Annotated in this window: 36 protein-coding genes and 2 pseudogenes; 24 read left to right on the forward strand and 14 right to left on the reverse strand. The window is 59.4% G+C overall.

Annotation, left to right across the window (positions count from 1 at the left end):
• The first annotated feature begins 343 nt into the window (after positions 1 to 343).
• Together FJU08_RS21155 and FJU08_RS21160 are read left to right on the forward strand one after the other, a co-directional pair.
• A complete protein-coding gene (locus tag FJU08_RS21155) occupies positions 344 to 1252 on the forward strand; it encodes a helix-turn-helix domain-containing protein (RefSeq protein WP_141151049.1) in 909 nt (302 codons plus the stop codon).
• 219 nt (positions 1253 to 1471) lie between these two features.
• The gene (locus tag FJU08_RS21160) at positions 1472 to 1720 is read left to right on the forward strand and encodes a DUF2188 domain-containing protein (RefSeq protein WP_141151050.1); all 249 of its coding nucleotides are present in this window, start codon (positions 1472 to 1474) and stop codon (positions 1718 to 1720) included.
• A gap of 100 nt (positions 1721 to 1820) precedes the next feature.
• On the opposite strand, the gene FJU08_RS21165 is transcribed toward FJU08_RS21160, so the two are convergent.
• The 6 genes from FJU08_RS21165 to FJU08_RS21190 all read right to left on the reverse strand — a co-directional run bounded on the left by FJU08_RS21165 (position 1821) and on the right by FJU08_RS21190 (position 6835).
• The gene (locus FJU08_RS21165; RefSeq protein ID WP_141151051.1) at positions 1821 to 2003 is read right to left on the reverse strand and encodes a hypothetical protein; all 183 of its coding nucleotides are present in this window, start codon (positions 2001 to 2003) and stop codon (positions 1821 to 1823) included.
• 26 nt (positions 2004 to 2029) lie between these two features.
• Complete coding sequence (locus tag FJU08_RS21170) at positions 2030 to 2632, reverse strand: helix-turn-helix domain-containing protein (RefSeq protein ID WP_141151052.1); 603 nt, start codon at positions 2630 to 2632, stop codon at positions 2030 to 2032.
• Between the two features lie 221 nt (positions 2633 to 2853).
• Positions 2854 to 4503, reverse strand: coding sequence for an FAD-dependent oxidoreductase (locus FJU08_RS21175; protein WP_141151053.1), 1650 nt, complete (start codon positions 4501 to 4503; stop codon positions 2854 to 2856).
• An 87-nt stretch (positions 4504 to 4590) separates the two neighbouring features.
• Positions 4591 to 5109, reverse strand: a complete 519-nt coding sequence (locus FJU08_RS21180; RefSeq protein WP_141151054.1) for a Dps family protein — start codon at positions 5107 to 5109, stop codon at positions 4591 to 4593.
• Positions 5110 to 5131: 22 nt separating this feature from the next.
• The gene (locus FJU08_RS21185; protein WP_141151055.1) at positions 5132 to 5908 is read right to left on the reverse strand and encodes a YoaK family protein; all 777 of its coding nucleotides are present in this window, start codon (positions 5906 to 5908) and stop codon (positions 5132 to 5134) included.
• 84 nt (positions 5909 to 5992) lie between these two features.
• Positions 5993 to 6835: an alpha/beta fold hydrolase gene (locus tag FJU08_RS21190; protein WP_235890914.1), complete on the reverse strand. Its 843-nt coding sequence runs from the start codon at positions 6833 to 6835 to the stop codon at positions 5993 to 5995.
• A 350-nt stretch (positions 6836 to 7185) separates the two neighbouring features.
• Here FJU08_RS21190 and FJU08_RS21195 point away from each other — a divergent pair, with 350 nt between their 5' ends.
• The 7 genes from FJU08_RS21195 (at position 7186) to FJU08_RS21225 (ending at position 14521) form a co-directional block, all read left to right on the forward strand.
• A complete protein-coding gene (locus FJU08_RS21195) occupies positions 7186 to 8070 on the forward strand; it encodes an aminoglycoside phosphotransferase family protein (protein WP_181409976.1) in 885 nt (294 codons plus the stop codon).
• A gap of 362 nt (positions 8071 to 8432) precedes the next feature.
• Complete coding sequence (locus FJU08_RS21200) at positions 8433 to 10016, forward strand: PAS domain-containing sensor histidine kinase (RefSeq protein ID WP_235890911.1); 1584 nt, start codon at positions 8433 to 8435, stop codon at positions 10014 to 10016.
• Positions 10009 to 10689: a response regulator transcription factor gene (locus tag FJU08_RS21205; RefSeq protein ID WP_268932149.1), complete on the forward strand. Its 681-nt coding sequence runs from the start codon at positions 10009 to 10011 to the stop codon at positions 10687 to 10689. Before FJU08_RS21200 ends, FJU08_RS21205 begins: the two co-directional genes overlap by 8 nt.
• Positions 10690 to 10722: 33 nt before the next feature.
• On the forward strand, positions 10723 to 11091 hold the full coding sequence (locus FJU08_RS21210; RefSeq protein WP_141151058.1) for a response regulator transcription factor: 369 nt from the start codon (positions 10723 to 10725) through the stop codon (positions 11089 to 11091).
• 298 nt (positions 11092 to 11389) lie between these two features.
• A complete protein-coding gene (locus FJU08_RS21215; protein ID WP_141151059.1) occupies positions 11390 to 11941 on the forward strand; it encodes a hypothetical protein in 552 nt (183 codons plus the stop codon).
• Positions 11938 to 12939 carry an NAD(P)H-quinone oxidoreductase gene (locus tag FJU08_RS21220; RefSeq protein WP_141151060.1) on the forward strand — a complete coding sequence of 334 codons (1002 nt, stop codon included), beginning with the start codon at positions 11938 to 11940 and terminating at the stop codon, positions 12937 to 12939. Before FJU08_RS21215 ends, FJU08_RS21220 begins: the two co-directional genes overlap by 4 nt.
• A gap of 46 nt (positions 12940 to 12985) precedes the next feature.
• Entirely contained in the window at positions 12986 to 14521 is a 1536-nt protein-coding gene (locus tag FJU08_RS21225; RefSeq protein ID WP_235890912.1) for a cation:proton antiporter, read from the forward strand.
• Positions 14522 to 14630: 109 nt separating this feature from the next.
• Here the strand turns inward: FJU08_RS21225 and FJU08_RS21230 are convergent, their stop codons facing one another.
• The 4 genes from FJU08_RS21230 to FJU08_RS21245 all read right to left on the reverse strand — a co-directional run bounded on the left by FJU08_RS21230 (position 14631) and on the right by FJU08_RS21245 (position 19848).
• Complete coding sequence (locus tag FJU08_RS21230; protein ID WP_141151061.1) at positions 14631 to 15680, reverse strand: MsnO8 family LLM class oxidoreductase; 1050 nt, start codon at positions 15678 to 15680, stop codon at positions 14631 to 14633.
• 3 nt (positions 15681 to 15683) lie between these two features.
• On the reverse strand, positions 15684 to 16661 hold the full coding sequence (locus tag FJU08_RS21235; protein ID WP_181409977.1) for an MsnO8 family LLM class oxidoreductase: 978 nt from the start codon (positions 16659 to 16661) through the stop codon (positions 15684 to 15686).
• 201 nt (positions 16662 to 16862) lie between these two features.
• Positions 16863 to 17501 carry a response regulator transcription factor gene (locus FJU08_RS21240; RefSeq protein ID WP_141151063.1) on the reverse strand — a complete coding sequence of 213 codons (639 nt, stop codon included), beginning with the start codon at positions 17499 to 17501 and terminating at the stop codon, positions 16863 to 16865.
• 52 nt (positions 17502 to 17553) lie between these two features.
• The gene (locus FJU08_RS21245) at positions 17554 to 19848 is read right to left on the reverse strand and encodes an FdhF/YdeP family oxidoreductase (RefSeq protein WP_141151064.1); all 2295 of its coding nucleotides are present in this window, start codon (positions 19846 to 19848) and stop codon (positions 17554 to 17556) included.
• Positions 19849 to 20137: 289 nt separating this feature from the next.
• Here FJU08_RS21245 and FJU08_RS21250 point away from each other — a divergent pair, with 289 nt between their 5' ends.
• The 5 genes from FJU08_RS21250 to FJU08_RS21270 all read left to right on the forward strand — a co-directional run bounded on the left by FJU08_RS21250 (position 20138) and on the right by FJU08_RS21270 (position 28297).
• A complete protein-coding gene (locus FJU08_RS21250; RefSeq protein WP_141151065.1) occupies positions 20138 to 20491 on the forward strand; it encodes a hypothetical protein in 354 nt (117 codons plus the stop codon).
• 130 nt (positions 20492 to 20621) lie between these two features.
• Positions 20622 to 20948 carry a carboxymuconolactone decarboxylase family protein gene (locus FJU08_RS21255; RefSeq protein WP_141151066.1) on the forward strand — a complete coding sequence of 109 codons (327 nt, stop codon included), beginning with the start codon at positions 20622 to 20624 and terminating at the stop codon, positions 20946 to 20948.
• Between the two features lie 395 nt (positions 20949 to 21343).
• On the forward strand, positions 21344 to 24880 hold the full coding sequence (locus FJU08_RS21260) for a trifunctional serine/threonine-protein kinase/ATP-binding protein/sensor histidine kinase (RefSeq protein WP_181409978.1): 3537 nt from the start codon (positions 21344 to 21346) through the stop codon (positions 24878 to 24880).
• A 174-nt stretch (positions 24881 to 25054) separates the two neighbouring features.
• On the forward strand, positions 25055 to 26290 hold the full coding sequence (locus tag FJU08_RS21265) for an MFS transporter (protein WP_141151068.1): 1236 nt from the start codon (positions 25055 to 25057) through the stop codon (positions 26288 to 26290).
• A 531-nt stretch (positions 26291 to 26821) separates the two neighbouring features.
• Positions 26822 to 28297: a protein adenylyltransferase SelO gene (locus tag FJU08_RS21270; protein ID WP_141151084.1), complete on the forward strand. Its 1476-nt coding sequence runs from the start codon at positions 26822 to 26824 to the stop codon at positions 28295 to 28297.
• 336 nt (positions 28298 to 28633) lie between these two features.
• Here FJU08_RS21270 and FJU08_RS21280 read toward each other — a convergent pair whose 3' ends face one another.
• Both FJU08_RS21280 and FJU08_RS21285 read right to left on the reverse strand, forming a co-directional pair.
• Complete coding sequence (locus FJU08_RS21280) at positions 28634 to 28951, reverse strand: type II toxin-antitoxin system RelE/ParE family toxin (protein ID WP_141151070.1); 318 nt, start codon at positions 28949 to 28951, stop codon at positions 28634 to 28636.
• Positions 28948 to 29217 (reverse strand): type II toxin-antitoxin system ParD family antitoxin, encoded by a 270-nt coding sequence (locus FJU08_RS21285; RefSeq protein WP_141151071.1) that lies wholly within the window; start codon positions 29215 to 29217, stop codon positions 28948 to 28950. The genes FJU08_RS21280 and FJU08_RS21285 overlap by 4 nt, the downstream gene beginning before the upstream one ends.
• 121 nt (positions 29218 to 29338) lie before the next feature.
• Here FJU08_RS21285 and FJU08_RS21290 point away from each other — a divergent pair, with 121 nt between their 5' ends.
• On the forward strand, positions 29339 to 29686 hold the full coding sequence (locus FJU08_RS21290; protein ID WP_141151072.1) for a nucleotidyl transferase AbiEii/AbiGii toxin family protein: 348 nt from the start codon (positions 29339 to 29341) through the stop codon (positions 29684 to 29686).
• Here FJU08_RS21290 and FJU08_RS21295 read toward each other — a convergent pair.
• Positions 29683 to 30212, reverse strand: a pseudogene (locus tag FJU08_RS21295) (leucine zipper domain-containing protein). The gene FJU08_RS21290 and the pseudogene FJU08_RS21295 overlap by 4 nt on opposite strands.
• 776 nt (positions 30213 to 30988) lie before the next feature.
• Between FJU08_RS21295 and repA the strand changes: the two are divergent.
• From repA to FJU08_RS21345, 9 genes are all read left to right on the forward strand, one after another.
• Positions 30989 to 32182 carry a plasmid partitioning protein RepA gene (repA, locus tag FJU08_RS21300; protein WP_141151085.1) on the forward strand — a complete coding sequence of 398 codons (1194 nt, stop codon included), beginning with the start codon at positions 30989 to 30991 and terminating at the stop codon, positions 32180 to 32182.
• Between the two features lie 5 nt (positions 32183 to 32187).
• On the forward strand, positions 32188 to 33186 hold the full coding sequence (gene repB, locus FJU08_RS21305; protein ID WP_141151073.1) for a plasmid partitioning protein RepB: 999 nt from the start codon (positions 32188 to 32190) through the stop codon (positions 33184 to 33186).
• 156 nt (positions 33187 to 33342) lie between these two features.
• Positions 33343 to 34644, forward strand: coding sequence for a plasmid replication protein RepC (repC, locus tag FJU08_RS21310; RefSeq protein ID WP_141151074.1), 1302 nt, complete (start codon positions 33343 to 33345; stop codon positions 34642 to 34644).
• A gap of 181 nt (positions 34645 to 34825) precedes the next feature.
• A complete protein-coding gene (locus FJU08_RS21315) occupies positions 34826 to 35215 on the forward strand; it encodes a hypothetical protein (RefSeq protein ID WP_141151075.1) in 390 nt (129 codons plus the stop codon).
• Positions 35216 to 36784: 1569 nt separating this feature from the next.
• A complete protein-coding gene (locus tag FJU08_RS21325; protein WP_181409979.1) occupies positions 36785 to 41614 on the forward strand; it encodes an autotransporter domain-containing protein in 4830 nt (1609 codons plus the stop codon).
• 164 nt (positions 41615 to 41778) lie between these two features.
• Complete coding sequence (locus FJU08_RS21330; RefSeq protein WP_141151077.1) at positions 41779 to 42807, forward strand: AraC family transcriptional regulator; 1029 nt, start codon at positions 41779 to 41781, stop codon at positions 42805 to 42807.
• A 346-nt stretch (positions 42808 to 43153) separates the two neighbouring features.
• The gene (locus tag FJU08_RS21335; RefSeq protein WP_141151078.1) at positions 43154 to 43729 is read left to right on the forward strand and encodes an isochorismatase family protein; all 576 of its coding nucleotides are present in this window, start codon (positions 43154 to 43156) and stop codon (positions 43727 to 43729) included.
• Positions 43730 to 43888: 159 nt separating this feature from the next.
• A complete protein-coding gene (locus tag FJU08_RS21340; protein ID WP_141151079.1) occupies positions 43889 to 45295 on the forward strand; it encodes an MFS transporter in 1407 nt (468 codons plus the stop codon).
• 54 nt (positions 45296 to 45349) lie between these two features.
• The gene (locus FJU08_RS21345; RefSeq protein ID WP_141151080.1) at positions 45350 to 45814 is read left to right on the forward strand and encodes a MarR family winged helix-turn-helix transcriptional regulator; all 465 of its coding nucleotides are present in this window, start codon (positions 45350 to 45352) and stop codon (positions 45812 to 45814) included.
• Positions 45815 to 45858: 44 nt separating this feature from the next.
• On the opposite strand, the pseudogene FJU08_RS21350 reads toward FJU08_RS21345, so the two are convergent.
• A pseudogene (locus FJU08_RS21350) lies at positions 45859 to 46071 on the reverse strand (Tn3 family transposase); the annotation flags it as partial.
• Between the last annotated feature and the right edge of the window lie 311 nt (positions 46072 to 46382).

The following is a 46382-nucleotide window of genomic DNA, read 5'->3' on the forward strand; positions in this document are numbered from 1 at the left end:
ACGTTGCGCGCGAAATTCGAGCACTGGTATCCGGGTATGAAGCCCGGCAAAGAAAACAGAATGACAGCGTAGTTGCCCCACACTTTGCGGTGCTCTCTCAAGCTGGCCGAGATGCTCATCAACACCCCGGCGAATTGACCGGAGCAAACAACTCGTGTTTCCTGTCATAGTCGCCGGCTTCTGGCATGCCCGTCCAGACCGCTTGTCCGTTGGCTGTTCGAGATGTACTCATTTTGCAGATAGGCTGCCTGGGTCTTGCTCCCGGCAATGACCTTGAGCTGCCTGCCAAATCGCCAAAGACACGACGCCTCCATTTCTGCCGTCACCCGTCGAGGAAGAAAAAATGCCCCAGAATGTGGTTTCAGGCATTGCGCCGCAGAAGGACAAGGCCATTGATGCTTTCGGCTGCCCGTTCAGCAAACTCTCCACAAGCCAGAGCCTTCATGGTGGCAATATCAGCTTCTTCCGCAAGAGCGCCGAAGATGAGCACCTCAGCCAGGTCGCGACCGATGCGAGCAACCGCGGTTTTGCCATCGGGGTATCCATGGCCGGCGGTCACAGGCGGCGGATCTTTCATGCCCATCACGCTGCCAGCTTCGTCTTTCCGCAAGATGCATTCTACATCCGCAATCTGGCCGATCCCTACAAGGCGGATCTCGCCGGCCCGTTTGATTTCCTGCTTCTGGAGATCTCGCCCGCCGCACTGCAAAATATCGCTGAGGAGAGCGATCTCGCCACCGTGAGCGAGCTTCAGCTCAAGACAGCGGAAACCGATACCGTCCTTGCCAGCCTGGTCAAGGCCATGGCGCCAGCCATCGAGAATCCAGGCGAGAGCAGCAGGCTGTTTGTCGATCAGCTGGCCACAACCATCGGCACGCATATCGTCCAGCGTTACGGCGGCGCGGCGCGCAAAGCAGCCCCCGACAGAAAACTGTCCCGGGCACACGAGGTCCTGGCAAAGAACCTTCTGAGCGAGAATCTGCATGGCGACATTTCGGTTCTCGAAGTCGCGCGCGCCTGCAATCTGTCGCGCGGCTACTTCATCCATGCCTTCCGCGAGACAACCGGCATGACACCCTATCAGTGGCTGCTGAACGCGCGCGTCTCGCGGGCCCGCGAACTCTTGCGCTCATCGTCACTTTCACTTTCCGAAATCGCCATAGCCTGCGGCTTTTCCGATCAAAGCCACTTCACACGCGTCTTTACCAGAGCAATTGGCGCCACACCGGGCCTGTGGCGGCGCAACAACTGAACCGAAAAGCTGGTTCGATCTGCCATTGTGCCTGCACCCGGGCGAAACGTCGGCAGCAGGGCATAAAGGCCCCGGCTCAGTCCGGTCACCCTTGTCCTAGAGCGGGATGCGGGGACCGCACAATCGGTTTCGACAAGACATCAGCGGGCCTGTCGGGCTGCAATGTCCGGCATGAATGCGATGCGGAGAAACCCGCGCGCAAGCAACAAGGAGATGCTGATGTCCGTTATCTATCATGTCGGCCTGCATAATGACGGCTACGCCTATCGGCTGGAGGATGCCTGGTCCGAGACATTTCCAACCCATAAGGCCGCACTTGCCGCAGCACGCCAGGCCGCGGCAAGGCAACGCGCTGGCGGCAGGGACGCGCATATTCTCTATGAGACGGAAGACGGTACCTGGCACCGTGAATATGCCGAGGGCGGTGATCGCCCCGAAACCATTGTCATCGATGACACCGGGAAATGAGCCGGTCCGGCGCGATCGCACAGAAAGGCTGTTCCAGATCAACGACAGGCCGCTGGCCGCCCGGAGACCATCATTCTCCGTGGCGACCCGCCTTTTCAAATCACTTCAACTGTTCCTTCCCGCTCCCCGTGAAAAGAACGGTTCCCAAAGGCGCGGGGATTGTCAGTTTTATCTTCTTTGGCCGTTCAAACAGGTCAGCGGGAAGGATGCGCTGCAGGTCGAGCGGCTCGGGCAGGCTTTCCAGGCCATCCCGCAACGGAAACGTCTTGTCATTCTTTGCCATCGGACAGGATCCTTGAAAGCGCGCCGTCACATACCGGCGCTCATCTGGAACAGGCGGCCCGCCCCCTTGCCAGCGGATGCGCGCCGCCAGGCTGTCGGCGTGACACCGGTGTGGCGCCGGAAAATCCGGGACAGATGGGCCTGATCGGAAAGCCCGCAGTCAAGCGCGATTTCAGAGAGCGGCGCGTCTGTCAGGGCGATGCTCTTTTTCGCCTTTTCGACCCGGCGGGCAATAATGAAGGCATGCGGTGAAACGCCAAAGCTAACCTTGAAGACGGCCGAGAAATAGCTGACGCTCAAGCCCAGCAGGCTGGCCAGATTCACGAGCGTAATCGTTTCGTCGATATTTTCCTCGATATGACGCCTGACCTTGGAGACCTGCCACGGCGCGAGGCCGCCCCTTGCAGCAACAGCCACCGATGGCTCAGCTGGCTTTGTGTCAGCCTCCTCATCCGGGCTTTTCGCCATGATTTGCTGCGCCTGGTTCAGGCAGGTCAGAGCCTTGCCGCGATCGTTTCCGTTCAGCAGCAGCGCCTGATCGACAAGCTTGGCAACGCCTGTGGAAGCGGGATCGGCAAAGATTGCCTCACCTGTAACAAGCGGCGTCAGCAGGGTATCGGGATAAGTCATGGTCAATTCCTCGGAGATGGTTGATCGGCAAATTCGATGCTCCGATGGTGGCCGAGAGTAGCGGCCGGCTGAATTGCACTCGTGTTCGTCAGTGTCAGACATTCGTCTGTCCGATCCTATACCCGCGTATAGGTCTACGGGCGCCACGGAGAAAAGCCGTGGTTCGCACCACGGCCAGCAAAGCGAGCACTGCAATGGAAAGGCCGAACCGGGACTGAAGCTCAGGCCTTGGCCAGATATTGATGAACCGAACTGACAACCACCGACCCCTCGCCAACGGCCGAGGCGACGCGCTTGATCGAGCCGCTTCTGACATCGCCGATGGCGAAAATACCCGAACGTGACGCCGCAAAGGGAAGTGCCGGCAGGCCGTCTGCCGGTGTCTCCCCAGTTTTAACGAAGCCACGCTCGTCGAGATCAATGCAGCCCTGAAGCCAGTCCGTATTCGGCCGGGCACCGATCATCACGAAGATATTGCCGGTTGACAGATGGATCTGACGGCGGCTCAGCCCGCCGCGCCAGCTCACGCCCTGAAGGACATCGCGGCCGCGCAGCGCTTCGATCTCGCTTTTCTCATAGGTCGAGATGCGCGGCGAGCTCTCAATACGCTGCACGAGATAGTCAGACATGGTACGCGACAGGCCACTACGCAGGAGCATATGGACATGCCTTGCCGTCGATGAAAGATAGATGGCCGCCTGCCCGGCAGAATTTCCGCCGCCCACGACGACGACGTCCTGTTCCCGGCAGATCTGCGCTTCCATGGCCGTGGCCGCATAGTGAATGCCCTGCCCTTCGAACCGGTCATAGTCCGGTACATCCAGCCTGCGATAGCGCGCGCCCGTCGCGATGACAACCGCGCGGGCCTGCACGGCCTGACCGTCCTCCAGCGTGAGGCGAAAAGGGCTCGCCTCGCAGTCAAGCGCGACGACGCTGCGTGATACGCAGAGCAGGGCGCCGAACTTCTGCGCTTGAATATGGGCGCGGCCTGCAAGTGCCATGCCGGAGACGCCGGTTGGAAAACCGAGATAATTCTCGATCTTTGACGACGTTCCCGCCTGCCCGCCCGGCGCCAGTGTCTCCAGAACCACGGTCCGCAAACCTTCTGACGTCGCATAGACGGCAGTCGCCAGGCCTGATGGCCCGGCGCCAACCACCGCGACATCATAGACGGTCTCGACAGCCGGTGCCTCGGCAATGCCGAGCTGATCGGCCAGTGTCATGATATCCGGGCGGACCAGAACATTGCCGCCGGGCTCGACAATAGCCGGCAGTTGATCCTCATCCAGGCCAAGGGTCGCCATCAACGGCCTGGCTGCGGCGCCCGTCTGCGTGTCGATCACCTCGACCGGATAGGCATTGCGCGTCAGAAAACGCTGCATCTCAAGCAATTTTCCACTGTTTGACGGACCGAGCAGAACAACACCACCCCGTTTGTGGCGGATGAAGCCGACGCGACGGAGAATGAAGGCACGCATGATGATTTCGGCAATATCCGGCTCCCCGGCAAGGAAGGCGCGAAAATCCGCGTTTTTGATGCGTAGCACGCACGTCTTCTCAGCCGCCGCCGCGCTCAGCAGGATTTTGCGACCGTTAAAGAGGTTCTGTTCTCCGGTGAACTGCCCGCGCTGGTAGCTGTAAAGCAGGTCCGGCCCCTTGGTCGCGTCGTCATAGGTGATGTTGATCTGTCCCTCGAGAACGACAAAGAAGTCAATCGAGCGGTCGCCGCGTCTGAACAGCATCGTCTCGCTGTCGAACCGCTCCTCACGGCCGTAATTGTAAAGCCGGTCGATCATCGCTTCCGGGAGCTTGGGAAAAGTCTGGCCTTCGCGGTTCCACGGATCGCTCAACTCTTCATTCGACATCAACATCAAGACATCCTTTCCGCAAATCCCCGCCAGAGCAAAAAAGCCGGACAGATGCGGAGGGGCACGCATCCATCCGGCAATGAGGCCGTGTCACGCGTTGGTGGAACGCAGGATTTCGAACAGGAACCAAACACGTTTTTCGGTCTCGTCGAGCCAATTTTCCAGAAGGCTCGCCGTGGCGACATCACCATGTTCGTCGCAAACGCCATGAAGCGCGCGCATGCGGGCGGCCAGATCGGCGTTGTCAGAACGCAGCTCCGCCAGCATTTCATGCGGATGGACGAATTCGGCATCATTGTCGGCGATCCGCTGCTTTGCGGCGATATCGCCGATCGAGGTCAGCGTCAGGCCGCCAAGCTTGCGCACCCGCTCGGCAAGCGGATCGGTCATGGTCAGCAGTTCATCGGCGTGGTCATCGAGCATCAGATGCCAGTCGCGGAAACTGGCGCCGGACATGTGCCAGTGAAAATTCTTGGTTTTGAGAAACACGGCAAAAATATCGGCCAGCAGCGTGTTTGCGCCGGCAGTGATATCCTTTGCAGCCTCGCCACCAAGCCCCGACGGCGTGTGAAGCGATGCGCTGCGGCGTGCGGCGGTATTGCTATCCATCTTTCTGTCTCCTTGTTGAGATTTATTCAAAATGCCCGCTTGCGGGCGGATCACTGGCGGGAAAGCTCTCCCGCAGAGCCTCATCGACCAAGTCATCGGCTTCGGCGGCCGGGAGGGCCTTTTGCGCAACGGGCCTCTTTTCACGCCGGCTGAGCATCAAGGCTGCGGCAATGGTGAGCGGCGGAATGAAGAAGCAGAACCGGTGCGACACCCGGAATGCCAGCGCGGCAACCGCACATCCGGCGCCGAACAGCACGAGCGCCCGGATCAGCGGCAGCACATGCGGATAGGCGGATCGGCCCTTCGTTCTGTCGCCGAAGAGGACGTCGGAAAAATCCAGCATGATCTGCGTGGTTGTTCCGGTCAGAAGCGTCGTCGGCGGCTGGTCGGAAAGATGCGTGCGATGTAGTGCATTCTGGATCGCCATCGCCACCACCAGAACCATGCCCAGCGGCACGGATGCGTCGCCCGCGCGATCATGCAATGGCAGGGTGACTGCAAGGATCGCAGCGATCATGAACAATCCGAATTTGCACCACAGAAACACCGGAATGGCCTGATATTTCCGAAGGCTCAGCCAGCCGCCGAAAGCCCGCGCCGCCAGCACGGTGACACAGAAGACGGGCAACGCCAAAAGCTTGTCCAGCACGCCACCGGTTCCGTTTGCGAGCGTGGCGCCCAACGTCACGAAATTGCCGGTGACATGGGCGGTGAAAAGCCCGTTCAGGGCGACAAAGCCCATCGTGTCGACATAGCCGCCATTGAAGCTCAGTACCGATGCGATTGAAGACCGGGACATGGAATAACTCCGTCAGAAGCGGTTGGGGCGTTGGGCCCCTCTTCCATGACGGGAATGCCTCGCCATGGAAGAAGGTCTGCACGCTCAGCCCTGAATGAAGGCCAGAATGTCAGGATTGAGCACCTCGGCATGGGTTGTCAGCATGCCGTGCGGGAAGCCCGGATAGATCTTCAGTGTCGAGCCCGGCACCAGCTTTGCCTGGAGCTCGGAGGCATCCTTGTAGGGCACGATCTGGTCGTCATCGCCCTGCAGGATCAGCGTTGGCACGGTGATGGCCTTCAGATCGGCTGTCTGGTCGGTCTCCGAAAAGGCCTTGATGCCCTCGTAATGGGCCTTGATGCTGCCATTCATGCCCTGACGCCACCAATTGTTGATCACGCCCGGATAGACCTTCGCATCGGGCCGGTTGAAGCCATAAAACGGGCCGGAAGCGACATCGAGGAAGAACTGCGCCCGGTTCGCCGCCAACTGCTTGCGAAAGTCATCGAAGACTTCGATCGGCGTGCCGCCGGGATTGCTTTCAGTCTTGACCATGATCGGCGGCACGGCCGCCACCATGACGAGGCCGGCAACGCGGCCCTGCGGCTGACCGTAGCGAGCCACATAGGCAAGCGCTTCGCCGCCGCCCGTCGAATGGCCGATATGAACGGCATTCTTCAGATCAAGCGCTTCCGTGACGGCTGCGGCATCGGCGGCATAATGCGCCATATCGTGACCGTCACTCACCTGTGCCGAGCGACCATGGCCACGGCGGTCATGAGCGACAACGCGGAAGCCCTTGTTGACGAAGAACATCATCTGCGCATCCCAGTCATCGCTTGAAAGCGGCCAGCCATGGTGGAACATGATCGGCTGGGCATCCTTCGACCCCCAATCCTTGTAGAAAATCTCAACGCCGTCTTTGGTCGTAATAAAGCTCTGGGCCATCTGGCTCGCTCCTTCGGGTTTGTTCTGGGCTGTTTGGGTCTGAGGCGCCTGCGCCATCGCAAATGTCGGCAAAGCCGCAACGGCCGAAGCAGATGCACTGGCAATCAGCACCTGCCGGCGTGAGAGGAAAAACTGCGTTGCGTTGTTCACCTGCGTCTCCTTTGAATGGCGGCGGGCCCACCGGGGGTGGACTGACAGGTGGAAAGCTAGCCCGGAGCGCGAACTGGCGATTGTCAAAAAGGCGCGTGGTTTGGACAATCGTAATGTTTTGTGGCAATCGCCGAATTCTCGGGCTGAAGCGCTGATCGGGTCATATTGCAGCAATACTGATCTGCTTTAAGGTCGGCATGATGCATGAGGATGACCTTGCCGTAACCGATGCACTGATTCATGACCTGCTTGGCAGGCATACGCCGCTATGGGCGGGTAGACCGGTGCAGCGGATCAACACAACCGGGACTGACAACGCTCTTTACCGTATCGGCCAAACCCTTGTTCTGCGCATTCCGCGCCGGGCGGCGGCCATCCCGCTGATCGCCAAGGAACTCGACTGGCTTCCACATCTCGGCGACCTGCCCCTTGCGACACCGACATTGCGATACCGGGGGCATGCGGATCTGGGCATGGACTGCCCCTTCGGGATATTCGACTGGATTGACGGCACACCTGCCACGCCGGAAAACATTGCGGATGCCGATGCGGCAGCGGTGGTGCTGGCAGCTTTTCTGAACTCGCTGCATCAAAAGGCAACCACCGGTGCACCGAGGTCCGGCACAGCCAACATGTCGCGCGGTGTCCCACTGGCCGAAATATCAGAGCGCACGCTTGCCGCAATCGCCATCCTTGCCGATGAAATCGATACAGGCGCGGCGCGGCGTCTCTGGGACACGGCACTGGCGGAACCCCATCGCGGTCGGCCCGTCTGGCTGCACGGAGATCTGAAGGCCGATAACCTTCTCGCCCTTGATGGCAGGCTTTCCGCCGTGATCGACTGGGGGCTTTCCGCCGTCGGCGACCCTGCAGCCGACTATGCGGCGGCATGGTCCTGGGTCAGCCCATCAGCCCGGCATCAATTCAGAGACTGCCTGGAAGCAGGTGACGGAGACTGGTTGCGCGGCAAGGCCTGGGCGCTCTACGGCGCTGTCATCGCCCTGAGTTATTATCGCGGCGGCAGGAACGAACCGCTTTGCCGGCAGTGCAGGCTCACATTGTCGAGACTTGATCTCCTCGTTTAGCGCCGGGCAGCCCGCAACCGCACCCGGCCAAGACCCATGTCCAGCGTGCCTAAACCCACGTATAGGGCGCATCTTGCCGGAAAATCTGTAGTCTTGTCGCTGTTGCCCCGATCGTGCCGCCGACGGGGTGATCGCGGGAAACGTTGCCCTGATCCGGGTTCCCCTCCCTCTGGATCAGGACGGATCCGCAATTTGCGCGAAGGCCGCCTTTCTTTTCCCCTCGGAAAGGCGGCCTTCCTGCACAAATGCAAAACGGCTGAGTGATACCCTTCAGCGCAGCGTGAGGCGTGTGACTAGACCATTGTATAGGTCCGCCAGCCTGCCGGAAACGATACGCTTGAACCGGAAAGGCGAAATCATTGATGATGCAGCGATTGGAGTGGACATTGGCACAGCAACAGGCAAGTCGCCACGCACGCCTGTTTGCCACCTCAACGGTGCTGGTCGCAGCGGTAATTTTCACCGTCGACACCTTCACTGATATCGAGGGCGCGATCGCCGTTCTTTATGCCATTGCGCTTCTTCTCGCCTCCCAGGCCGTCAGCCGCACTGGCCTTATCCGCTTTGCTGTCATCTTTCTGGTTCTCTCGCTCGTCTCTTTCTTTCTCACCCATGCCAGCGATCCGAGCTTGCAGACATTTCTGCGCCTCGGGGTCGCATTGGTGGCCCTCGGGCTGACGACCACACTGCTGCTGCGCAATGACCGCGCCAGATCCGCACTGCTCGAAACGAATGCCGCCCTCAGACTGAGCGAGGGGCGCTATCGTTCCATCTTCGAACGCACCCGCGTGGCGCTGTGGGAACGCGACTATTCGAAACTCCGCAGCTATCTGATGGACCTGAAAGCCCGAGGTTTCGGCGATGTCCGCACCGTTGCCAGACAGGATCCCCAATTCGTCGATCGCTGCATCGGCATGATCAAGATCGTCGCCGCCAATGAAGCGGCGATCGACCTTCTTGGCTCGTCGGCCACCCGTGCCTCAAATGCCACCATGCGGGATTTCATTCCGCTCAACAGCGAAACCTTTGTGTCGCTGCTGCAGGCAATCATGAATGGCGCCAGCTATTTCGAAGACAATGCAGAAGTCCTGAATGATGCCGGGGAGCCGAAGATCGTTCTTCTGAGCATCAGCTTTCCCGAAGAACAGGTCACCTATGACCGGGTAATCGTCAGCATGGTCGATATCACCCAGCGCGAACAGGCCAGACACGCGCTGGCCAAGGCCCAGGAAGAACTGGCCCGTGCCTCGCGTGCGGCAACAGTCGGCGCGCTCTCCGCCTCGCTCGCCCATGAACTCAACCAGCCGCTCGGCGCCATTGCCGTCAATTCCCAGACCTTGCTGCGCTGGCTCGATCGCGACCCGCCGGACATGGAAGCGGCCCGACGCTCCGCCGAGCGGATTGCACGGGACAGCCAGCGCACAAGCAATATTCTCAGGAACACGCGGTCGATGCTGTTTTCGCAACCCGGCGAAACCCAGGCTCTCGACCTGACCAGGCTTATCGATGATACGCTGACATTGATGAAATATGATCTCCAGCGGGAAGCGATCACGGTGGAATTCACACATGATACGGCCATACCGGTCATCAGCAGCGGCCGCCTGGAAATCCAGCAGGTGCTGATCAATCTGATTTCCAATGCCATCCAGGCCATCAAGGCTGCATCACCGGATCGCCGGGCTCTGGCGATATCGCTCCATGCAGATGCCGGGCGCGACACCATCTCGATTACGCTGCACGATACAGGGCACGGACTGAGCGCAGACGCGCTACAGAACCTGTTTACGCCTTTCTTCACGACCAGACAGGATGGCATGGGGATAGGTCTTTCGATCTGCCGGAGCACGATCGAAGCAAGGGGGGGCACCATCACCGGACACAATCATCCGGACGGCGGCGCTCTGTTCGAAATCACGTTGCCGAAGGAGACAGCCAGTGCGTGAACGAAAGAATGCGCAGCCGAAAACCGGGGGCCCCGTCGTCTATATTGTCGATGATGACCTTTCCATGCGTGAATCACTGGTCGACCTTTTCCAATCCGTCCAGATTGCCGCGCAGGCCTTTGCCAGTCCGGATGCCTTTCTCGCCGAGGCTGATCTGTCACAGCCGGGCTGTATCGTTCTTGATGTCAGGCTCCCCGGCGTCAGCGGTCTGGACTTCCAGTCGCAGCTGGCGCAGGAAGGCAGTACTCATCCGATTATTTTCATGACGGGCTATGGCGATATTTCCATGAGTGTGCGGGCGATGAAGGCCGGCGCGGTCGACTTTCTGGCAAAACCGTTCCGTGATCAGGATATTCTGGATGCTGCCCTGGCCGCGGTAGAACGCGACGCTGCCAGCCGCCGCGAACGGGACCGCCATCAGGCGGTCAACAGCCGTTTCGAAACGCTGACACCACGCGAACGCGAGGTCATGGAACGGGTCGTACAGGGCCTGATGAACAAGCAGATCGCCTTTGAACTTGGAATCAGTGAAATCACGGTCAAGCTGCACCGCGGCAATGTCATGCGGAAAATGCAGGTCAAATCCGTCGCCGAGCTGGTCCGCAACGCCGAACAGACAAATCACGGGGTCTATCCCCAAACGTCAAAACCAACAGCAATACGCGCCGTATGATCCCGGCGCGCACGGCATGAAAGTCGCACTATCGTGACCCAGTCTGCGCTCATCGCAATCGTCGATGATGATCTGGCCATCCGGGAAGCTCTGGATGATCTGGTGAAATCACTCGGCTATGAAAGCTGCCTCTTCGCATCGGCAGAAGCCTTTCTCGGCTTCCAGCCACGCGCTGCGGTCGATTGCATGGTGGTTGACGTCAAGATGCCCGGTCTGAGCGGGCTTGAACTGCAAAGCCGCCTCAATCAGGAGCGCGATCGTCCGCCGATGATCTTCATGACCTCCTACCACGATGATCGCACGCGAACCGCAGCGCTCGAGGGCGGCGCGCTCGCCTTTCTTGGCAAGCCCGTCGATCTGGCGGTTCTGATCAACTGTATTGAAAAGGCTATCGAAGCCTAGAGCACGGCTGACCGGATTTTAGCCCGTGAGCCGCCAATGGCGTGATCACGGCCTTTGGCGCGCGCGCGTTCATCCCCTTTTTCGATGTCTTCCCGGCGGTGGCTTTCACCTCAGCGCATCCCAAACCAAAGCATAGGTCTGGATGCTTCAGGTATGATTGAGACCACTCCTTTCCGGTGTCAGTCTCAGCACAGCCCGAACAACAGAGCGGGCGCCACCAATCAAAGGCAAGCGAGATGAGATGTCGCCGGAACCAACCGGCATGCCGCTCGGCCATCCCCCAGGAAAGGACAAAACCATGAAAGCTCTCACCGACAAGCAGCTGTCATTTTCAGCCTATTCGCACGACCTCGACATTCCCCTCGATCAGATCGATATCGCCGACTGGCTCTTCAACCTGCCGGAAGCGGAATATCAGCGCTGCTGCCCGCCCGATCACATCTCCTGCGGCGCAACCTTCACCGATGACGGGCGCCGGATGTCGATCAATGTCGAGAAAATCGGAACCGGACTGGTGATCCAGCATTATGTTGCCGAAGAGGCCACACCCTCCTATTGCCGGATGAATTCCATCTCCGACGTGTTCACCCCCACCGGCGAACGCACGCAGGTCAATGTGGTTTGGGAACTGATCGCCGAGGCCATTGACGGCAACCGCACGCGCTACACCAATCGCGTCACCAGCCATCCGACCGATGTTTTCATGACCTTCATCGAAGCCCATGGCCAGACCTTCGAAGAGGCGGCGGCTGCCCGTCAGGCCGCCAGCGGCGACCATAACCATCGCGAAACACCGCTCTTTGCCGAAAGCATCGCCCGCAAGGCCCGGGCAAAGGCATCAGCAAAGTGAAGGCGATCACGTTCGATCAGTTTGGCGGGGCGGATGTTCTCCGCCTTGCTGACGTCCCCGAACCGGAAATCCGTCCGGATGACCTGCTGGTGAAGGTGAAAGCGCTTGGCGTCAACCGGGCCGATCTGCTTCAGCGTCAGGGCTATTACGGCGGACAGACCTATGGCGAAAGCCCGCTGATGGGGCTGGAAGTTGCAGGAGAGGTTTTGATGACCGGAAATAACGTGACGGATATGATGCCGGGCGCCCGGATCATGGCGATCGTCGGCGGCGGTGCCTATGCCCAGTATGCACGGGTCGATCGTGGCATGGCGGTCGCGATCCCTGACGGTTTCGGCTTCATTGAAGCCGCAGCCGTGATGGAATCCTTCGTCACCGCCTGGGAGGCGCTCGTCCATCTGGGCGAACTTAGCCCCGGCTGTTCGGTCCTCATTCATGCCGCCGCCGGCGGTATTGGCTCGGCGGCCGTCCAGATCGCCCATGCGCTCGGCACGCGGGTGTTCGCTACGGCGTCGCAGGACCGGCGACAGCAGGTGATGGCACTCGGCGCAGAGGCGGTCTTCGATTACCGGACCGAGGATTTCGTGGCAGGCCTTCATGCGCTGACGGGTGGTCTGGGCGTCGATGTGATCATCGATTTCGTCGGTGGCGACTATCTCAGTCGCAATCTTCGCAGTCTTCGCCCCGGCGGACGGCTGGTTCAGGTCGGGCTGCTCAGTGGTGAGGACACGGCCGAAATTCCGCTGGCCCTGCTGCTCCACAATCACCTGCGCATTATCGGCACGGTGATGAAATCGAGAAGCATGGAGGAAAAGCGCGCAATGGTACGCCGCTTTGCCGAAAACGGCCTGCCGATGTTTGCCGATGGGCGTCTCAAACCCGTCATCTGGCAGAGCTTCCCGCTCGATCAGGCCGCCAGAGCCCATCAGGCGATGGAGACCGGACACGGTTTCGGCAAGATCGTCCTGACGATCGACCATGAGGCCTGCGGCCCCTGAAAGGCCGCCCGCCCCTTCCTCCTCCGTCGACAGCAAGGCCCGTTTCATGTCCATCGAACAGGATTACGAGGTTCTGGTTGTCCTGTTGATGGCCGTCCTCGCTCTGGTGCTGGTTGCCCGCTATTTCCGCCTGCCTGCAGCCGCCGCGCTGATCCTCGGCGGCCTGGCGCTGGCCTTCATTCCGACGCTGCCCGTCGTGACCTTTGATCCCGATCTGGTGATGGTGGTTTTTCTGCCGCCGCTCCTTCTCAGCAGCGCCTATCAGACGGTCTGGCTGGATTTCAAACAGTATTTCGCCGCCATTACCTCGCTTGCCGTCGGCGCCGTCGTCTTCACAACGCTGTCGACGGCCTGCGTCGTTCACTGGATAAGGCCGGATCTGCCCTGGTCCACGGCCTTCACCCTGGGTGCCGTCGTTTCGCCGCCCGATGCCGTCGCCGTCAAGGCCGTGCTGGATCGGCTCAATCTTCCCAACCGGGTCTCAACCGTCCTGACCGGCGAGAGCCTGATCAATGATGCCAGCGGTCTGGTCCTGTTTCACTTCGCCCTCACCTCAGCCATCAGTGGAACCTTCAGCCTGCCCGAGGCGATTGGCTCCTTTCTCCATATCGCGATTGGCGGCATCGCCTTCGGCTTTGGTTTCGGCTGGATCGCGCTGAACCTGCTCCGGCGTTTCGGCAATAGCGAGCTTATTGTCACCGGCACACTGCTTCTGGCGACCGTCTCCTACATGCTGTCGGACCGGCTGGGTTTTTCGGGCGTTCTGGCAACGGTCACCACCGGATTGATGCTGGGCTGGCAGCAGCACGAAATCTATTCGGCTCCAACCCGCATGCGCGCCGAGGCCTTCTGGCGGGTGCTCGTCTTTCTGCTGGAATCGCTGCTCTTCGTGCTGATCGGTCTGGCACTTCGGCAGGCGCTGACCGGTTTTGCCAGCGTCGCTGACGGGCTTCACCGCCTGGCCCTGCCGGTCGCCGGCGTGGTGCTGAGCGTTATAGGGGCCCGTTTTGTCTGGCTTGTCGGGTCAGACCTCTGCCTTTCCGTTCTCCAGCGGTTCGGCGTTTCTTCGAAAGAGCGCCCTTCGCTGCCGATGACCATCATTGTCAGCTGGGCCGGCATGCGCGGCGTGGTGACGCTCACCGCAGCGCTGTCCCTGCCGCTGACCTTTCCCGGCCGAAATCTCGTTCTGGCATCGGCTTTCGGCGTGATCCTGGTGACGGTGCTGGTGCAGGCAACAACACTGCCGCTGCTGATCAGCCTGTTTCCTTCCATCTCCCGGCAAAGCAAATCCGAACTCGGCAGAGAAGAAGCGCTGGTGCGCCGGAAGATTGCCGCGAAACAGCGCAAGGCCTTCGCCGCTTATGCCGCAAAGCTGTCTGCAGCCAGAACCGCCGCTCCCGGCGACGGACAAGTCCAGGCCCGGCTTGCGGCGATCAGCGCGGGGCGCAGGGAAATGCTGAGACTGTATCGCCGTGGTCAGATCTCCGACAGTATCATGGAGCATATTGAAGAGGATCTCGATCTGCAGGAAATCGCCGTCCGGCGGCAGCTCGACGATGCCGCATCGAAGGGTGGCCCCTGAACAATAGCCAGCGCGACCAGTCATTCCGCCCAGCTTTCCGGGCGCAACAAGAGGCTGCCCGAAATGACATTTCGGGCAGCCTTTATCTCCCGTTCCAGCCGGGAAGCGCCTATGCTGATTGCGGAAAATGCTCAGCAAGCGTGCTGATCGTGAATTCGCGATTGGGCGCGCGCCGCACGTCCTGATCAGCAAAGGCCGCGGCCACGGGATTGATCATGATCTCGGAGACGTCGAGCGCCTGCGCCAGGCGGGCAATGCCGTCAGCAACGCGATCCGGTGAGCCGATGATCCACGAGCGCTTGAACATGCGCACCAGTTCTGAATAGCGGTCCGGGAATGCGCGCCGATCGGCATCTTCCGCCAGCATTTGCGGCTGAACCGGCTCTCCGGATCGGAATGCGGACATGAAAAAGAGCTGCGGCCTTGCCAGACGCTCAGCCTCCGCGTCACTGCTGCCGACCACCACGATCACGGAAACAAGGACCTTCGGCGCCGCCAGATAGGGACTCGGCCTGAAGCGTTCCCGATAGAGCCCGATCGCCTCTTTGGCGCCTTCCGCGCGGATATGATAGCCGAAGGCGTAGGGCAATCCCAGTTCTGCGGCCACGGCGGCCGAATAGGATGATGTTCCCAGGATCCAGACATCCGCAGCGCTGCTGGCCGAGACGACAGCTTTGAAGGACAGTTCACGGCCGCCCTCCATCACCTTCAGACCGTCCGGCCTGTTCATTGCGATCAGGCTGGCAAGATCGCCGAGATAGGCCTCTTCGGATTTCATTTCAGTGCCACCGCGCAACAGCGACCCTGTCGCCCAGTCCGTGCCGGTTGACCGTCCGATGCCGAGATCGACCCGGCCGGGAAAGCAGGCTTCGACGAGCCCCATCTGTTCGGCAACCAGAAAGGGCGGATAATGCGCCAGCAATACGCAGCCTCCGATCCGGATCCGCTGCGTCGATGCCCCGACAACCGGCGCGAAGCTTGCCGTCTGGCTGGCAGCAACCGCAGCGACATTGTGGTGCTCGGCCAGCCAGTAGCGATGATAGCCGAGGGCGTCGCCGAGCCTGGCCAGTTCGAGCATGGAACTGAAGCAGTCGGAGGCGGACTGGTTGGAACGGATCGGGCCAATGTCGAGAATGGAAAGTGTGAGTGTCTTGTTCATGGTCTACGCCACAAGCCGATCGGCAATCTGGTGAAAGGCGCGGACCTTGTCCTCGATATCAAAGGTCATCATGGTGATCATGACCTCATCGGCGTCATAGGCCGCCGCGCGCGCACGGATCCCGGCAGCAACGTCATCGATCAGCCCTGTCACCTCGCGATTGGCGATCATGCCGAGATAGGCGGCCTGTCGATCCGAAAACGCAAGCGCCCTCAGGCCATCGGGGGCCGGAACCACCTTCGGATAGCTACCGCTGTCGCGCATGAGCCTAAAGTAATCCGACGCCTTCTTCATGTCGGCAAGCTTTTCTGTCGTATCGGCGGTGACACAATTCAGCGCGATGAGCACGCGCGGCTCGGGAAATTCCGGCGAGGGGCGGAAAGTCTCGCGATAGCGTCGGACCGCCGCTTCTGTCGCTGCCGGATTGATGAACAGCGCGATCGCCAACCCCATTCCTCTTTCGGCGGCCAGCCGGCCGCTGTCAGGATGGCCGCCGGCGGAGAGAAGCCAGAGAGGCGGCGCGCCGGTGACATCCGGCATGGCGGTGGTTTGGGGATAGCCGCCGTGGAAGAACCGCTCCAGCTGCGCGACCTGATCTGGAAAATCGATCCCCTTTGGCGGATTGAGGAAGAGCGTTGCCTGAGGATCACCGCCGCTCGCCCGGCCGACACCGCAATCGACCCGCCCGGGAAACAGGGCTTCAAGAACGCGGAAGTTTTCAGCAACCTTGTAGGCGCTGTAATTGGGCAGCATCACACCGCCCGAGCCAAGACGGATCCGATCCGTCTTTGCGCCGACCGCCGCGAGCAGAACCTCAGGCGATGACCCCTGAAGGATGCTCATATTGTGGTGTTCGGAAAGCCAGAACCGCTCATAGCCGAGATAATCCGCTTCGCGGGCGAGCCAGACGGTATTCTGGATGGCATCTGCAGCCGTACTGTTTTCTGACAGGGCTGATTGTTCAAGTATCGAGATTTTCACCACATATCCTTTCAGGAAGGTGGCGACTGCCGGTCTGCAACCGGCAGAACGTGGCCGGTTTCAGCAGGGGATGGTCGCCAGGACAGCCCGGATGGGCCGGGAAACACTGTGGTGAAGTTTAGGCGCGCCAGCGGCCCGTCATAACTATACGAGGGTTTAGCCGATCTGCACCAATGGTTGCTCCAGGCGTGTACAGCCTGCCTATTTGCCGAGCGCCAGACCTTCGGCGATCCGCACCAGATCCGCCAGCGAGCGGACATCCATCTTGCGCATGACATTGCCGCGATGCAGCTTGACCGTGACTTCGGAAATCCCGAGTTCATAGGCGATCTGCTTGTTCATCAGGCCTTGCACCACCAGCCGCATGACCTCCTGCTCCCGTGGCGTCAGATGGCGATAGCGTTCGTGATGGGCCTCGCTTTGTGCGACCGCCGCACGCAGTTCGGCATCCCGGGCAAATGCGACACGGACCGCCTCCAGCAGATCCTTGTCGCTGAAGGGCTTGGTCAGAAAATCCGACGCGCCGGCCTTCATCGCCTGAACGGTCATCGGGATATCGCCGAAGCCGGTCATGAAGATGATCGGCATTTTCCGGCCCCGTTCGTTCAGATGCGCCTGCAGCTCAAGTCCGTTCAATCCCGGCAGGCGGATATCGAGCAGAATGCAGCCTGCCTCAGGCGTCGCTGCGGCAAGAAAGGATGCAGTGTTTGCAAATGCAACAGCCGGCATATCCAGCGCGGCAAAGAAATCGACCAGCGACTCGCGCAGCGACGCATCGTCATCAATGATATGGACGACCGGTTCCGGGGGGCGTTTGCTGGACTGAGAAGAACGAACCATCACGCCGGACTTTCCAACGTCCTGCCATATGCCGTCAATGCCATCGGCACGATTACACGGTTTCTGAGCGAATGATTTGAACAGGCACGCCCTTATAGGCCGGTGTGCCTGACCGGCGGTCAAAATGGCTGAGCGGCACAATCGCGTTCATTTCGGGATAATAGCCGCCAACCGAACCCTGCGGCAGATCATAGGCAACGGCGGTATAGCCGCGCACCGCCCGCGCTGGCCCGCCATCAGCAATGGCAACGACGTCGATCAGATCGCCATCGGCAAGACCGCGCGCCTTCAGATCGGCCTCACTGATGAAGATGACATCACGCCGGCCAAAGACACCGCGATAGCGATCATCCATCCCATAGACCGTCGTATTGTACTGATCGTGGCTGCGCATCGTCGCCAGAACCAGCGTTTCGGGATCATTCAGACGCGGATCCTCATCGAGACCGGAGGCGACAAGGAAATTGGCCTTGCCGGTCTCGGTGCGCCACTCACGCCTAGAGGCCGGAACATGGAGGCGGAAGCCGCCCGGCACGCGGATCTTGCGGTTGAAATCCCGAAAATCAGGAAAGACGATCTCGATCTTGTCGCGAATGCGGTCGTAATCGGCAACCAGCCCGGCCCAGTCGATCCCGTATTTCCCCCCCAACGTCGCCGCGGCGATGCCGGAAAGGATGGCCGGTTCGGATTTCAGCCGCGGGCCAGGCGGATTGAGGAAACCGCGCGAGGCGTGGACCATCGACATGGAATCTTCCACGGTCACCGCCTGCGGCCCGCTGGCCTGGGTATCGAGATCGGTGCGGCCGAGACATGGCAGGACGATATTGGTCTTGGCCGTCAGCAGATGCGAGCGATTGAGTTTGGTGGCGATGTGGACCGCAAGATCGAGCCTGCGCATGCCCGCAAAGGTCAAAGCGGGATCGGACATGGCCACGGCAAGATTGCCGCCGAGACAGACCAGCGCTTTTGAGCGGCCATCGACAATCGCCTCAACCGCCTCAATGGCATTATGCCCCTTCTCCGCCGTCGGCCGAAAACCAAAGGCACGCTCCATGCCATCGAGCAGGCTGCCATTGGGAATTTCGGTGATGCCGACCGTGCGATCACCCTGCACATTGGAGTGACCGCGCACCGGGCAAATTCCAGCGCCGGGCCGGCCGATATTGCCGCGCAGCATCAGCAGATTGGCCGCCTGCTGAACGTTGCAGGTGCCATGCGCGTGCTGGGTGAGGCCCATGCCATAGCACAGGATCACGTTTTTGGCGTTGAGATAGACATCAACCGCGCAACTGATCGCGTGATGGGTGAGGCCGGAATAGCTGAGAATATCCTCCCAGCTGGTCCGCCCGATATCATCGCGCAGCACATCAATGCCGGTCGTGTGGCCAGCGATGAAATCATGGTCGAGAACGCCCGGCCCGCCCTTGGCGCAATCCGCATCATCGCGCTCGAAGATCAGCTTCATCATGCCCTTGAGCGCGGCGAGATCGCCACCCGTTTTCACCTGATGATAGGAGGACGCGATTGCGGTCGAGGAGAAGGTCGCCATCTCGACCGGGTTCTGCGGCGCGGCAAATTTCTCCAGCGCCCTCTCCCGGAACGGGTTGAAGACCACGATCGGCACGCCCCGTCGGGAGGCCTCATGCAGCGTCGTCATCATGCGGGGATGATTGGTACCGGGATTATGGCCGAAGCTGAAGATCGCATCCGCCTGGTCGAAATCCTCAAGCGTCACGGTTCCCTTGCCAACACCGATGGATTGCGGCAGGCCGACGCTTGTCGCCTCATGGCACATATTGGAACAGTCGGGGAAATTATTGGTGCCGAAGGCACGCACGAAGGTCTGAAACAGAAAGGCCGCCTCGTTGGACGCGCGCCCGGATGTGTAGAACTCCGCCTGATGCGGGCTTTCCAGCGCATTCAGTTCCTTGCCAATCAGGGCGAAGGCATCGTCCCATTCGATCGGCTCATAGCGATCGCTTTCGGCATCGTAAATCATCGGATGCGTCAGGCGGCCCTGATTTTCGAGCTCATGGTCGCTCCATTCCCAGAGCTCTGCGACCTTGTGGGTGGCGAAGAAATCCGCCGTTACACGCTTTGCCGTCGATTCCCAGGTAATCGCCTTGGCGCCATTTTCGCAGAACTCGAAGGACGAGGTGTGTTTCGGGTCCGGCCAGGCGCATCCCGGACAATCAAAACCTTCCGGCTGGTTCGCCTTCAGAAGGGTTGCGGTTCCCTGCACTTCCACCTGCTGGCGTGCAAGCGTCGCGGCAACCGCCTTCAGCGCCCCCCAGCCCCCTGCGGGTTCGTGATAGGCCTTGATACCGTCCGGGCGCTTCTTCGTCATGATACTCTCCACACTTGGGTGAAGCCCGAGCCTAGCAGGCGACGGCACATGGCAAAGCTATACAAAGATGTAGGTCATAAGCGACCGGGCTGACGCCGGCCACCGCTCCGGCTTGATGCCTGAACCGGATGTACCGGCACAGACCAAGGTCCAGGTCGCGATCCACATCCGTATGATATTCGAACGTCGCCGCGGAACGTATTTTTCCCCTGCCGCACAACAGGCGGCCAGTGTTGAGGCCGTCCGGCAGAACGGGGCGGCAAACCCGATCGACCCACAGGAGAATATCATGAACCGCATCTCGAAAATCCTTATTGCCTCGGCCTTTGCAACCATGTCCTTTGCCGGCGCATCCTACGCCGCCGATGGCGTCGCCATGAACTGGCCAGCCCATCTCGATGAGACGCTGGCGACCTTCGATCAGAGCTTCAACGTCAAGAGCCTGTCCGATACCAATAATGACGATGACTTTGCCGATGTTGACGGCTTTCCGCTCTCTTCCGGGGCTGTCCAGCAGGTCCAGGCCGCCATTCGCGCCAACGAACCGCTGATGCTGCGCATGGACGAACGTGGCATCGACGTCAATGACGTCGTCAATGCGCAACGGGCCGCCGATGGCAGCATGACCTTCTGGCTGCGCTGAACAGACGCAAGCCCCGACGCGTGCGGCGTGCCGCAGATCCGAACCAACGCAAAAGGCGCGGAAGACCGCTGCTGCCGGTCATCCGCGCCTGACCGTACTTTTGCACTGCACCAAAGACAGGAGCATTGTTATGACAGAACCGATCCGTCCCCGCGACATGGCGCGCGGCTTCACGCCGGCACTGGCCGATTTCGTTGATGACCCGTTGTTCAGCAAGGTCTGGGAGCGCGAAGGGCTCTCGAAACACGATCGCAGCCTGATCACTGTCGCGGCGCTGATTGTGCTGAACCGACCGGAGGAACTTGCCGCCCATCTTCGGCGCGCCGTCGAAAACGGTGCGTCAAAACAGGAACTGAGCGAAGTCATCACCCATCTCGCCTTCTATGGCGGCTTTCCGGCCGCAATCAGCGCCTCGGCTGTCGCAAGACAGACGCTGGGCATGGTTGATGCTGTGTGAGGTCATGCCCGGTCGGAGCGATCCGTTTTTCGTAAGAAGCGACGGACGCTATTTTTGAAGAAGATGTCAGACTGTTGACAAAGCTTTCCCCCCACTGGTGTCATATCTGTGCTTGACACAGATATCCATCCGCCGCGCATCTGCACGGCAAAAGACTCTTATAATCCAATGCCATGAAGAGCCTGGATCCCCGTGACGAGCACGGAGATGACGACGGAGGGGCAGCTGTTCCGCCCCGCGCAAATGAGTTTGTCGGCAATCTGGCACTTTTTGAAGAAAATGTTTGTCTTTTGTACAATAGGCATCAAGAGTTTCAGCCGCGGCAGGGATTTGGTTGACGCGGTGCAACACCGGGTGTCTGTTCAGGTCTATTCATGCAACCAGACCGGAATGGGATGACCTACTTCTTTGGAGACCGGCAGATTTTCGGGCGCGAAGCCGAACTTGCCATGCTGCAGGAGGCTTTCGAACGTGTAAGCCAGACCGGCGACGGCGAGGTTGTGCTGGTCCGTGGTCCAGCGGGTATCGGCAAAACGGCACTGGTAAAGGCCTTTGCCGGCGCCGGTGTGACGACCCGTTTTGCCGCCGCCAGGGCTGAGGACATGTCCAGCCATGTTCCCTACGGCCCGGTCTTCAGGGTTCTGGAGAGCATCTGCCTGCCAGGGGAAATGGAGGGATTGGCTCTTTCGTCCGATGCGAGCCTGTCGGATTCGCCGGCGCAACTCAACGCCCGCCTGACCGAGGCCATTCATGCAAAGGCCTCTGCCGCTACTCCGCTTGTGATTTTCATTGACGATCTTCAGTGGCTTGATGCCGCATCGGCAACGTTTTTGCGCGCATTTGCTGCAGACGGGATGAAGAATATCCTGTTGATCAGCGCCATTCGCACGGATGACGGACAGGGCATCTCTAGCAGCCAGCCCGGTTCCATGCTGGAACATGCAACCAGTCGCGTCACCCGGCTGGACCTATTGAGCCTGGCGCCCAATGCGGTGGAAGACATGATGCCATCGCAGCGCTTTGGCGATGGGCTGAAGCCGGTGGCGCGCCTTGTTCAGTCGGTGGCCAGTGGCAATCCCTTTCACATTCGCCTCATCCTTCAGGATCTCGCCCTACAGGAAAGACGGAGCGATCTCACCAGCCTTCTTTCCGCGCAGAAGGACTGGGGCATTCAGACCCTCATTTCCAGGCATTCTGCTCAACTGCCGGACGAGACCCGACAGATCCTGCAGATGGCCGCCTGTATCGGCGCCTCGAGCGATCAAGGCCTGCTGGCAGCCGCAAGCCAGATCTCGGATCAGAAACTTAACGACCTGCTTCTCCCGGCCATCCAGAACGGCTTTGTCCGAATGGAGGGTGGAACCGTCCAGTTTCAGCACCACGGGCTACGCGAACATATCCTAAGCGAGCTTGGGCCCGATCAGCGCGCCAGGCTTCATGCCATGATCGCCTGCAGCATGATCGTGGCAGAACCCCTGTCCGTCGCGCAGCAGCTTGCAGCGGCAGACCATATCGTCAAGGCCGCCGACGGTCCTGCATTGCGCGATCATGCCGATGCCATGCTTGCCGTCCTGCTCAAGGCCGCGCAGGTGGTCAAGGTGGCCGGTTCCCTGGATACGGCACTTTGCTATGCCGAGAAGGGGCTTTCGCTTCTCGGTAAGGGTGAACCGCAAGGGCCTTTGCAATGGACTTTCGAACTGCTGCGCTGTGCCATATTGGTGGAAATCAGGGGCGCGGCCATCCATGATGACGCACTCGAAAGACTTGCAGCCCTCGCCCGCTCGCCCCTCGATCAGGCGCGCGCCCTGCGGCTGAAAGCCGGGGTGCTGATCCTGAGAGGCGCCTATGAACGGGCCATCAGACTTGCCCTTGATGGCCTTGCTTGCCTCGATATCCACCTGTCGCGCAAGCCCGGGGAACCGGAGATTTCTGCAGCGTTCAGCGCCGCCATTGCCGCCTATGACGCACTCGTGGCGGATGGCTTTGAAAATGCCCCCCTTCTGACCGACGAAACGATCATCGTTGCGATGGATCTGCTGGCGACCCTGCAGTCCTCGTTCTTTTCCGATGATGGCCTGAAATGCCTGCATGTCGCAAAGATCGTGGAACTTTCCGCGCGCTATGGCGTCTGCGAAGCCAGTTGCTACGGCCTCGCCTGGTGCGGTGTCTGCGTTGCAGGCGAATATGCGGCCTATGAAACGGCGCTCGGCCTGGCTGAAGCCGCCGTTGCGCTTTCCAAGGCGCGTTCATTTCAGGCCTATCGCACATCGGCTCTGGTAGCGCTGGATCAGGTCAGTGTCTGGCTGAAACCGCTTTCCTATGCGCTGATGCGCGCCAGGGAGGCTTATGATCACGGCAAGCGCAGCGGCGATGTCAGCATGGCCTGCTATGCCGCCAACCATGTGGTTTCCGACCTTCTGGCCATGGGCGCGCCGCTCAGGACAGTCAGCAGCGAAATCGAGCGTGGACTGGAACTGGCGCGTGGCGTGGGTTTTGACGATGTCATCAAGATCCTTGAATTGCAGCAGCGTTTCGTCGAAAAGCTCTCAGGCACCGACATCGCAACAGAAGTCGCCAGCGACGCCGCGATAATCGGGACTGGATCGGAAATGTCTCCGCTCAGCTTCTGGGGGCCTCTTTTCGAAGGACTTGCCGCCTTTCATCATGGCCAGCTGGAACCGGCGTCACATTTCCTGGCGCAAGCCCGCAAATGGACCTGGACCACTCCGGCCCATATTCACATTGCCGATCTCCTTTTCCATGCCGCACTCTGCCAGATTATGCTGGGCTGCGATCCTGGCGAAGACCGTGCGGAGATCGCAGAGCTTGCGCGCTGCAATCCACTGACCTTTGCCAGCAAACAGGCCCTTCTGAATGCGGAAACCCACCGCGCCAATGGCGAGATGATCGATGCACTGCGCTGCTATGAGCAGGCAATTCAAGCCGCCAGCAATGCCGGATTTCTGCATGAAATCGCGTTTTCGCATGAGCGCGCCGGGCGTCTGTCCTTTGAGGCCGGCCTTTTTTCGGCCGCGCGCCTGCACCTGCGTCAGGCGCAGCACCATTACAGGCAATGGGGTGCACAACCGAAATCCGAGCAGATCCAGCAGGAATTTTCCGCGCTTTTCGCTACGGGGTCCGATGACAGGCGCAAACCGGACACGCAGGCGCAGCAAAGGGCAGCACAGATGCATGCGCGCGCCGACCTGATCAGTAACGCGCATGTCACCGTTCTCGGCAGCATGGCGGCCGCGATCGTTCATGAGGTCAACCAGCCGCTGTCGGCTATTGTAACCTATGCGAATTCAGGGACGCGCTGGCTGCAGCACCAGCCACCGCAGCTTGAAAAGGCCGCCAGCAATTTCGCCAGGATCGAACAGGCCGGCATGCGCGCAAGTGGCATTATTATGGCCCTGCGCTCACTGGCGAAGCAATCGCCCGCCAATCTCGAATTTGTCGATCTGAGTGCGATCGTCAATCATGTCCTGCCACTTGTCGAACGCGATGAAAGGGCAGAAGGGGTCACGATCACATGCACGCTTGCCGCTGATGGCGGGCTTTTGGCCGATTCCATCCAGATCCAGCAGATTGTCCTCAATCTGATGACGAATGCGCTGGACGCGATGCGGGCAAGGTCCGGGCGCCGGGTTCTGGCAATTTCGTCGGAAATTCACGGATCCGACATCAGGCTCCTGGTCACAGACAGTGGAACCGGCATTTCCGAGACGGTGCGGGACAGGATTTTCGATCCGTTCTTTTCCACCAAGGATAACGGTCTCGGCATGGGGCTTTCGATCTGCAAGACAATCGCCGAGATTCATGGCGGCAGCCTTGGCATCGGCCAAAGCAGTGCGGCCGGGACGACCATGGTTCTCAGCCTGCCGCTGACAGCCATGCCGCAAAGTGCTGACGAGGACCCTCCGGCAGCGTGACATCTCCGATCCGGCGGCCGGGTGGCCCGGCAGGTCTGGACGGCCTCTAGTCTGGCTTTTCGCCAAACGCACAGAAGTTTCGACAAAACCGTCCATTTTCCAGATATCCTGACAAGACCATTTTCCTGGCAGTCGTCAAATATTGGTCACGCCACGCAGAAAATGGAGTTCACGATGACCTATCTTTCGATTGATCCGCCTGTCCGGCGGCGGTTTCAGTTATCCAACCGTGTGATGACAATCTATAGTAGCGTGACGGCGGCAACATTCCTTGCAAGCGCTGCAGCACCGACACCGCTTTACCTGCATTATCAGACCGCTTTCCAGCTTGGCCCGGGGGCATTGACGCTGATTTTCGCCGCCTATGCGCTGAGCCTGCTTGCGGCGTTGCTGACGGTCGGCGCTCTCTCGGATTTCGTCGGGCGTCGCCCTGTCATCTTCGCAGCGGCAGCAACCAATGTCCTGGCCATGCTTCTCTTCATCACGGCGCATTCGGCGCTGGAACTCGGCGTGGCCCGCACGGTTCAGGGCTTTGGAACAGGCATGGCAACGACAGCGCTCGGGGCGGCGATCCTTGACACGGATCGCCGTTTCGGACCGATCATCAACAGTGTCACCGCCTTTGTCGGCCTGTTCTTCGGCGCCATCGGCTCAGGCCTTCTCGTGCGCTTCGCGCCAGCGCCGACAGAACTTGTCTATCTCATTTTGCTGGCCCTTTCCGCTGTTCAGGCGATTGCGATTTTCTGGATGCCCGAGACCACCGAACGCCGCCCCGGCGCGCTTCACTCGCTCCTGCCCGAACTCAAGCTTCCCAAACCGGCGCAACGCAGCTTTCTCCATGTCTCCCCGGTCAATATTGCCGGCTGGGCACTTGGCGGTCTGAACTTCTCGCTGATGCCTGCCCTTGTGGAACTTGCCGAAAGACGGCATGCCCCTCTGACAGGAACGCTCGTCGTCGCCACGCTGATGGCCGGTGCGGCAATCGCCGTTGGAGCGCTCGGCAGGATTACCGCAGAACGTGCCCTGATTGCCGGCGCCAGCGCGCTGGCCATCGGCATGGCACTCGCCCTTGGCGCCATGGCACTGCCCTCTGTCCCGCTCATGTTTGCCGGTGTCGCGCTTGCCGGTGTCGGCTTCGGGGCCTCCTTTTCCGGCGCGTTCCGTGAGTTGCTGCCGCGCGCCGAGGCCGATGACAGGGCCGGTCTGCTCTCGACCTTCTACATTGAAAGCTATCTCGCCTTTTCCGTTCCCGTTATCGCTGCAGGGCTTGCCGTCCCGCATTTCGGTCTCGAAAGGACCGCCATGATCTATGGCGGTATTGTCATTGCACTGGCACTGGTCTCCGCCGTGATCTTCTGGATCCGCATGCAGCAGCGTCTGGCATCAGACAGCGCCCTTGACCAGAGATGAACCTTGCGGGTTCAGACCAGCGTTCCTCACCGCATGTTCCGACATACAGCGCCCGCACCGACACTGAAAAGCGCAAGGGCCCTCCCCCGCGCTTTCAATTTTCATGCAAGCTCCGTTCGGAGCCACAAAGGTCTCAGCGATCGAGGAGCGAGGCCGCATCCTGATTGAGGCAAAGCGTTGCCTGCGGCGGCGTCTTCAGCAGTGAAGCCGGGCATATGAAGGTACGGAATCAGAACGAGAGGGGCAAATATTGGCGCTTCGAAAAACGCCTACGGAACTGAAGCCGTGGAAATCAACGAGCCAAGAGGCGGCTTTGCTTCTCCACCTGAGCAATTAGGCACGTAGCCCGATTGGCTAGATGTGAGCTTTCAGGAGGTTGTCCATTCGGAGCGGATCGAGGAGACTGGAGTTACCTGACCTCAATTTTCTGGCGGGCTATTGCTCTGGAAATCCGGCATCGGCAACGCCACCTATGTGCAGAATGGTCGAGAACCAGCGACCGAGCGGTACGACGGAAGCGATGCGAAAAAGATGACGGTAGATTTCGACTTCGACAACAGCTACGCGCGTCTCGGTGCCACCTTCCACCGGCCTGCCGTGCCGTCGCCCGTCGCCGCGCCGCATCTCCTGAAGCTGAACCGGCTGCTCGCCGAGGAACTCGGGCTCGATGCGGATCAGTTGGACAATGCTGAAGGGGTTGAAATCTTCGCCGGTAACAGGCTCCCGACAGGCGCCGAGCCGATCGCGGCCGCTTACGCCGGACATCAATTCGGAAACTTCGTACCGCAACTCGGCGATGGGCGCGCCGTCCTCCTCGGCGAGGTGATCGACCGAGAGGGCCGGCGTCGCGACCTTCAACTGAAGGGGGCCGGCCCCACCCTCTTCTCGCGCAGCGGCGACGGACGGGCAGCACTCGGCCCGGTCCTGCGTGAGTATCTCGTCAGCGAGGCCATGGCCGCGCTCGGCATTCCAACCACGCGGGCGCTGGCCGCGGTCGCGACGGGAGAACCAGTCTACCGGGAAACGGTCCTGCCGGGCGCGGTTCTTACGCGTGTCGCCTCCAGCCATATTCGCGTCGGCACCTTCCAGTTCTTCGCGGCACGGGGCGACGGCGCCGCGGTTCGAAAACTCGCCGACCATGTGATCGACAGGCATTACCCCGAGGCCGCAGGCGCTGCCAATCCCTACCGCGCGCTTCTCCAGGGCGTCGGTGCCCGTCAGGCGGAACTTGTCGCACGCTGGATGCAAGTCGGCTTCGTGCACGGTGTCATGAACACCGACAACATGTCGATCGCCGGGGAAACGATCGACTACGGCCCGTGTGCCTTCCTCGACGTTTACGATCCCGCGACCGTCTTCTCCTCGATCGACCGGAACGGGCGTTACGCTTACGCCAACCAGCCCCGCATCGCGCACTGGAACCTCGCACGTCTGGCAGAATGTCTGCTGCCTCATCTCGATCCAGACGAAAACAAAGCCATTGAAGCCGCGCAAGGCATCCTCTCCGGCTTTGCAGACGCGTTCAACACCGCCTATGTCGACGGCTTTCGCGCAAAGATCGGGTTGCAGACACCACAGACGGAAGATGCCACGTTGATCGAGGAACTTCTCGGGCACATGGCACGGCAGAATGCGGACTTCACCCTGACCTTCCGCGGTCTTGGCAAAGCGGCGGAAAGCGGTGAGGCCGATGGGGTGCTGCGCGGTCTCTTTGCCGATCCAACCGCCTATGACGGCTGGGCGGTTCGCTGGCGTCAGCGCCTCGCGGCCGAACCGAGAGAGCCGGGGGAGCGTCGCGTTGCGATGGATGCGGTGAACCCGGTAATCATTCCGCGCAACCACCTCGTCGAGGAAGCGCTTGCCGCTGCAATGGCCGGCGACCTGGCACCCTTCGAACGCTTGAACGAAGCACTGGCCACACCCTTCGAGGAGCGGGCGGCGTTCACCGATTATGCCAGCCTTCCGCCGGTGCCCGAGACCGCCTACCGGACTTTCTGCGGCACGTAAACGCGCGGCACGCGCGCGATGTAATCCCTTCGGCGGGCCGAGGCGCGGCTCTTTCAGTGGCGGATGAACATCCCGTTCGACGTGGAGGTGACGGGAAAGGTCGCGGTTGTCACTGGCTGCTGCGTCTTCGGCGCTGTCTTTGCAGAAGCACTCCGCCCTATCGCGCAGTGGAAGGCCGCGCCTGGCGCGGTATCGTGAGTCTAGCTGAATGCGCTTCGTCCGGCTCTGATGATGGTGGCGGCATAATCGAGGCGGGAATCCACTTAGAAAAACGCCCGGAACTGTTCAGACAAACCGAGCCACCTCTTTTGGTGCTGACGCGGGCATAGTCGATTTTCATTGGTCTGAGCCACGCATTATGGTGTCGTAGTCTCGGCCACCATGAAAGACATTCACAATCTCTATGGTGCTATCCGTGACGCGGTACAGAATGACGGCACTGCTTTCAAAGGGAACCATGCGGATGCCTTCATGCAGGTCATCGCGCGCAACGCCGCCATATGGCGCGTTGCCGATCTTCATGCATCGACGCTCGATGCGGTCGGTAAAATCAAGGGCGACTTCCAGCGAACTGCTGACGCGCGCAACATATTCTGCAATCTCGTCAATATCATTCAACGCCGATTCGAGAAGGTAAACGGGCAGCTGCCTCATTGATCGGAATGCCGTTCCATCAGGTTCTTACGGATACGGCCAAAGGCTTCCTTGGCTGGAACGGATGGGCGAGGATCATCGACCGATTGCGCGACACGTGCCCGAATGGCCTTAAGACGCTCTTCGCGCTCTTCCTCGGTCTTGAGCCACAGGCGCATGGCCTCTCGCAAGACTTCGCTGGTGGACGAAAAATGACCAGCCGCCACCTGCGCCTTGATGGCGTCCAACATATTTGGGGGGAGGGTAATGCTAATTTTCTCGACCATTTCCACTAATCCGTACTTTCTTTGTTCTTATGAAGAGTAGGATAAAATCCTACCTGACACAAGAAAAACCATACGGAATTCTGTAACGGACTTTTGCAACTTGCTCAGACATGTCTGAATTGTGATCAGTTTCGAGAGCCGTTTTGTCGGCAGGCGGCTTGAAACCCCCGAACGGGAGAGTGCCGCGCCAGCGCTTATGCTCAGTATCGGCTACGCGACCAGGGGGCCGACGGACGAGTTGCGTCTGGCGCAGGGCAAATCCACGTGCATTGTCGAGATCGACATTTCAGGCAAGGAAAAGGTGATCAATGCGGCAGACGTGACCATCGAAGAGCCGGATGTCAGTATTCGCGCCTATCGTCTTGAGGAGATCATTGCCGAGAAATTGCGAGCCATCGTGCAACAGGTCAAGCGCAACAGAGACCGTCGGCAGGACATATTCGACATCCGCTGGCTGATTGACCGCTAGATGTGGAGCCTCAATAGGTTGTCCCGGTTAAGAACGAGGCGACTGATTGGTGTTTTTGAACTTATACCGCCATGCGGGCGATGCCAATTATACATGTGCGTCCATTCGGGAAGATGTGCTTTGCGATTTTCTGATGTTGGATAGGCCCGCGCATAGGTCTATCGGCTGGCGCAATGTCCTTCATCCGCGACAGCCCAACCTGCTTGAGAACACGGCTGACGGTGGCCGGTCACAGGCCTGTTTCCATGGCGATGTGCTTGCCGGTCAGACGCTGGCGGCGAAGCGCGGCAATGCGCTCGCATAAAGAGGTATTGGTCTGCCGGGGGCTGTTTCTGGGGTGCAACGAGCGGCCGGCCATGACGGCGCATCCACCCTGCTTGAAGCGAGCGACCCAACGCGACACGATCTTGTGCGAAACGGCATAGATGCAGGCAGCCTGCACCTTTGTGAGCGCGCCGGAGAGAATGGCAACCGGCATCTCCTCTCGACGCAGAGGCGTCAGTCGGGCATTCTTGTGAATGTTCATTCGGGACGCTCCCGGAAAACTGAGGTGTGGGAATTCCAGTCTCCTAAATCCGCTCCGAATGGACAACCTCCCGAAAGCAGGATGCCTAGGAGCCCGATGCTGCTACCCGGGCGTCGATCCTCCAGACACTGCTTGTGAAATCGGAGATGCGCCGCATTAAGCCGACGCCGGATTCCTTTGACAGCGAAGAGGTCAGGAAACGCCTGGCACGGGAATGGGATATGATGAAACTCGAAACCGGCGACCGGATTTCGAGAGCTCTTTCGCAATCATCCGCGATTTTTATCGCGCACTGCCCTGGCAACAGGGGCGGAAAAGAGAGCGACTGCGCATTGGCAGAATCCGGTATCTCAAATCAGGCGGACGGCTGCGAGCCGATCGGCGCATGCGGGCTATTGTCTGCGCCGGACAGGAGCCCTTGCCCTCCCCCGCTTTGTCCTGAACTGGTTGGTCACATCGAAGGAACTGCCGTCCTATTGTCCTGCAAATACAATCGTGCTCGAGCAGATGGCTGGAAGTATCACGCCCGTTGTTCCCCGCAACGTCCGTGCTGGTTTATAGTCCGGAGCGGAGCGCAAGGCGAATCGGAGAGCGCAGTTTCGGCCCACAGTGTGTGCGAGTTGTCAGCTGACAACTGTTCTGCGGACCACCGAAAGCGTGGTTTTTGCGGTGGCCTTGCCAACCACACCCGAATCGGGAACAATAGATCTGCGCATTTTTGGATATTTACCGTATATAAACGCTGATGGTGGATGATTTCGACCATGAACAAGGACATGCTTCTGGAGAAAAAGGACCTGCCCGTCCGTGAACACCTGCCGACGATGCTGGGTGCGGATGCGGAGGAGCTCGCCCATCAGCTGCAGCAGCACCAGAGACGGATTTTTCCGCCTTCCTCCCAGAAATCAATCCGCCAGTTTGCCTCTTCGGAAGCCGCCGCGCTGATCGGTATCACCGACGGCTATCTGCGCCAGATCGCAGCAGAAGGCCAGGGACCGGAGCCGCAGGCCAATGGTCGGCGGATGTATTCCCCCGAGGATATGGATCAGATCCGGCATTTTCTTGATAGCAAGAATGGTGTGCCGAAATATGTGCCGCATCGCACAGGTTCGGAAGAGCTGCAGGTTATGGCGGTGATGAACTTCAAGGGCGGTTCGGGCAAGACCACGACGGCGGCGCATCTGGCGCAGTATCTCGCTTTGCGCGGCTACCGGGTCCTGGCGATCGATCTTGATCCTCAGGCCTCACTTTCCGCCCTGTTCGGTCACCAGCCGGAGCTTGACGTCGGCGATGGCGAGACGATCTACGGCGCAATCCGCTACGAGGATCCGGTCCCGATTTCCGAGATCGTGCGTGAGACCTATACGCCCGGCCTTCATATCATTCCCGGCAATCTCGAATTGATGGAATTCGAGCATGAAACGCCCAAGGCCATTGTCAGCGGGCTGGCGGACCAGATGTTCTTTGCCCGGATCGGCCAGGTCCTGTCGACGATCGAGAGCTTCTACGATGTCGTCGTGATCGATTGCCCGCCGCAGCTGGGCTTTCTCACCATGTCGGCGCTTTGCGCGGCAACCTCGGTTCTGATCACGGTCCATCCGGAAATGCTCGACGTCATGTCGATGTCGCAGTTCCTCTCGATGACGGCGGACCTCATGGCTGTCGTCGAGGGCGCAGGTGCACGCACGAATTATGACTGGATGCGCTATCTGGTGACACGGTTTGAACCCAATGACGGGCCGCAAAGCCAGATGACCGGCTTCATGCGGGCGATTTTCGGCAATCGCATGCTGCAGAACCCGATGCTGAAATCGACGGCGATCTCGGATGCCGGGGTTACCAAGCAGACTCTTTACGAGGTCGAGCGCGCCCAGTTCACCCGCGGCACCTATGACCGTGCCATCACATCTCTCAATGCCGTCAATGACGAAATCGAGAGCCTTCTTCTTTCCACATGGGGACGCAGGTAGAAACCATGGCACGCAAGAACCTGATCGGCGTATCGAACGAGAACGAGGCGGAAGCCGAAAACATTAAGCGGAAATCGCGCCCTCTGGCGGGTCTGGTGCCGAAGTCCCTACCCGCCCGGCCGATTGGCGGCATGACCGGCGCCATCGGCAATATTGCCAGCCAGATGGAAGAGCTGGAAAGGCTGAAGGAGAAGCTGGCATCCGCCCAGTCGATCCTGTCGCTGGATCCGGCGCAGATCGACAGTTCGTTCATTTCCGACCGTCTTGGCTTCGACGAAGCGGAGCTCGCCAGCCTGGTAGCGCAGATCGGCGAGCACGGTCAGCAGGTTCCGATTCTGGTGCGTCCGCATCCCGACACCACCGATCGCTATCAGGTCGCCTATGGTCACCGCCGGCTTGAAGCGTGCCGCCGGCTCGGCATCCCGGTCAAGGCTGTGGTTCACGCGCTGAGCGACGAGCAACTGGTCGTCAGCCAGGGCCAGGAAAATAACGCCAGAACCAACCTTTCCTATATCGAACGCTCCGTTTTCGCAGCGCGTCTCGAAGATCGCAATTTCACCCGCGACATCATCATGGCCTCGCTCGGTGTCGACAAGGCGGCACTGTCGAAGATGATCGGCGTCGTACGGCGGTTGCCTGAGCCTGTGATCGCCGCCATTGGTGCGGCGCCAGAGATCGGCCGCGGGCGCTGGATGGACCTTTCGGACGGCTTCAAAGCGGAGATGGGGGAGGGCGTTCTCACCCTGTTGTCAGCTGACAACATCGCCGCATTGCCGAGTGATGAGCGCTTCAAGCGCGCCTATCGCTTTGTTCATGATTTTGGCAAGGCAGAAAAACCCAGGCGCAAACCGGCGCCTCAGGGCGATCTGCCCGTCACGATCAAGCCTACGAAATCCGGGTGCACCTTCGCCTTCGATGGCAAACGCGCGCCCGGATTTGATGATTTCGTCAGGGACCGGCTTGCTGGTCTTTATGAAGAATTCAAGCAGGAAAAAGGAGCGTAGAGCGCAAAAGAAAAAGGCCCCCGAACGGCAATCCGGAAGCCTCTCTCTATCTGTTTGCACCCTGAGAGTCGCATTTCCGTTCGATATGGTCAAGTGTTCTGAACGTTTTTTGGCGTTCGGAAAGCGGATTTCTTTTGCCTAGCGGTAGGTGAAACCATGGAATATGCGATAGGAACGACGCCTTTCGGGCGGCGGGCGATGACGCTTGGCCAAATGGCAGCGCAGGTGCGGGCACGGCGTGTGCCCGATGGCGCATCGGTCGATAAATGGAAGGTCTTTCATCTCATTCGGGAGGCGCGGGCAGCACTCGGTGCCACGGATCGTGCGCTTTCAATCCTGAATGCGCTTTTATCCTTTCACCCCGAAACCACCCTGGCCGCCGGCGAGGGGCTGATTGTCTGGCCTTCGAACGAGCAGCTCTCGGCGCGGGCCAATGGCATGCCGGCAACGACATTGCGCCGGCATCTGGCCGTGCTGGTTGATTGCGGGCTGATCCTCCGTCGCGACAGCCCCAATGGCAAGCGCTATGCCCGCAAGGGCAGGGCAGGGGCGGTGGAGCAGGCTTTCGGCTTCGATCTGACGCCGCTGGTGGCGCGGGCTGACGAGTTTGAAGCGCTGGTCGAGACCGTGCGGGCGGAAAAGCGCGCGCTGAAAGCGTCCCGTGAACGGCTGACACTGCTGCGTCGTGACATCGTCAAGATGATCGAGACAGGCATGAGCGAGGGGGTTCCCGGCAACTGGGCGCAGATCACGGACGCCTATCAAGCGATCATGACCCGTCTGCCGCGCTCGGCGCCACGCAATATCATTGACGGGCTTGTCGCAGAGCTGGAGGATCTCTGGGTCGATCTGCATGACCATCTGAATTCATTCATAAAAGACGAAAATATGGACGCCAATGCACACCATAATGGCGCTCACATACAGAATTCAAAACCAGACTCTCTTTCTGATTCTGAAAACGGCTTTGGAAAAAATCAGGAAGCAGACGGCAGGACCGAGCCAAAGCCGCAAGAACCGAACCTGCCGAAGCGCGAACTCACCCTTGGCCTGTTGCTGAAGGCCTGCCCGGATCTCCTCGATCACGCTGCGGGCGGAAAAATTGCCAGCTGGCGCGATTTTCTCGAGGCCGCCGAGATCGCCCGGCCGATGCTCGGCATTTCCCCAAGCGCCTGGCAGAAGGCCTGCCGCGTCATGGGCGATATCTCCGCCGCGGTGACGCTGGCGGCGATCCTGCAACGCGCCGACCAGATCGGCAGTCCCGGCGGTTATCTGCGCAATCTCACCCAGCGCGCCGAAGACGGCAAATTCTCCACCTTCCCGATGGTCATGGCGCTGCTCAACCACGAAAGGGCAGGGGGAGCTGCTGCCCGGCCGGACCCAAAAGCGCAGATGGCCGCACTCGGCATATCCCCGGCCCTGGCAAAACGCGTCCAGGGGGAGAGCTGGAATGGGTGAGGTGTATCACGGCTTGTTTAGCGATAATCAACGCGGCTTCCCGGTGCCAAGGTTTAAACGTCATCGCTGGATAGGGAAGAATGCTAACGGATGTTCAGCTGGGTGGTGCATCAATCGATGAGCGACTTGATATGCAGAAAAATGTGCATATATTGTGCATGAAGTAGTGCGGAGATTGGTTATGTCACACGCCCATGTAGAGCCAGCAAATGTCGTTATATCCAGGTTTGTGGATAGCCTCCAGGAACCTCGGACGCCCTTTATCTCGCCTTCGCGCTTTTCTGAGGTGCTTGGTGTCAAGGTCATCGCTTTGGCTGAGCTGACCGGTGTTCACCGCAATACGCTACGCAATCCATCTTCTGAACGTTTACAACAGAAAATGCGGGAGATGATAAAAGTGATTTCGGCTGTTGCTGAACTCACTGGCGATCTTCAGAAGGCGATCTATTGGTATCGAAACGAGCCAATCGCTGATTACGACCACCGTACGGCCGCCGAACTCGTTGCTGCTGGTCATGTTGATGCAGTTCTGGCCTATATCCGTGATCTCGAAAACGGCGCGCGCGGGTGAAGGTCATCCGTATTGGTCCAGATGCTGTCTTCTATCGATATCTTACGCCGCGTTGGGCCTTCCTTCCAACAAGCGGTGCAGGTGCTGCAACCGACGGCGGGCAAGTCTGAATACCACTGCAGTGCGCCTGACCACTCAGAAGATCGGAACGCGAAATTTTTCGCCCCTCATAAATGGCCATACAGTGGTCTTCGGTGGCAAGGATGACCCAAGGGATGAAAAAATGCCGTAACGCGCCCTGAGGCATCCATATCCGAAGGCGAGCCGGTCGCATTTTTTTTTGCTGGGGCGGAGGCGTGGGGGAAGGACGCCAAAATGTATGGCTGCTCTATTTGGCCGTCTTTGATGCTGCTTGGGTACGGAATTGGTGAGACTAGCTGCGTGCGAGACGGAAATCGTGAGACTACGTAACAAAACGCTTCTCGGCACTATTGCGTCGAAGACGTGAATGAGATCAGCAGCATAGCACAGATGGCGGCGTTTACAGCGAATGGCGTCTCATAAAGCCGCAGAAGAATCTCATCAATTCCGGTCAGCTGACAACAAAGCGTGCGACAGGACCTCTTTCGTCCGGTTTTGTAAATGTGTCCGATAATGCAAAATTATCGGACATAAATGAGGGAAGATAAGGTGTGCGGTTATGTCGACTATTATGATCATAACGGCACGTATGGATTAGCCTCACCGCCAAACGATCCAGTTTTCAGGGGGCAGAGCCGTTCACCGCATCATGAGGAGACTGGCAGGTTCTGGCGTGACTCGAGGGAATAGCTGCCCTTGGCGGACGTGTCGGCCACTCTGATTGGGTTCTACCCCGCTTTAGTTTTTCATGATCGAGCAGCATAAGTGGTGCCGAAAACCACTTGAGAGCGAATGCCGGCTTGCTCAAGCAGACCGAGCCACTTCAATTTATGTCTTATCGCAAAGCAGAATTGACCTTTGTCGTGAAATGGCAGGGCAAGTTCGCATTTTTCCAATAGAGACAAAAGTAAGCGGGGTCTTGCGACGCTTTTTAGTCAATCGCGTCCTCTGTTTGTGACCGAGAGTCTGTTTTGCATTGGTGCGAAGCATATGCGTGTCACTGGGAAAAGCAGCCAAGGTAATTGTATGACGAAACCTATTTCGCCATGTGCGTTCAGCCCTTCGAAAAATCGACTCGAACCATTTTCGCAACCCGGAACAGGTTGGCTGCACCGTAACACCGGAACTCTCAGGCAAACCGTATCGGCGACAACGCTTGTCTTCTGTCTTCTCAATGCACCCCAAATCGCGCGGGCGGATGATGTGTCGGATGCCAGCACTAATCTTACTGACGCCATCGACACCTATGCAGCTGTCCCGACGACCGCGAATAAAGACGCCGTCAACACGGCATTTGGAAATTACAATGATGCCGTAGAAACCAACGCCACGACGACCTATTCAACAAACACAACCATAAATAGCAGGTCGATTATTTCTGGAGAATCCGTTCTCTATGTCGAGGATGGTGCGACGCTGACCTACAGCAATATTTCTACAACCAATGGAGGTGCCGCACTTATCATTGGCTCCGACGACAGCTTATATTTGGGCAGTGCAAATGCAGAGCTGGATGATAATGGCACCAATTCATCCATCGTTTTTTACAACAATGAAAGTGGAGGAAATGGCGGCGCGATCCAGAATTCCGGCACGCTGACGGTCGCCGACGCCAAGTTCGATACAAATTCTGCGGATATTTCTGGCGGCGCAATCTATAATTTGCAAAGTGGTGCACTCACGATTGCCGACAGCAGTTTTTCAGGCAACACGGCTGATGCCTTCTATGGCGGAGCGATCTACACTTATGGCGGCACGGCTACGATCACCGACAGCAGCTTTACAGGCAATAGCGCCAGCTATGGCGGAGCGATCTACAATTTTAGCGGTACGGTTACGATCGCCGACAGCAGCTTTTCCGGAAATAGCTCTAGTGCCGGCAGTGCTATCTACAATAGCGGCACGCTGACAATCACAGGCAGTGGCTTTTCTGGCAATGCGGCCACTGATTATGGCGGAGCGATCTATAGTTCCGGCAGGCTGACAATCACAGACAGCAGCTTTAGCGGCAATACCGCCGATTATGGCGGCGCAATTTTCGCGGGCGGATCAGGCAACATCACCATTGAAGACAGTGACTTCACCTCAAACAAGGCGACCAATAACACCGGCGGCGCAATCTATTTTAACGGCCCCGGCAGGCTGACGATCACCAACAGCACTTTTGCAGCCAATACCGCGGGGAGTTCCGGCGGCGCGCTTTATTTAGGCGGCGGTGGCTATGTTGAAATCACCGGTACTGATTTTACGTCAAACGAGGCAACCGATAACATCGGCGGGGCGATCTATTACGTTGGCTCCGACATGCTGGCGATCACCAACAGCACGTTTGAATCCAATACGGCGGGCAGTTCCGGCGGCGCGATTTATTTAAGCGGCATTGGCGATGCTGAAATCACCGCTACTGATTTCACGTCCAACCAAGCGACCAACGATATCGGCGGCGCGATCTATTACGGCAGCTCCGGCATGCTAACGATCAGGCGCAGCACTTTTGAAACCAATACGGCAGGCAGTTCCGGCGGGGCAATCTACGCAGCCGGATCAGGCGATATCACCATTGAAGACAGTGACTTCACCTCAAACAAGGCAACAGACGATATCGGCGGGGCGATCTATTATGGCGGATCCGGCGCACTGACGATCACTCGCGGCAGTTTTGACCAAAACTCTGCCGGATCCGGTGGCGCGCTTTATTTAAGTGGCTCTGGCGCTATTGAAATCACCGATGTTACATTTACCTCCAACGAAGCCACCGATGATATCGGCGGCGCAATCCAGAACAGCAACTCTGGATTACTGACGATCACCGCAAGCACCTTCAAAGGAAATACGGCGGCGACTTACGGCGGTGCGATCTACAATACGGGCACGGTAGAGATCATCGACAGCGAATTTTCCGCAAACACTGCCAAAGGCAGAGGCGGTGCTATTCATAACGCTTTTGGTGAAATCAAAATCACAAACAGCTCTTTTTCGAAGAATCAAACAGACACCCAAGGAGGAGCGATTCACAACGCTCGTGGCACGGTTTCCATAACAGCCACGCGCTTTTCTGAAAATTCAGCGGATGACAACGGCGGAGCAATCGACAGCTATAACGGGACGTTGGAAATCATCGACAGCAGATTCTCCAAGAATTCATCAGGCTCTGCTGGCGGCGCAATCTACACGTCTGCAGGTACGATTAATCTGAATACGACCAGCGGCAACGTCACGCTGTTTTCCGGCAATACCGCCAATGGCCAAGCCAACTCAATTTCGTTTAATGCAGGTTCGGGTGATTCCAGCACACTCAACGTTTCGGTCGAAGACGGCGGCCTGCTGGATATGCGCGACCCGATGAGCGTCGACAGCAATGAAGGGTCGATTGCGATCACCCAGACGGGATCCGGCACCTGGGCGCTGGGCGGAGACAATGGCTTTACCCAGTCCGGTTCTGGCTATACGACGTTCGACGTCAATGAAGGCACGCTCTACCTCTATGCCGATAGCGAGGTCAGCAATGCCACCAGTACCGATGCCGCTGCGACCGTCGCTGCTGGTACGATCGAACTGGATGGCGAAGATTCCAGCTTCACGCTTGGCAGCAGTGCCACCATTGTTGCCGCTGGCGACAATGCCATCACCACGGATGGCACGATCATGCTTGCCGATGGCGCCACACTCAGGGGCGGCACGGCGGATGATGCCAGCAATGTTGACGGTGATGCCGCGCTGATTTCCACCGGTGGCGAAACCGCGCTGACGCTTTCAGCCGATGGTGGCGTGGCGCTCGAAGGCAATCTCAATGTTGAAGCCGTTGCCAGCGAAGACAGATTTACCCTCAATGCCGATCTAACCGATGGCAGCGGTGTTTCCGCCAGCCTGACCAAGACCGGCAGTGGAACCGTGGTGCTTTCCGGCACCAGCAGCTATTCCGGCGGGACGGCGCTGATCTCCGGCACGCTTGCCGTCACCACCGATAGCGCCCTTGGCACCGGCACGCTTGCCATGAGCGAGGGAACGGCCCTTACCCTTGATGGCGACGGGCTTAACATCGCCAATGCCATCACCGTTTCCGGCGACCCGACCTTTACCGTCGCCTCCGGCAATATCGCGAGCCTCAGCGGCGTGATCAGCGAGGGAAGCGAAGCCGGCGATCTCGTCAAGGAAGGCGACGGCACACTGGTCCTGACGGCGGACAACAGCTATACCGGTGGCACAACGATTTCGGCCGGGACATTGGCGCTGTCAGGCTCCGGCAGTATCGCGGCCTCCAGCAGTGTCGATATCGAAGCCGATGGTACGTTTGATATCTCGGCAACCGATAGCGGAACCTCCGTTACCACATTGTCCGGCTCCGGTGCGGTGACACTGGGCAGTCAGACGCTGACGCTCACCGATGCGGAAGACAGTTTCTCCGGCGCCATCTCCGGGACGGGCGGTCTCGCCATCAGCACGGATACGACCTATACGCTTTCCGGCACCAGCAGCTATTCCGGCGGGGCGGCGCTGATCTCCGGCACGCTTGCCGTCACCACCGATAGCGCCCTTGGCACCGGCACGCTTGCCATGAGCGAGGGAACCGCCCTGACCCTTGGCGGCGACGGGCTTAACATCGCCAATGCCATCACCCTTTCCGGCGACCCGACCTTTACCGTCGCCTCCGGCAATACCGCGACCCTCAGCGGCGTGATCAGCGACGGAACCGAAGCTGGCGATCTCGTCAAGGAAGGCGATGGCACGCTGATCCTGACGGCGGACAATACCTATACCGGCCCGACCGAAATTGCCGCTGGCACGCTGGAAATCGATGGCTCGATTGCCGCCAGCATCTTGACGACAGTCGATGATGGCGCAACGCTTTCCGGCACGGGCACGCTCGGCACGACGATTGTCGGAAGCGGCGGAACCCTGTCGCCCGGCAATGCCTCCAGTTCCATTGCAACGCTCGCCGTTGATGGCAACCTCACCTTTGAGGCTGGTTCGACCTATGCTGTCGATATTGGCGGCGATGGCAGCAGCGATCTGGTCTCGGCAACCGGCAGTGTCAGCCTTAATGGCGGCACGGTATCCATCACCTCGCTTGACGCGCAAACCAGCTATCAGAATGGTGAGACCTATACGCTGCTTTCTGCTGATGGAGGCGTATCCGGGACGTTCGATGCAACCACCACGACGTCTGCCTTTCTCGCTGTCTCGACCGTCTATGATGCCAATAATGCCTATCTGACCATCGCTCTGGTCGATGACGATGTGTTTGAGACTGCGGCGCAGACGCCAAACCAGATGGCCACGGCATCGGCACTGGATTCGCTGGACCAGTCAGGTTCGTCACTGGCGCTTTATAACTCAGTCCTCGTGCTGGATGCAGCATCCGCGCAAACGGCCTTCAATGCGCTTTCCGGCGAGATTTATGCCAGCACCAAGAGCGCTCTGATCGATGAAAGCCATTATGCTCGCGATGCTATCGGCAACCGTCTGCGCTCCGCTGCAGACGGCCAGCCCGGTTTCTGGATCAGCGGTTATGGCGGCTGGGGCAATTATGACGGCACGGATAGTTACGGCAGCCTTTCAACGGCAGCGGGCGGCTTGTTTGCAGGCGCCGATACGGCAGTCGGCAACTGGCGGCTCGGCCTGATGGCAGGCTATGGCAATGCCTCTTTCGATGATGATGACCGTGCCTCCAGCGCCGATATCGATGCCTATATGCTCGGCGCTTATGCCGGCACCAGCATCGCCCATGCAGGCCCGGGTAAGATCGGCCTCAGTTTCGGCGCAGCGCAGTCCTGGTACAGCATCGACACCACCCGCAATGTGATCTACCCCGGTTTTTCCGAGACGGACGCGTCATCCTATAAAGCCAATGCCACACAGATCTTCGGCGAAGCGGCCTACACATTCGAGACAGGCGCGGCCTCAACCATCGAACCATTTGCCAATCTGGCCTGGGTCCATCTTCACACGGGAAGTTATAGCGAAAACGGCACGGCCGGGCTTTATGGCGGCAGCGACAATTCCGACGTCACCTATACCACGCTCGGCATCAGGGCGGGTCACAGCTTCCGTTTCAGTCAGGTCGAGGCGAAGCTCCATGGCATGCTGGGCTGGCAACATGCATTCGGTGACACGACCTCATCGGCAACCCATGCCTTTGCCACATCCAATGCCTTTACCGTCACCGGCGTACCGATTGCCGAAGATGCTGCCATGGTAAAAGCCGGGATCGATTTCGGCGTGACCAAAAGCACGACATTCGGCTTCGCCTATCAGGGACGGTTTGGCAGCAGTGCGAAAGAAAACATCGTGAGTGCAAATCTGAACGTAGCGTTCTAGGAGCTCCAGTCGAAAGCGAACTGATCGGATTGTCCGTCGGAACCACCCATCTCAGGATGACAGGTCTTTTTGCGCGGAATGTCCAGCCCTTGACCGTCTCAAAGCGTTGCGCTTCAATTACGTAATACTGATATCAACCCGCCATATCATGACAAAGACCCATCTTGGCCCGATCAAATACATCAATCGCGATGACCTCGGTGCGTGGCATCGGCCCGCTTCCCGCGCTTCTTGACCGGATGGAAGGACCACATGCTGCCGCGCAGCTTTTTGCCGAGGCGGGGTTGCCGATTGATGTTACCAGCGAAGCTGAACGCATGGTGCCGCTCAATAACCTGATTACGCTCTACGAAGCGGCTGCCCGTATGACTGGCGATCCGCTTCTGGGGCTGAAGACAGGGCGGGCGATGATCGATGCCTATGGCACTTGGGTCGCCTATTCACGCGCTGCGCCGACACTGCGTGGCTGTCTTCAGCGGGCAGCCAGAGCGATTGCCTATCACCAGACTGGCACTGCGCTGAGATTGTCGACCAGCGGATCGCGTGCCCAATTCACCTATCACATATTTGGCCTCCGTCCTGCTGAACGTCTTCAGCATCTGCAGCATACGATACCTGCCCTGCTCGGCTCGTTTCGCTGCTATGCCGGCCAGCATTGGAAACCGGACTGGATCGAGCTGGACATTGCTTATGACCAGCGCATCGAAGCGATGGCAAGAGCATTGTCCGTACCGATCCGCAGCGGAAGCCAGGCCATGGCGTTTGCTTTCCCGTCCAGGCTTCTAGAAAACCGGCGAAATGTGCGAAGCGAGCCTTTATCGCAGCCAGGATGGCGTGACTTGAAAACGATGGTGCAGGGCCGGCCGCCGAATGCCTTCTCCGCGCTCGTTCGCGAAACAATTCATCTGGATCTTCTCAGCGGGACAGCGCAGATCAACGATGTGGCGGACCGTCTGGGGCTCGGACCAAGAACCATTCAGCGACGGCTGAAGGCGGAATCCAGTTCGTTCCGGCAGCTCGTGTCCGATGTGCGGATGGAGCGTGCCAGGACCTTGCTCGCGGGCTCTGAAATGTCCGTGACCGAGATCGCCTTTCGTCTTGGATATAGCGATTCAACGCATTTGACGCGTGCCTTTGCCCAAAGCCAGGGAATGTCGCCCATTGCGTTTCGCAGAGCAAACAAAGGTCTTTGATTTGAACCGATCCGATATTCGCTGAATGTCTGCTTGCAGGCGACGGCGTCAATGACTCCTGAGGCCGAAATGGCGACGCCTATCAGTCATTCATGCTGCGCATGTCTGCGTCGACTGTCGAAGGCCTCTGCTGCGCTATCGGCCAATGCTCTTGAAACTCTTCTCCCCCTGAGTGTGAAACCGACTTTGATATCGCGGGCTGTCGACCAAAGCTGTGCGGCGACCGCGCTAGCCAGACCAGCAACGCCGCGTATGCCCGATCGCAGTGGCCGCTATTGCTATTTCGAATAGGTATATTATATAGCTATTTATTGTCCGTATTGCCCGAGGCGAAAGGAGTTCCCTCATGCCGTTGACCACCCTCGACAAAGCACCAGCCCTTATCATCGTCGATCTTCAGAAAGGGCTCGCCGGCCTCTCGACGGCTCATCCGTTCGACGATGTTGTCGCCAATTCACGACGCCTTGCGGAGGCGTTCCGCCAAAAGAGGCTGCCGGTCGTCCTGGTGAACGTGGCTGGCGGCGCTCCTGGCCGGGCCGACATCCATCAGAATAGGCCCGCTGACGCGCCGGCGGCACGGCCGGTCGATTGGGCCGAACTTCTGGAAGAACTCGGCCAGCAGCCCGACGATATCCTCGTTACCAAGAACACCTGGGGTGCCTTCCATGGGACAGGCCTCGCGGAGACACTGACCGCGCGCCATGTCAGCCAGGTCGTCATCACCGGCGTCGCCACAAGCATTGGTGTCGAATCAACTGCCCGCTCGGCGCACGAGCACGGCTTCCACGTCGTTCTCGCCACGGACGCCATGACCGACATCGATCTCGCTGCCCACGGACACAGCACCAGCCGGATTTTCCCGCGCCTCGGTGAGACTGCCACCACCGACGAGATCCTTGCCAAACTCGATGCACGCTCCTGACGAAGCGCCATTCCACGCAGCGAGGCGATGACCGCCAGCGCAGACGGCACAGCGGCGGCCCGGAAGGTCATCGAGCGAAACATGCTGGAGTTGCCGCGTGTCGCCTGACCGCGGCACACCAACACCAGGAAGCAACAGAGCGCACGAGCCCGCATTTCCATGATCACGAATTCGCAACAAACAGCAGCGCGCGGCCGGTTCCCGTTCAAGTTGCTCGTGCCCCTGATGCTGGGGGCGATCCTCAATCCTATCAATTCTTCCATCATAGCGGTCGCACTCGTGCCCATCGGGGTGGCCTTCGGCGCATCCGCGGCCCAAACCGCCTGGCTCGTCTCGGCGCTTTATATGGCCACCGCGATTGGCCAACCGCTCGTCGGCCGGTTCGTTGACGTTTTCGGCCCCAAGCGCCTCTTCCTGCTGGGCGCCGCCCTGACCGCTGTGGCAGGCATCCTCGGAACTGTGGCGCCCAATCTGTGGGTGCTCGTCCTCGCGCGCGTCATCCTCGGGCTTGGAACTTGCGCCGGCTATCCCGCAGCCATGTCGCTCATCCGTAATGTGGCGGATCACGACCATCTCGACAGCCCGGCTGGCGTCCTGACCGCCCTGTCAGTCACCGTACAGACGATCGCGGCCATCGGTCCGACCCTGGGCGGGCTCCTGATCGACCTTGGCGGATGGCGGCTCACCATGGTCATCAACATCCCTCTCGGCGCGTTCGCGCTCGTGCTGGGCTGGATGACGCTTCCCTCCTATGGTGGCGGCACACGGCAAGAAGAACGCGAAGCCCTCCGCGGCTTCGACTGGGCCGGTACCGCATTGTTCGCAGTCGCGCTGCTGGGCCTGCTGCTGTTCCTCATGGCGCCCGGCGCATCTACCTTGTGGGGACTAGCCGTGGCTGTAGCCACCGGCGCTGCCTTCGCCTTCCGTGAACGCCGCACGAAGGCCCCCTTCATCGATCTAAGGCTCTTGCGCGGCAACCTGCCGCTGCTTGCGACGTTTGCCCGCGCCCTTTCCGCTTCGACCTCGTCCTATGCCTTCATCTACGGCTTCAGCCAGTGGATGGAGGATGGTCGCGGCCTGACCGCATCGAATGCCGGGCTTCTGCTGCTGCCGACGTTCGGCGTTGGCATCATTGTTTCCGCCCTATGGGGACGTACACCACAGGTGCGGACCAAACTCATCGTTGGTGGGATCTTGCAGATCGTGGTCGGCGCCATCTTGCTGGTGACCTCGCCCGGCTCGCCGATCTGGTTCCTTGCCGCCGCCACCGCCCTGCTGGGCATTCCGCAGGGGCTGCTAAGCCTGTGCAACCAGAATGCGCTCTACCACCAGGCGCAACCCGCCAGCCTCGGCGCCTCATCAGGCCTGTTGCGTACCTTTCAGTATTTCGGTGCGATCATCGCATCGGCGGCAACCGGCATGGCTTTCGGACAGCGCGCCGACTCCGCCGGCATGCATGAACTCGCATTGTTCATGATCGCCGTCTCGACACTTGCCTTGCTCATCACCCTGATCGACCGCTCGCTGTCCCGGGTCGGCGCCCCGCCCAGTGACGGGAATAGCTGAGCAATGCGTTGCCCCGGATTGCCTTCGGCAACATAGTTATATAAAATAGATAAAATGAAGGATGAAGATTTGCATCGACTGCTCGGACAGTTGCGCGCCCTGCAACGCCGGCAGCGCCGTGAACGCCCCCCGGTCGAAGGGCTGTCGCAGTCCGCTGTGCGCGTGCTGGGTGTGGTGGCGCGAAGCGAGAGTGCAATTCAGCCAACCAAGATCGGCCGTGAACTGATCATGACCTCATCCAATGTGGCCAGCGCGCTCTCCGCGTTGACCAAGCGGGGCCTTGTGGAGCGAATTGCCGATAAGGTGGACACGCGCCGTGTCAACATCACGCTCACCCCAGCCGGCAAGCGACTGGTTGCCGAGGATCGCGCCTCGCGTGACGATTGGCTCACCCACGCGATTCACGACCTGCTTACGCAAGAGGAGGAATCCGTGCTCATCGCCGGCGGATTCATACTCGAACGCCTCGCCGACTATCATCCGGAACCGCCTCATACGCGTGCCATGGGCTATAAGTGACGGTGCTGCGGAAAGAGATGCCGTTGCCGATATTGGCGATGGCCCGATCTGGCGGACGCGCTGGCGTCGTCCCAATGTTTCATGATCAGTGCGGTGTTGATCGGGGCGCCGATATGATTTGCCAGTGACGGATAGCTGTCGGCTTTCTCGAAGGTGTGGAATTTTCGATCCTTGATGTCGCGAAGGCGCGGCGCGAAGCGCTTGCCGATCAGGCAGAACAGCGCAAAGACATGGTCGCTGGCACCGCCGGTATCCGTGAGCTGTCAGTCCCAGGTGCTCGATCGTATTGATTACCGGTACCAGAACTCGACGCTCCCGAAAGGAGCCGACGATTGCCTTCGCGATCGTCACTTGGGACTTCAAAAGGTTAACAAAGCGTGAAAATGCCACCATGCGCTGGGTAGTCTCAGCTTTCTCAGAGGTTTGCTACAAGCCCCCGGAAAATCTGACACTGCAGTTACAGCTCCGACCCGAAAACTTAACGTGATGTAGTGGATGGCGCCCTCCGACGGCATCGAATGTGCCAAAATAGGTTTTGCTGAACCTTGAGAGGAGCCACTCACCATGG

It is taken from the genome of Martelella alba (assembly GCF_006516955.1).
Lineage (GTDB): Bacteria > Pseudomonadota > Alphaproteobacteria > Rhizobiales > Rhizobiaceae > Martelella > Martelella alba.

Excerpts from the sequence above, each read along its gene's own strand:
- FJU08_RS21225 (WP_235890912.1), top strand. The coding sequence starts at position 12,986 with ATGTCCATCGAACAGGATTACGAGGTTCTGGTTGTCCTGTTGATGGCC.
- FJU08_RS21215 (WP_141151059.1), top strand. The coding sequence starts at position 11,390 with ATGAAAGCTCTCACCGACAAGCAGCTGTCATTTTCAGCCTATTCGCAC.
- FJU08_RS21265 (WP_141151068.1), top strand. The coding sequence starts at position 25,055 with ATGACCTATCTTTCGATTGATCCGCCTGTCCGGCGGCGGTTTCAGTTA.
- FJU08_RS21230 (WP_141151061.1), bottom strand. The coding sequence starts at position 15,680 with ATGAACAAGACACTCACACTTTCCATTCTCGACATTGGCCCGATCCGT.
- FJU08_RS21270 (WP_141151084.1), top strand. The coding sequence starts at position 26,822 with ATGACGGTAGATTTCGACTTCGACAACAGCTACGCGCGTCTCGGTGCC.
- FJU08_RS21175 (WP_141151053.1), bottom strand. The coding sequence starts at position 4,503 with ATGTTGATGTCGAATGAAGAGTTGAGCGATCCGTGGAACCGCGAAGGC.
- repC (WP_141151074.1), top strand. The coding sequence starts at position 33,343 with ATGGAATATGCGATAGGAACGACGCCTTTCGGGCGGCGGGCGATGACG.
- repA (WP_141151085.1), top strand. The coding sequence starts at position 30,989 with ATGCTTCTGGAGAAAAAGGACCTGCCCGTCCGTGAACACCTGCCGACG.
- FJU08_RS21190 (WP_235890914.1), bottom strand. The coding sequence starts at position 6,835 with ATGGCCCAGAGCTTTATTACGACCAAAGACGGCGTTGAGATTTTCTAC.
- FJU08_RS21255 (WP_141151066.1), top strand. The coding sequence starts at position 20,622 with ATGACAGAACCGATCCGTCCCCGCGACATGGCGCGCGGCTTCACGCCG.
- FJU08_RS21340 (WP_141151079.1), top strand. The coding sequence starts at position 43,889 with ATGATCACGAATTCGCAACAAACAGCAGCGCGCGGCCGGTTCCCGTTC.
- FJU08_RS21200 (WP_235890911.1), top strand. The coding sequence starts at position 8,433 with ATGATGCAGCGATTGGAGTGGACATTGGCACAGCAACAGGCAAGTCGC.
- FJU08_RS21180 (WP_141151054.1), bottom strand. The coding sequence starts at position 5,109 with ATGGATAGCAATACCGCCGCACGCCGCAGCGCATCGCTTCACACGCCG.
- FJU08_RS21280 (WP_141151070.1), bottom strand. The coding sequence starts at position 28,951 with ATGAGGCAGCTGCCCGTTTACCTTCTCGAATCGGCGTTGAATGATATT.
- FJU08_RS21195 (WP_181409976.1), top strand. The coding sequence starts at position 7,186 with ATGCATGAGGATGACCTTGCCGTAACCGATGCACTGATTCATGACCTG.
- FJU08_RS21250 (WP_141151065.1), top strand. The coding sequence starts at position 20,138 with ATGAACCGCATCTCGAAAATCCTTATTGCCTCGGCCTTTGCAACCATG.
- FJU08_RS21240 (WP_141151063.1), bottom strand. The coding sequence starts at position 17,501 with ATGGTTCGTTCTTCTCAGTCCAGCAAACGCCCCCCGGAACCGGTCGTC.
- FJU08_RS21315 (WP_141151075.1), top strand. The coding sequence starts at position 34,826 with ATGTCACACGCCCATGTAGAGCCAGCAAATGTCGTTATATCCAGGTTT.
- FJU08_RS21165 (WP_141151051.1), bottom strand. The coding sequence starts at position 2,003 with ATGGCAAAGAATGACAAGACGTTTCCGTTGCGGGATGGCCTGGAAAGC.
- FJU08_RS21170 (WP_141151052.1), bottom strand. The coding sequence starts at position 2,632 with ATGACTTATCCCGATACCCTGCTGACGCCGCTTGTTACAGGTGAGGCA.
- FJU08_RS21260 (WP_181409978.1), top strand. The coding sequence starts at position 21,344 with ATGACCTACTTCTTTGGAGACCGGCAGATTTTCGGGCGCGAAGCCGAA.
- FJU08_RS21345 (WP_141151080.1), top strand. The coding sequence starts at position 45,350 with ATGAAGGATGAAGATTTGCATCGACTGCTCGGACAGTTGCGCGCCCTG.
- repB (WP_141151073.1), top strand. The coding sequence starts at position 32,188 with ATGGCACGCAAGAACCTGATCGGCGTATCGAACGAGAACGAGGCGGAA.
- FJU08_RS21155 (WP_141151049.1), top strand. The coding sequence starts at position 344 with ATGCCCCAGAATGTGGTTTCAGGCATTGCGCCGCAGAAGGACAAGGCC.
- FJU08_RS21245 (WP_141151064.1), bottom strand. The coding sequence starts at position 19,848 with ATGACGAAGAAGCGCCCGGACGGTATCAAGGCCTATCACGAACCCGCA.
- FJU08_RS21285 (WP_141151071.1), bottom strand. The coding sequence starts at position 29,217 with ATGGTCGAGAAAATTAGCATTACCCTCCCCCCAAATATGTTGGACGCC.
- FJU08_RS21335 (WP_141151078.1), top strand. The coding sequence starts at position 43,154 with ATGCCGTTGACCACCCTCGACAAAGCACCAGCCCTTATCATCGTCGAT.
- FJU08_RS21185 (WP_141151055.1), bottom strand. The coding sequence starts at position 5,908 with ATGTCCCGGTCTTCAATCGCATCGGTACTGAGCTTCAATGGCGGCTAT.
- FJU08_RS21160 (WP_141151050.1), top strand. The coding sequence starts at position 1,472 with ATGTCCGTTATCTATCATGTCGGCCTGCATAATGACGGCTACGCCTAT.